Origin of the sequence: Rhizobium sp. WYCCWR 11152, assembly GCF_013087615.1 — a bacterium.
In the GTDB taxonomy this organism is placed as follows: Bacteria; Pseudomonadota; Alphaproteobacteria; order Rhizobiales; family Rhizobiaceae; genus Rhizobium; species Rhizobium indicum.
The window spans coordinates 1-56,841 of the sequence record NZ_JABFCP010000005.1; the positions used below are offsets into that span (position 1 = coordinate 1).

Consider the following 56,841-nt stretch of genomic DNA (forward strand, 5'->3'; position numbering starts at 1 on the left):
GCGTCCCAGGCATGCATCTGGTAGAGGTCGATCTGCTCGAGGCCGAGGCGGCGGAGCGAATCGTCGAGCGCCTGGCCAAGATGCCGGCGCGACAGGCCGATATCGTTGGGACCGTTGCCCATCGGAAAGCGCCCCTTGGTGGCGACGATCGCCTGGCGGGCCTCGGTCGGGCGCGCCTTCAGCCAGCGTCCGATGATCTCTTCCGACTTGCCGGCGCTATAGACATCGGCGGTATCGATGAAATTGCCGCCCCAGGCGAAATAATCGTCGAGCAGCTTATGCGAGGCGGCCTCGTCGGCCTCCGCGCCGAAGGTCATGGTGCCGAGGCAATAGGCGGTGACGACGGTCCCGCTGGGACCGAGCTTGCGATAGTCCATATTCATCTCCTCTTTGAACACAACCGCGGCATCAACGGCGGCTGTCATTTCGATGTCGACGGCGGTGAACGAAGGGGCAGCGAACTGCCTTCACACGTCCCAAACGGGGCACCAATCGCCGTTTACCAGTCGCATGCCCTTCTCGAGGCCTTCGATCCGTTTGATCTCGGCCGGCGTCAGCGTGATCTTGCGGGCTTCGAAATTCTGCATGATGCGGCCCCTCTTGCTGGAAGACGGGATCACGACATGCCCCTTGGCGATCAGGAAGGCCAGCGCGACCTGGTCGCTGGTGGCGCCGCGGGCCCTGCCGATCTCTTCAAGAACCGGGTCGCCGACGACGGCGCCGCGCGCGAGCGGTGAATAGGCCGTGACCGCTATACCGAGCTTTTGGCAATAATCGATGATCGGCCGGTTCTGCATATAGACGTGGCACTCCACCTGGTTGGTGGTGATCGTGCGGCTGCCGAGCAGGCGGATGCTTTCGTCGATCATCGCTTTGGTGAAGTTCGAGACGCCGATCTGCCTGGCAAGGCCGGAATCGAAAACCTCGGCGAACTGGCCGAGATAATCGGCAAGCGGATATTTGTTATGCGGCGACGGCCAGTGCAGGAGCAACAGGTCGACCTGGTCGACGCAGAGCTTTTCCAGGCTTTCCCTGACCGACGGCATGACGGCTCCAGGGCCGTAATTGTCGGGCTTCACCTTCGTGGTGATGAAGATTTCGTTGCGCACCACGCCGGCGTCCTTGATGCCGCGGGCGACATCCTGCTCGTTGCCGTAGCCCTGGGCGGTGTCGATATGGCGGCATCCGGCTTCGAGCGCCCAGATCACGCCCTGATGGGCTTCATCGGCCGAGCGGTTCCATGTGCCGTACCCCATCTGCGGGATGCCGGCGACCATTGCTTCTTTCGTCATGTTCTCTTCCTATGCAGCAATTCAAAAACGCTACAATGTCGTTTGCGTGTCTCAAAAGCCGCACTGCGTTGTCGTCAGAAACCGCCGACGTGCAGCGATTTGTAGGGGGCTTCGAGCGCCTTGACGTCATCACCGGTGAGTTCGAAGTCGACCGCGGCGATCGCATCTTCGAGATGGCTCATCTTGCTGACGCCGACGATCGGCGAGGTCACGACCGGCTTCTGCAGCACCCAGGCCATCGCGACCTGCGCCATGGACGTCTTGCGCGCCTTGGCGACGGCTTCGACGGCCTCGACGACGTCCCGATCGCCGGTCTTCTCATACATGCTCTTGTTGTAGCGGTCGGTGGTGGCGCGCTTGGTCTCGGTGCCCCAGGGACGGGTCAGCTTGCCGCCGGCAAGCGGGCTCCACGGAAGGACGGCGATACCCTGATCGCTGCAGAGCGGCAGCATTTCGCGTTCTTCCTCGCGATAGGTGAGGCTGACCTGGTTCTGCATCGAAACGAACTTCGTCCAGCCGTTGACCTCGGCTGCATGCTGGAGCTTGGAAAACTGCCAGGCCCACATCGAGGATGCGCCGATATAGCGGGCCTTGCCGGCGCGCACGACGTCGTTGAGCGCCTGCATGGTTTCTTCGACCGGGGTGAACGGGTCGAAGCGGTGGATCTGGTAGAGATCGACATAGTCGGTGCCGAGGCGGCGCAGGCTGTTGTCGATCTCGGTAAGGATCGCGGCGCGGGAAAGACCCTGGCCGTTTGGGCCGGGACGCATGCGGCCGAACACCTTGGTCGCCAGCACGATCTCCTGGCGGGGCGCCAGTTCCTTGAGCAGGACGCCGGTGATCTCTTCGCTCGTGCCCTGCGCGTAGACATTGGCCGTATCGAAGAAATTGATGCCGGCATCCCATGAGCGCTTATAGAGTGGCCGCGCCTCTTCGAGCCCGAGAACCCATGGGCGTTCGTCCGTCTGTTCGCCAAAGGACATGCAGCCGAAGCAGATGCGGCTGACTTCAAGCCCTGACTTGCCAAGTCTTGTGGTCTTCATGGTCTTTCCTCCGAGTTGTTGATCGGCGGTGCCGCAAATGCGGCTCGCTGCATCATGCGCCGGTAACGTATTTTCGCCAGTTGTGTTCTTCCTTGAAACCCAGAACCTCCCGGATCTTCCGGTTCGAGAGCGGCGCTTCGAATTCGCCGAGCTCCCGGAGGATCGGCGTGTTCGGCGCCCATTTGCCGAGGAAATCCCGCGTTGGCTCGGTTGCCGTGATCGTGTCGTTGACGGCATTGAAGACCTGGAAACCGAGGCCGTCGGCCTGCAGGCAAAGATCGACGATCTGCCCGAGATCGCGGGCATCGATGTAGCTCCAGGCGTTGCGCTTGCGCGATGGCGGATCGGCAAGGAAGCCCGGAAAACGCTCGTATTCTTGCGGTTCGATGACGTTGGCGATCCGCAGAGCGTAGATGTCGATGCCGCTGCGCATCGCAAAGGCGCGGGCCGTCTTCTCGTTGACGACCTTGGAGAGCCCATAGCTGTCCATCGGGTCGATGTCATAGTCTTCTTCGAGCGGAAACGAATGGAAATCCTTGTCGCCCTCGGCAAAACAGACGCCGTAGGTCGTTTCGCTCGACGCGATGATCACCTTGGGAATGCCGAGTTTCACCGCCGCTTCGATGACGTTGTAGGTCGAGACCGCATTGACCGAAAAAGTTTGGTTGTCGGGCTTGAGCAGCAGGCTCGGTATAGCGGCGAAATGCACGACGGCGTCGACCTTGGCCGGTCCGCCCGGCGTTTGCAGACCCTCGCCGCTGAAATGCATCGACAGGGCGTTGAAGGTCTGGCCGCTATCGCTGAGATCGGTGATCAACGTCTGCACGCCGGGGCAGTTCAAGGGAACGAGGTCGAGGTTGCGGACCTTGTGTCCCTTCCCCACCAGATATGGAACCGCATGGCGGCCGGCCTTGCCGCTACCGCCGGTAAAGATGATCCGCTTGCTCATGTGATGTGTCCGCTTCCTGATGAAGGTTCGATGGAAGCGGTACAACGCGGGAGAGAGATGAATCAATAGAGTGGAAATCACTGAACCGATGAACCAGGCTCATCGATTAGAACCAGCCGCTAAAATCCGTTCAAGCCGCGAACGATCTTGATCAGCGCGTCGACGCCGAAGGGAAGCTGCCGCCGGCTGGAATAATACATCGAAAACGGCGGGCCTATCGATGCCCATTTGGGAAGAACGACTTCCAGGCGGCCTGACGAAACGTAGGGGCTTGCCAACCGTTCCAGGCAATAGCACAGCCCGGCGCCTTCCAGAGCCGCATTGATGGCAAGATCGGTTTCGCCTGATATCAGCGCTCCGGGAACGTCGATCTCGCGCCGGTCATCGCCGCGTTCGAATTCCCACTTGTAGATCTGGCCCCGGCCCGTCCGTATCCGGATGCAGTGGTGGGAATTGAGGTCCTCCGGCATGACAGGGCGACCATGACTTCTGAGATAATCAGGGGCAGCGACCGCGACCCACTTTAAAGGAGGAGTGAGAGGAACTGCGATCATGTCTTCCGGGATGGTGCCGCTGTACCGGATACCGGCATCGAAGCCGTCCGCGGTGACATCGATGAACTGGTCATCCACGGCGACCTCAAGCTCGACATTCGGGAAGCGTTGCTGGAACACCGGAATGGCTGGCCGCAAAAGCAGAACGGCGGCATCTTTCAGAACATTGATGCGAATGCTGCCGGCGCCACCTTGATAATGTCCGTTCAAGTCCTCCAATCCGGAGTTGATAAGCTCGAGCCCGGCAGAAATCTTCTCGGCGAGGGCTGTTCCGGCGGCGGTTGGTGCAACGCTACGGCTGGTTCGATTAAGGAGGCGAACGCCCAGCCTTTGCTCAAGCGCCTTCATGCTGTGGCTCAGGGCGGAAGCCGTTACTTCTAGGTGATCCGCCGCTTTCCGAAAACTACGGTACTGGACTATCGCGAGAAAGATCGACAGTTCGTGAATTTCATTGCGCTTGAACTGCATGTTGATCTCAGGAGGCTAATTTGGCGATACTTCGCAACCGGTCTTAAAGGCTCTAGCTCGTTCGGTGCAACTCAGCACCCGGATGTTGCTTTACTGGCTCGGATTCTCCACTGCTGATCACAGAATTACCCTGTATCATAGAGCCTTTCAATCTCCGGCAATGGTATTGAAAACGTGCGGGCGCTCTATGACCTGATGTCGGAGCGCCCTGAGCTGCGTTGGCCAATGTTGCGATGGTTCATCGCAATCGTGGCTTCTTTTCCGAGCCGCGATCATTGTCGAGCACGATCCCGACCACTTGCCCTGCGGGGTGGAATCCTATTTGCAATTTGGATGCCACGAGGTGTCGCGACAACGCGACGGAAATGGCCGGGCTATCGCCTAATGGCGGCTAATGGCGCCAAGTCGAACTAGCAGGTATCCCGCACCGCCGATCTCAATCAGAAGATCTGCTCTCATTTCCCTGTCGGTTACCACCTTGATTTTGGTCCATTTGTCGACGGCAGTATCAAGAGGAAAGGGCAAACCCTCTCGCAGCATGAGGGTAAGCTCAGGCGCTCTGTCCGACTTATAGATGCAGATCCTCATCGCACGGCGCCCACCTGCACAAGTTCATGACAGTTATATTGCACTGCGTCACGATCTATTGCAACGCCGCAAAATTCTTCTCCGCACTGCCCTCGTCGACGTGCAGTTCCCCGTTCTTAACGCCAAGAGAAGAATTTGCCCTTGTAGCTAGCCCCGCTGACTTCCCCACCAAAGGCGATCTGGGAGCCGCGCTGGCGCGTCGCTACGCCGAGGATGGGCTTGTGCGGTATCATGAGCGCGGACCTCGGCGACCTTCGCGTTCCCCGAAACGCACAGCTCTCTGCAGCTCCAACTCGCAGCCGCCGAGCCGAAGGCCCCAGAGAATCCACCAATGTCCCCGTCGTCATTGCCATGATGATTTCCCGCGAACGCCTGGATCGCATTGCCGAGGAATTGGTGATGACGCAGGCGGCAGTGAGTTACCAGATCAAGCTTCTCGAAGACCGGCTCGGCGCAAAGCTTTTCGTGCGCCGTTCGCAGGGAGTTGTCTCGACGGAGGCCGGGCAGCGCATCGCGCCCAACATCTCCGAGGCCTTCAACCTTCTGCCCGAGACCTTCGATAGCCTCGAGCGCCCCAACAGGAAACACCGACCGTCAGCACGACCAATGGCTTTGCGGCGCTGTGGCTGGTTCCGCGGCTGGATAACTTCCACGTCGCGAATCAGCATATCATCGTAAACATAGAGATGACCGAGCGCGTGATAAGATTCGAAGACTCGGCCTCGATATGACGTCGGCAAGGCAGCAAGCAAAAATAAGCTTCGGCGCGGTTGCCGGTCTGAAGGACGCATCGGCGCCATCCGCAGGATGCTGATGGCCTCCATCACGAAGGCCGTACGATTACGTCGCTATTGGTCGATGACCATAAGCATCTGTTGACCGGAGTTTACCAAGATCGTACATCCCCCTTGAGCCTCACGTCCAAGGCCTGCGCTAAGAGCAAAAAAGGGAACCACATGGACGCAAAATATCCAAATGCACGAGGGCAAATTTCTCGGCGGTTCGGACACTCGCTACCTCTTCCGAGAGCATGCAAACCCGGTTGATTGAGGCAAATGACAGTATTCTCGCGGTCACCCTTGACGAGTTCGAAAGTGACATTGAGCTAAAAATCAAGTTTGCCAGAATACTTGATCTTCTGGCCGTCGACCGTGACGATATCGAGACTGCCGCAATCGAAAATGCTGCCCATATGAGCGATGTCGACGCATTCAAACTTGCAGAACTGATCTGCGATTTTTTCTACGAACTCGGATAGGGGCCGCCAAGAGCGTTTCCCGTAGGCGTCGGGCGACATCCCAACAGAAGTGTACTTGAGGGCGGGCCTTCCAGTTGTGAAAAGCACTGCGGGCCGTTTGGAACGCCTTGTTTCCGCCATCGTTTACTTCGGACGCCATAGCGCGGCAGAAATCGATCATCGGGAAACAGAGTGAATGGACCTTTATATCATCACTCTTACTATCGTTGGCGTTGTCGTACTTCTGACAGCCTGGTTGCCGATGTTGATGAGACGACTGCCACTGTCTCTCCCGATCGCCTGCCTAGCCATTGGCGCGCTTCTTGCGTGGTCACCGTTCCCACTTCTGCCGCGGTTCAATCCCCTCGAGAACCGCGAATTCACCGAACGGATGACCGAGATCGTCGTCATTGTCGCGCTTATGGGAGCAGGACTTAAACTAGACCGTCCGATTGGATGGAGGCGGTGGATGACGACATGGCGGCTTCTGGGCATAGCCATGCCGCTGACGATCGTCGTTCTCGCATTCCTCGGATCATGGATACTGGGTCTCGGAGCGGCGTCTGCTCTTTTGCTCGGAGCTTGCCTTGCGCCGACCGATCCGGTTCTCGCCAGCGATGTGCAAGTCGGACCACCGCAGACAGGAGAGGAGGACGAGGTCCGTTTTGCGCTCACCTCAGAAGCAGGGCTTAACGACGGTTTGAGCTTCCCCTTCATCCACCTTGCCGTCGCCCTTGCCCTTGCCGAGAAAGAGGGCACCGCCCTTTTTCAACATTGGGCATTTCTGGACGTGTTCTGGAGACTGGCGTCGGGGGCCCTGATGGGATGGGCGCTGGGGAAGGGCTTCGGCTTCCTGTCATTCAGGTTGACGGGAAGCAGTCTTGCGAAAACGCAGGACGGCTTCGTCGCTCTTGGAATGACCTTCACCACGTATGGATTGACCCAGCTGATCGGGGGCTACGGCTTTGTCGCGGTGTTCCTCGCGGCGGTCGCATTCCGAGCGAGCGAACGAGGCCACGATTTTCACCAGCAGCTGCATGACTTCGCGGAGCAGATAGAACGCTTGCTGATGATGGTCCTACTTGTCTGCCTCGGGTCGATCGCGGCAAGCGGACAGCTTCTCGCAGGCATTGATTGGCGGGTCTTGGTCGTCGTCGTCTTGGCGATCGCGTTTGTCCGTCCGATTATAGGCTGGGTGAGTTTAATCGGGACGGGTCATCCGCCCGGCGAAAGTATGATTATCGCCGTCTTCGGCATTAGAGGGCTTGGGTCGATTTATTATCTCGCATACGCCACGGGTCAAGCCGAGTTCCAGAGTGTTCAGACCGTATGGGCGACCGTTTTCCTGATCATCGTTGTTTCGATCGTCGTACACGGTATCGCCGTCACTCCCACGATGAGATGGATCGACGGCCGAAGGTCTGGTGCCCGTCGAAGACGGTCGGTTCTCTAAAATGATAATAGAAATCTAAGACCGTTTCCGGTCCGAGGCAAAGGGCCTTCACAGTTCAGAAACTTCGACGGCGACATCCATTGACACAAAGGCATTGGCCGCGCCAATGAAGCCGCCGGAGATCGGCACTGCTTGCGCAATATTACGGACCACTGCCACCGGGATGAGGTTGGCGCCACCCATGCTGCGATTTGTCGGGTCGAAGGTAATCCAGCCGGCGCCGGGGAGAAATACGTCCACCCAGGCATGTGTAGATCCGCGGCCATTTGAGCCTATAAGCAAGTGATTGGGGTTGAAAAGGTATCCTGACACTATCCGTGCGCCGAAACCTAGAAGTCGGGCGGCTTCAGCAAAAAGGACCGCGAAATCGCGGCAAGTGCCAGACCGGAGCCTGAGGGTTTCCAGTGGTGATTGTGTCCCCTCGGCCTCCCGGCTTTGATAGGCAATCTCGTTGGACACGCCGCCGCTGAGGTCTTTCAGGAGTGAGAGAGTGTCGGTAGGGCTGGTTCTGACGAAAGCGCCGACCCACTGCTGAAACAGATCGGAAGGATCGGCATATTGGAGCTCTCGCAGTCCACCAAGATCCTTCCATTCGTGCTCGCCATAGGAAAAGGGGTAAGTGATGGCGGACGCCGCTATATCGAAAACGGGCCAAGCTGCCGACGTCAGATCGACCACCGCTTTGCTGTCGATTTTCAGGCAATCCGTTGGCTCCGCAAATGTAGCCGTCGCCACAGCATTCCCAAACACGTCCGTCGCCCAACTTATTTTTGCGTCTGGCGTCGAAGCGAGGTCGTGACTGGCGAGCAGGAGGTCGCGCCCCTCCCGAGGACGAAGGGTCAATCGGTGGGGTCCAAGGGCAACTGGATACCGATAACCGTAGGTCGTGCTATGCCGGATACTGAGTTTCGCCATTATCACTCCAAGTTCTGGGTGAGGCAGGTTAGAGCCTTTCCTTCACCGCGGCGCGCAGTATATCGATGGTACGATCCTGCCGGCCAAGGCCTGGAAAGCACCATCACTGTCAATCTTGGGCGAAACAAGCTCTTTGGTATTCGGCAGCGCCGGCCTCAACGCCTGGATTCGCGGCTTTCTTCGCCGGTTTGAGCAACGCATTGGCAGCATCCGTTGGATTGACAGGTCCGCGGCGCGAATTTGCCATATGCGTCACTATTCATCGGAGCGACATTTGAACGGCATACGTGATGCCGGATGCTTCGTCGACCACTTATCTTGTTTTACGACGAGGCGCAGGAATTAAGCCGACGTGCTCTACGATCAAAGTGCCTGCGAGAACGGTTCAGCCGGCCGTGAACGTCGTGCGACCGGAGGGCCAGACCTCTCCACCCGCCGCTGCTTGGTGCCGGCTTCGGAGTTCAGCCATCGCAGCACGGCAAAAAAAGTTAGCTTTTCCCTCGCCAGCGGCGACAGGTTGACGATCGAGACAGCTCTTGCCCTCGGGCACTGCGCGGCGTACAGCGCCTTACTCGTTGGATACTTATGAGCCATGACCGCTGATGGGATACCCTTTTCCAGATGCGCCAATTCCTCTCGCTCACGCTGGGCGGCGGCGCTTGGTGTGAGCTTGGCCATGGCACTCCTTGAAAGCGAAGGCATGATCACGGGGATCTATGGGTCGTGCTCATCAGGATGAGGGGTTCATCCTCGACCAGCGGACGCGCAGTCGGGAAGTGAGCGAGGCCGCGGTGGTCCCATTCGAGCCAGGAACTCTGTCTTCACGGACCCAACGCTGATCGCCGAGGTCGAATTCCGAGGCTGGACCGACGGACAATCTGCGGCATGCATCGTACAGGGGCCTTCGCGATGTTCAGACCAACGCAGCCGTTTATGAGCTTGATAAAGCCGGAGGCCGGGTGACGAGACCGTGTCAAATTTTTTCTGCTACCGCTCTTGAATGCGAAATATCATAAACCAAATCGATTGCCGCCAGCCGCTGAAGAAGGGCTGGCCTTGCTGGAGGCGCCGTGTTCGGCGCTTCTGTTTCCATGTTGCTTGAAGGAGGATATGGCTATGGCAACATCTTACGACTATGCACCTCTCTACCGTTCGAGCGTCGGATTCGACCGGGTCTTCAATCTTCTCGAAAACGCCCAGCGCGCCCGGTCGATCAGCGACTGGCCGCCCTATGACATCACCAAGACCGGCGATGACAGCTATCGGATTTCGATTGCGGTGGCGGGCTTTGCCCAGGACGATCTCGACATCACCTTTCAATCCAATCTTCTAACGGTGACAGGCAAGAAGCAGGAAACAGCAAATGAAGGCTACCTGCATCGCGGCATCGCCGGCCGGCCGTTCGAACATCGGTTCGAACTTGCCGATCACGTCAGGGTGAATAGGGCGGACCTCAGAAATGGTCTTCTTTCGATCGACCTCGTGCGCGAGATCCCCGAGGCACTGAAGCCTCGGAGGATCTCCATACAGAGCGCTCCCGCACTAAATTCCGCTGCTCCCGCGCAGATCGAAGCGCAGAAGGCGGCTTGACCGCGTCGTTCGTAGAACAAGCGCCGTGGCTACGGCGCCCATCAACATCCCGGGTTAAGACGGAGAGAGCGATGAAACCCGATATGTTCAGACAGCCTGTTTCCATTTTTGTCGGCCTAGGCTTTCCGGCAGAGGTTCGCAGCGTGATGGACGCCTATCGGCATCTCGTCGAATGGCCGGCTTCACTGAGAGACGCGGCGCATTCGGTCGCACTCAGGGCATGCAGAGCAGCATTGCGCGGTGAGATCGAGGCAGAGACCGCGCGGGGCCTGTTTGCCGCCTTTGCCGAGAAACACGATCTTCTCGCACCGGAAAACAATATGATCGCAGCGTCTCGTCTGCGAGGTGACAGGGATCCACGCGTTCGTTGAGGTGGTCCGATGACGCACGACATGTTGCAGCAGGCGGCCAGCAACGCGATGGCGATGGGACCAGCGGTCTTGCTCCAGGGTATGCAGCTTCAGCGGCCAATCGATGTGGTGAGAGCGCCGGCTCTTTCCGTCGATGATAAGCGGGCGATCCTCGCGGCCTGGGCCTCGGATTTTTACGCTGTCGATTCGAAGAGGGCCCTCCGGCATTGCCGGGAACCCCAGAGCCAGTTTGAATCGATGAGGTGCAGTCTGCGCTGAAAGAACTCGATCGGCGCTATGGTATCTGACGGACCGCGCGTTCAAGCGGCCTGCTTCGACGATTTGGCGAGCCGCTTGATCGCCTCCAAGGCGGCGTGATCGGCGACGACATGCGAAGTGCCGACGGGGCTCGCGCGCCGACGTCAGCAGATCGACGTTCGGGCAAGATGTGGGGATCCGTGACTGCAGAGTCCCGTGACGACAATAGGACGCCTTGAAAGGATATGAACTTCCGACCCTTCAATCGCTGGCAGAGCTTACCTCTAGCCCCATTCGCGATCGTGGCCCATGAAACAGAGACGACAGAGAATTTAGGCAAACGGTCTCCGAGCCTTGATCATTAATGCGCGTGGATCTAATGAGGCGCGTCAGTGATCCTAGGAGTTTAGAATGCAAGTTCTGGTACGTGACAACAACGTTGAGCAAGCGCTCCGTTTTTTGAAAAAGAAGTTGCAGCGCGAGGGCGTATTCCGGGAGGCCCGACTTCGGGAGCGTTTTGAAAAGCCCTCCGAAAAACGTGCTCGTGAGAAGGCCGAGGGTATCAGGCGTGTCCGTAAACTTGCTCGCAAAAAGCTTGAGCGGGAAAGCGGTATTTCGGCGCCCAGGAAAGCAAGAGCTTCTGGTCGCTAATGGGGACCGAATGACGGATGTTTCGTCTCGCTGATGCCGCCGCGACGATGTCGGGCGATGATCGCTTCGCGGCTCTCCGAGGACAATCGCCGGGTCAACGCGCAGTTCATCGAGGTATCCGGCGGTTTGGCGACCTAACTGCCATGATCGACGGCGGTCGCCACGCTCCCATCGTATGATACGCTTCTCTACCGTCAATCGACAGGCGTAAAGACCGCAGTGCCTCGCCACCGGAGATTGCGACGATTGCGGCGCGATTAAAAGTGATGATGGCGGGGGCTTGAGGAAGGGCCCGTCAAACAGGTATTCAAAGCGCCGAAGCTCGTCATACGAGACGGATGCACTTGGCATTAGGCGAGAGCGTTCAGTTCATAATCGGACCCTGAGGAGTTCTCGCCGTGGCCATGTTTGAAAAGAAGATGGCTGCGGCAGGTGGGGCTGGTTCTGGCGACGTCGACTCTGGATATGCCTGGCGGCGGCTGGTACTCACGCTCATTCTCGGCACCGTTGCCTGCATCGGCAATTGGTCCGTCGTGGTGCTTCTTCCAACCCTGCAAGTCGAGTTCGACACGGTGCGTGGCGGTGCCTCGCTTCCTTATACCTGCACGATGCTTGGCTTTGCCTTTGGCGGGGTGGTGATGGGTCGCCTGGCCGATCGGGTCGGCATCGTTGTGCCGGTGCTGATCGGGGCGTTCCTGCTTTGCATTGGCTACATCATGGCCGCCCTTACCACCAATATCTGGCAATTCGCCGCCTGTTCAGCTGTAATCGGCCTTGGATCAGCTGCCGGCTTCGCGCCGCTGATATCCGACCTCTCTCTTTGGTTTAGCAAGCACCGGGCCCTCGCAGTCGCCTTTGCGGCCTCGGGCAGCTATCTTTCCGGGGCGGTTTGGCCGATGGCTATCGAGTATTTTCAGACGACCCAGGGCTGGCGTGCAACCCATGTCGGAATCGGCATTTTCATCCCACTGGTGATGGTGCCCATCGGTCTGCTGTTGAAGCGGCGTCTACAGACCGGAACCTATGTCCAGGCCGAAGCCGCAACCGAAGCAGCACGCAACGAACTGGGTCTGAGCTCAAATGCGCTGCAGGCCGTTCTCGTCGTCGCGGGCTTTGCGTGCTGCATGGCAATGTCGATGCCGCAGGTCCATATCGTCGCCTATTGCGGGGATCTCGGCTACGGTGTGGCGGTGGGCACGCAGATCATCGCCTTGATGCTTGGACTGGGTGTGGTCAGCCGATTGGCGTCCGGGGCAGTCGCCGACCGGATCGGTGCCGGGCCGATGTTGATCCTCGGTTCCTCAATGCAGGCGGCAGCGCTGCTGCTATATCTGTTTTTCAACAGCAAGTCGTCGCTCTACGTGATCTCCGGCCTGTTCGGGCTATTCCAAGGCGGCATAGTTCCGATGTATGCCGTGATTATTCGTAAATATTTGCCGCCACGTGAGGCAGGTATCCGGATTAGCCTGGTGTTGATGGCGACCGTACTTGGCATGGCTTGTGGGGGCTTAGCCGCTGGTTACATTTTCGATGCCACCGGCTCTTACCGCCTGGCTTTCCTGCATGGCTTCCTTTGGAACTGCGTCAACCTTGCTTTGGTGAGCTGGTTGATCCTATGGCCCAGGCTGCGGCGGAGGCAGCAGGCGTTGGCGACGTGAACAGGGGCATTTCTCGCCCCGCAACAATCCTCTCGATTCACCCCGTAACTCGCTAACCAAAGATCAGGGGATGAGCGCCTTCTCGTGGGGCGAAGAGACGCCCTGGTGGCGATCAGATCAGGGCAAAAACTATCTTCGGCTCTGCCACAGCGACGGACAGAACAAGCGGAACGTGAGTGAGATAAGCCAGTGCTGGCGTAGGCCGCATTAGCGCGTGACGTGATCCTGTCACGACATTCCAAATCAGGCTAAGACAGGTCGGAAATTTCACGCCAACATTCACTTTTGATGGCGCGTCATGGCCGACATGGCCTATAGGAGCTGCCACCACCAAGGCTTGGCCCTGGTCCCGTCCCCGCCGCTCCAAGTCTCGATATCTTGCAAGCACCAGGGAAACCGTCGCACACTATGTTTACTTGCAGGAAGAAATAGTGACTACAACCGAGAGCTTACCGTCCGACATCTATGCCATTGCCGACGTCCATGGACGCGCCGATCTTCTTGAGGTCATGCTTGGATACATCGCGGCTGCCTCGAGTGATCATCAATCCAAGCCGGTCGTGATCTTCCTAGGCGATCTGATCGACCGCGGCCCTTACAGTCCAAAGGTACTCGATCAGGTCTATTCGACACTCGAGCTTTATCCGGGTTCTCGGCTGATCCTTGGCAACCATGATTTTTACCTGCGTGAACTCCTTCGTGGCGCTCTCACCCATGAGGACGCCGTCAACTGGATGGACTGGGGAGGCGTCGCAACGGTGAGCGCATATTCCAATCGCCCGGTGCCTGATTTCGAGAACATCGCCGCAGATATCCGCCGCGTCTTCCCCCACCATGCGGACTTGCTGGAAAACGCGCTGACATTCAAGGAGATCGGGCGCTTCTGCTTTGTTCACGCTGGAATACGTCCCGGTGTTCAGCTTGCAAATCAAAGCGAATACGACTTGCGCTGGATCAGGGCGGGCTTCCTCGACCACATGGACGTCTTTGGCCATGTGGTTTTGCACGGTCACACGATCACGAAGTCGCTGCGACCCGAAGTTTACTCAAATCGCATAGCTTTGGATACCGGAGCATATCGGACTGGCCGGCTGAGCGCCGCCGTAATCAGGCGCGATGAGCTTTCACATTTCGTATGCACCGAACTAACCGCAACCGGTGCCATCCAGGTCGGCGAGTGGCGGCCCGACTAATCGACAAGAGAAGGAGATCGAGTTTCAATGGTTTCCATAGTAGGGCGTTACGCCACAGTATCTCAGATAAATCAGAAGGCTACTTAGATCATAAAGGCGTGCCGGCGGTTCGAACCGTTTCAAGGCGAGCGAGAGTGCTTCCGCTTCTTCGCCGATCTTTATATATATATCTATATATATATATATGAGCAGTAGAGCTGCGTTTCAAAACGGCGAGCTATCTTTAGCGTTCATGTTGACTCCCCCTTTCACTCAGCCGAAAAGAACTCTTGCCGTTAGAGGGAGACGATTGATGGCTGACGAGAACGATACGGGGCTCAAGTCCGAGGTTGCAGAGACGGATGTGACGGTGAAAGTGCCGGCGCCTAAAAAGCAGCGCGCACCGCGACGCCAGAAGGCAGCCGCCGAAGCAACGGCAGCCGCATCTCTTGCGAAGACGGCAAAGGTGCCGAGCGGTCGCAGGACGCGTGGCGAGCAAACCGGGGAAGCGAAGCTGACGGCGGGGGAAACGCAAGTCACGAGCAAGAGCACTGGGAAGGACGCCGTCAAGCAAACCGGAAGGAAGAGGGCGCCGAAACAAACCGAGCCGACCGTGAGCGCGCCTGTTTCGTCTATGGATGAGATGGCAGATCTTATTCAGCTCGAAGAAGAGAATAAAAGGCTCCGCAAAACCCTGGCAGATAAGCTTCGCGCGGAAAATGCCGACCTGCGCAAGCGGCTCGCGCTCGATTGATCGACCATAAATAGCGGAGGCGGTTGCGAGATCGACCTCAGCCACTACATCTTCGGTAGCAGAGAAATTCGCCGGGCTCACGTCACGAGCCCGGATCTAAAGCTGCGGCAACGTCGTGGTGAAGATTGCTCGAGGTTGAAGCATTATGAAATCACCATGGAAATTCCTTGCTCAGTTGACGTCGCGAAGACGGCCGGTGGAAGCACGAGAGAGTGGCGTTGGTGCCGATACCGAAGCGAGCGAAAGCGGCGCGGGGCAAACGTCGGCGCTTTCGTCAGGCTCAACGGAAGCATCTGGTCGTCGGGACCACGATGAGAACGCAACTGTTGATCTCGTGGCGAGGACGACTTCAAATGAAGCCGACGGCGATCCCGGCGTCGCCCGAGCAGTCTCGCCGCCAGTCGATGTTGAAGAGGTCCAGACGCCGGCAGATCATGCGGTCAGTCGATCCGGTACTGATGCGCATAGGTTTGCGCCGGAAGGCAAGACAAGCAAAATGTCTCCGCGAACACCACCCTCAGGGCGGCAAGGACGCGCGAAGAAAACCCGAACCGATAGGGGTTCGGAGAGCACTGACGTCGCAAATAGCGATCAAGGTGCTCAATCCTCGTCCTCTCGTGAAAGCTTCTTCGATGAGGTGGCAAGCGTGGACGAGGAGATCAGGCAACTAAGAGGTCAGTTAGCGCAAAAGCTGCATTTGCAGAATGTTCAGCTTGAAAAGATGCTCGAGCGATTCGACCGATCGTGAGCCTGCTCCTGGCGGGGCTTGGACGAACCGGTTGGCGGACAAGCGGAGGTCGACATTGACGCCAGCATCTGAGACGATCCTCTGCTTCAATCCGTCTCCTTAGATATAAACTGTCGTTGGCGGCATTCGCTGCTTAGATCCGGGGGCAACGGCAGCTGAGACTGTGCCGCCGCTTTCCTACTGGTGGTCATCGGCGAACGACAGTTAGAGCAGCGATACCCGCTTCATCGGCCGCACGCAAAAGCGCTTCCCGGAATTGTTCCGGAGCAATCTGCCCGCTAATTGCATCGACACAGGCTTTTACGGCGGCGACATATTCTTCGCCCTCATCGGATGGCCAATCCTTAATCAGGATATGCGCTGCGTCGCCGAGCGTGCGTACGATCTTGTGCGTTGCCGGACCGTGCAGAGCTAGCCCGACCGGCGCAAATGCCGACGATGTATTCCAGCACATTGTGCTCGACCCCTCAAGGTACTGACGCTGCAATCCCTGCCGCAATATATGAGCATGCTTTAAAATTTGGAATTGAAGATTGTGTGACCGATGAACGAGGTCCCGAGAACCGGCGGCACAGCCGAGATGACTATTGAAATTCGATCTGCGACAAACCAACCGCAGCACGCGGTGCCTGTTCGCGCGAAGGCTCGACGAAATCCAGACGGAAGCCCCCCGCGGCGGCGGCTCTACATGATAGCCCCACGGCTATCATCGCGCGTTAGTGCGCGAATTCACAAACGGACTTGCGAATCAATCCTCTGTCGACGCATTGCGAGGGTTTTCCTGGAAACCCTGTCGAGGTCTTACGCAAAAGCGGACCGTGTACGTTTGAGGCGAAGCCGCCTAAGAGACATCGTCGATGACGCGGCAGGGTGTCCCCTCATCAGGCGAGCACTCGACCCTCATTGCCGATCAGGCTCGGATCTGGCGCGACGGCCATTTTCCGGGGCAGTTTTACGCGACATCAAAGCGCTCAAGCATCTTCGTGAGCTGCAAGTTCTGTGCAAGAAGCTGTTCTGCCAGTAGCCTCTTGAGCCGCTTGTTTTCTGCATCGAGGGCAGTTACTTCCTCGAAGGAAACCGCAACCCGAGCAGTCACGGATTTCGTGCTTCGGGGCTTGCTCTTCCCCGTCGAAACGGGGCCGCGCCTAACACGCTTTCGAAGAGTGCCGTTTGATATTCTCTCGGGCTGGAAAACCGTCTGGCTCTCCTGCACCTGCGCAACAACTTTGGCAGTCGGAACGGTAGTCGCATGTTGCTTTGGCACGTCGACCTTTGCGCCGTCGCTTGATGATATCAAAGTTTGTGCAACATTGGCCTCGCCTGGGTGTTTGCGAGCGGAACCCGAATTCATCGCATCAGATGCCATGTCTCCGGCTTCGTCAGGCAGACCATGTGCCGCATTTGAATTGAATGGATGTGGCGCCTTATCTTCCACTTCTCGATTAAAAGCCTTGAGATCAGTGTCACCCCAAATTGAGTTTGTTTGCCCCTTCGTGGGTCGTCGACCCGATTTGAATTCGACAATGAATTTCCGTTGTGGCGTTTTCATCCGGTTTCAACCTCAAGTAAATCGCGTGCAGCCAGCACCAACCGGCGCCACTTCGTTCCCGCCCCCGGACCCATATATTGCCTCGCAGCGCGCTTCAACTAGCCACCGCGCGAGATAGCGACGATACTTCGCACCAACAATACCGTACGGAGTACACGGGCTTTTTGAGGAGCGGGCCAGCGGAAGAATTTCGCGCAGTCGTTGGCCTTAAACACCGGGATTGGGGTGGAAACCGTTCGGATCCAATGGAAAAAATGACCGCCTGGGTGGCCGATTCTTAGCTCAGTCCGAGCCTCTTGCGCAGCTGCGAGTTTTCCGAACGCAATTTTTCCGCCAGAAGCTTGCGAAGCCTCTGGTTCTCTTTTTCGAGCTGCACAAGATCCGCCAGCTCATCACCGGCCGGAACAGGCTTCTCGTTCCTGTGAACAACAGGCATCCCAGTCCGTTTCCAATTATAGTAGGTTTGTTCGGAAATGCCGACCTTCTTGATCGCGTCCTTGAGGGTGCTTTTGCCCTCGGTGACTTGCGTCTCGATCAGCTTGAGCTTGCCGGTTTTTTCTTGCTCGCTGTAGGACCTTCGCTTAGTGGCCTGTGACTTTGCAGCAGTTGCATTTGATGCAGATTGCGCCGGTTCGAAGGTTGTCTTCTGGCGCTGTGGCGGCTTCTGCTTCTTGGCAGCAGGTGTTTTTGCGTCCGCGTCCGTTGCCTCGATTACAGCAGCCGGTCCTATGTTGTTCTCGTCAGCCATCGGTATTCCTCTTAAGCCACGGCCTGTTTTCGGCTGAGTGATCTCCAGAGTCAACACTAACACCAATCTCCAAATTTGCGGATAGATCGGGGATTGCGCCGAAGAGAAGGCTTGCGATGACGTGCGCCTGCCTCTTGCTATCAGATCGCCTTCGAGAACTTATAAGGAGGACAGGATCACGAGGTCCGGTACGAGGCGGAAAAAGAGCGGGTCTCGACGTCGAAGGTCAAGGAGACTGTTAAAAAAGTCGGCAACAGCCGCAAGAAGGTCGAAGCTAGCTTGGAGAAGTAGAGACAAGTTCACATTCCAGGAACTCGTGGCTGACGAAAGGCGGAACCGGAATTCCCGAGATCGAAAATCCGCGACCGTCGAGCTAGGGAAGTCGTCCCCCGCGCTCGACCATTCGTCCGAACTTCAGCAGCAGGCGCTCAAGGTCCGGCTCCTCTACGCGGCGGGCGGCCTCAAACGGCGTCAGCCACACGGAATCTCGCTCCGCCATTTCTGGAAAGCGCTTTCGGCTACGGCGGACCTCCAGTAGGAAGACGGCAACGACCGGTCGCGCTCCACTTCCGTCCTGCATCAGCTTGTCATAGAGGAACTCGCCGAAGGGCTTCTTCTTCGCCCTCCCGATCACGCCAGCTTCCTCCCAGGCCTCACGTTCTGCCACCTTGCGCGGCTTCAAACCTGATATCGGCCAGCCCTTCGGGATCATCCAACGTCTCGTCTCCCGCGTCGTGATGAGAAGCACCTGTGGCCCCTTGGGTGTGTTTCGGAAACACAATGCACCATACTGCTGGATCGGCTTCGGATAGACGTCAATCTCATTCATCGTGTCTGCTCGATGTTCATCGACGTTCTCGACCGTGCCTGCTAGACCGAGGTTCCTTCGCTTAAGGTTCATGGCGTCCTCATGTCAGCGCCAGAAGCGCTTCGTGTCGATGACCTCATCTACTGAGGACTGCGCCATGCGGATCAACGTATTCTTGTCCTCGTGGGAAACGACAGAATCTCGAGCAGGGTGGTCGGCCAGTCCATGCTGCTCAAGCACGTCCGGTCCGGTTGCCAGATCGTTCAGTGCTCCAAGATGGTCCTGCAGCGCCTCCATCGCTACGATGAATTTCCGGTACCGACGGGCGCCGCGCTTGTCGGCGAACAGCGATCCGAAGAACTCGGCCGCGTAGCGAAGCTTTTTGGCGTCCTTGCGAACCTGGTGACGATGCTCGTCGTCGGTCTCTGCCAGCGCACTGCCATGCTTTTTTAGCTTCTTACGCATCTTCTCGAGGGCCTTCGCGGCAAACTCCGAAGCTGGCGGGTCCTCAGAAGTTGCGCCACCGCCGCCGGCGCGATCGGTGTCACATTGAAGCCACTCGTTGAAATCGAGCATCAGCGCGCGCCCTCTCGCCGATTCTAGAGCCTCGACAGCGTCTCCGTAGGCCTTGTTGCGGGCATCCTTGAGCTTGGCCCTAAGGTCGGAGTCCTTCGCTTTCATCAGCAGGACGTCGAGATTACGCGCTTCGCCCAGGACGCCAGCGAGCCAGCGAAGTTCCTCTTGGATCCTTTTCGGCTCGTCGCCCATCAGGAGCGGCCTGAACAGGGAGAACGCAGAGCGGAGACGCCGCAGGGCTACCCGCGCCTGATGAAGGGCTTCGGAATTTCGTCGCTGGAGAAGGATCTCTTCGTTGAGACGGAACTGCCGAAAGCAGGACGTGGCGATCTCTCGAAAGGCGGCAGATGCCTTGATGTTTCGCTCGAGATCGAGGCGCTCTGCCTTGGACATGAATTGCAGCCTGTCCAGAAGCGCGAGACCCCGTTCGGACTTGGACTGAATGCCGAACCGGAAAGGTGCGATCGCGTCGATCTTGCGAATGAAGACGAACAGGTCTTTCGGATCCCCGTCCTTCAGTTCGACCTCGATTTCCTGAACAGGCGAGCGCCTGTTGCCAGACACTGCGTCTCCCCGATCGACGACCACCTCCAGCCGAGAGCCGTTCAACTCGATGTTCCAGATGCTGCGCTCAATGAACAAGGTGAAAGCGGCTTCCACCTCAAGTTCCGGTCCGAACTCTCTCATGAGAGGGCTCGTATGGTCGAGGACGGGTTCCTTGCCTTCAATGGGAGTCTCCCATTCCGAACGGACAAACAGCGATTTCGCCGGCCCGGATGCCTTCACAGTCTGGACGTGGGAAGAGCCGGTAGAGCGGATGCGCAGAGAGAACCCCTTCTGCGACAGCCGACGATCATCCGTCTCGAAGTAGGTCGATGACTGCTGCAGTGCGTCGTCAGGCTCTCCGAGAAGATCGGAACCCAAAAGGCTCTCAAGGGCTTCGTTAGAGAGGTCGAGCTTGATTTCGATTTCTGTTGGCAAGGCAGGCTCCATTCTGATTGGACGCTCATCAACGCTGGAGGTCCTGTCATAGTTCGGTCGCGTCACGACGTGATGAAGCAAACTGGACTCTCGAACGTCGCCCAGCTAGCTTGCGCGGGCTTCGAAACCGGAGGCGGACGATGCTCGACGAAAACGCCCAGACCGAACTTACGAAAACCATGTCTGGTCGCGATGTCGCGCAGGCTGGTGCTCTGTGCTACCGTCGGAACGAAAACGGTGGAGTTGAAATCCTTTTTGTAGGCAGCCGACGGAACGGTCGATGGGGCATTCCGAAGGGGCACGTCGAAGGTGGTGAGGTCAGCAGCGCCGCGGCGCTGAGAGAGGCGTTCGAGGAGGCCGGGGTCGCAGGCATCGTCGACAAGACCGTGTTCGGTACGTTTTCTTATCGGAAGGACACGAGTTCCAACCGGTACCACGTGGCCGTGCATCTCCTCCAGGTGTCGAAGATCGCGGACAAGTTTCCGGAGAAGGATGTCCGAAAGACGCGATGGTTCCCCTTGGAAACCGCGCTGCGGGAAGCAGCGCAGCCGGGCTTGCGGATGCTGTTGTCGCAGCTCGAGTGCGTGGGCGTATGAAAGTCGGTTTCGGCAAATCGCTAGCCCGGGTCCTCAAATCCCAGAAGAAATTCAGCAGGCTGATCGAGAAGGCCCTCAAGGCGCCGCGAAACAAGGCGAAACGCGCGACGCCGACACTCCGTGCCGGGAAACCGACTCTGGTCGAGACGACCGCATTTGGAACCAATCCCGGCCGCCTAATCATGAAAACCTTCGTGCCGACAGCGCGGCTGCCGAAAAACCCCGCACTTGTGGTCGTGCTTCATGGCTGCCGACAAACACCCGAAAGCCTGGATAGTGCCGCTGGCTTCTCCAAACTCGCAAAAGACCGCGGCTTCGTTCTCCTTTATCCTGAGCAGAGAAGCGCCAATAATTCGCAACGATGCTTCAACTGGTTCCGCCCAAGCGCCGTCGCCAGAGACCGTGGAGAGATGCTCTCCATCAAGCAGATGATCGAACATACTTGCGAAAAACATCGCATCGACCGCTCGAGGATCTTTATCGCAGGACTGTCTGCAGGCGGGGCGATGACGGCCGCGCTCGTTGCCAACTATCCTCCATTGTTCGCAGGCGCCGCGATTATTGCCGGCATGCCCGTCGGATCGGCCCGAGATGCGATGTCCGCGTTACGAGCAATGAAGTCGGGCGTGACGCCGCCGTCCGGCGGCTGGGGCCGAGCCGTTACGAAGATCTCTTCCGAGGTCAAGACGTGGCCCGCGGTAACGATCTGGCAGGGCATGGACGATAGGACTGTGAACCCGGTCAACGCGAGCGCATGCATAGCACAGTGGCTCGAAGTCCAGGGCATCGACGAAAGCAGCGGACGTGCGGAGGAAAAACCGTGGGGCAGATTGCAATCGTGGCGGGCCGCAGACGGTCTGAAGCTGGCTTTCTATTCGGTCAGGAACATGGGGCACGGGCTTCCAATCAAAATGCGGGACGCTACGAAGTCGAGACGATCTGAAGACCCTTACGTCTTTGCCGCAGAGATTTCGGCTCCAGCAGAATTGCTGCGACTATGGGGCTTGAAGAGACCTATGCTATAGTCGAAAACGCTGTGGCGAGGCCAAATTTTGTCTATTCCCGTTAACGCAAGTTCATTGACCTGCGGCCCTCTCCCGTTTGATACCGGATTGGCAACGATGTGCCGATCGGAATCCAAAGTCCACGGAATCAGACATGTCCGATGGGACTTCCGAAACCACATGCTCGAATCTCTCAGTACCTAGAGGTTGGGGTGTAGACGACAGGCGTTGTTTAGTTCCGCAGGTTATCAAACGCGCATGGCGCCCTACAGCTGGACGGCCGAAGGCGAAATGATTAACTATGGCCTTCCGTGCCGAGGGCGACAGCTACACGACGGCCTTAAGAAGGGCCTTGTCCAGCCCGGCGTCGAGGGGAGTTCGAGGCAGCCTTCTGGGCCCTGGCGGAGTCCCGCGGGCGACGATCACTATCAAGGTGTCCGGAGATTTTGTCGAGTTGAACAAAACGAAGTGAGGAAGCGGCGCTCGCGTTCAATGTCCAAGCTCGTACACGGACTGTTCGTGCAAATCGCATCCGTGCTGCTACGTGCTTCGTTCCGCCACAGAGGGGCGCTTGTGCCCTCATGACGGCGGGTGATCATGTTGTTACCTTATGGTGCTACGCTCCAGCGTCGTTCGCGCCCCGGCTGAGATTTGCTACGGAAAGGCGCGATCCTGCTGCAGCCGCATAGTGACGTGCCATAGCGGAAAATGTTCCGTAAATCGCCCATATGCCTCGACGCGTCGCTAAGTCGTTGAAGGTTATGCTGTCGAGATGAAGTGGTCCGCATCTCATCAAAGGCGTTCTAGCCTTTGACAAACTTTGCCAAAATCGGTTATGTTGACTTCAAATGGAGGTTATCAATGGCCACGATGAACGTATCTCTTCCAGGCCCGATGAAGGATTGGGTGGAGGCCCAGGCCAGGACCGGGCGATATTCGAATGCTAGCGATTACGTGCGCGACCTGATCCGACGCGACCAGACGCGAAACGACAAGATCGCCGCCATGCAAAGCTTCGTCGAGGCCGGGCTCCAAAGTGGTGTCGGCATCCGATCAAAGGATGAACTCTTTGCTGAAGCGATGGCTCGTGCCAGCAAGTCATGAGTTTTAAGCTTTCTGCCGAAGCGGAAGAGGACATTATTGCGATCGCCGAGCATGGTGTCCGCATGTTCGGGGCAGGCCAGGCAAACCGATACCACGATGAACTTTTCGCATTTTTTGATCTGATAGCTGTCAATCCGCGCATCGCGCGCGAACGGGATGAGATTGATCCGCCCGTTAGAATTCATCCCTTCAAAGCGCATCTAATCGTTTATCGGATCGAAGATGATGAGACAATTTTTGTAATACGAATTCGCCACGCGCATGAAGATTGGGCAAGTGAATCAATTTAGCGCACCTCGGATGGAGCTGTGGGATTTGGTGTGTCTCAGGTTCGAATCGGGTCAAGAGCTTCCGGTTCGAAAATCTCCAAGAGGCCTCGTCTGGATCAGGTGTTGCGCCGCCAATTGCCAGGCGTGGTGCCGACGATACTTGCAAAGACGCGCGTGAAATGGCTTTGGTCCGCGAAGCCGCAGGCGATGGCCACTTCGGCGAGTGGAGTCTTTGAGGTCCGTAGGAGGTTGCGGGCGCGGTCTATTCGCTCACGAAGAACCCATTGATAGGGCGTCATACCGGTCGTCTCACGAAAAGCGCGAATGAAATAGCCGCGCGACAGATTGCACATCTGCGCGACTTCGGAAATTGACACGTTGCCGTCGAGGTTCTCAAGAAGCAAACCTTTCGCCAGATCCTCATGCGTCCGCGAAAGGCTACCCGACCTATCAGAGCCTACCGTTGGCCGGCCGCCATAACGCTGGACCAGGTAGGTTCCGATGGCCGTTGTCATTTGCTCGACGAATAGCGCGTTGGCTTCGTCTGGCTTTTCGAGTGCCGGGATCAGCGCCCGAGCGAGATTGGCAAGCACAATATCTTTTGACGCGGTTTCAACTGACAGCGACGTCACGCCGGGCATTTCAGCATCATCGGCAATTTTGCCGAGGGACGCTGGCGAAATTTCAAACAACACGAAATCGAAAGGACCGCGGAGATCCGCCTTGTAGGCGTCCGAGAAATCGCGAATATAGATCGAGTTCTCGGTAAATTCGTGGGTGGTCGCATGATGTTTGTGGAAGATGCGCCGCGTGTGGCCACCGAGAGAGGAAACCCCGACGACAAACCCCCGATCGTTTGCCGGCGTCATGACCTGATCGAGTTGAGTGTTGACTGTCGCCTTCCGAAAGATATCGATGTCTGAACCAGGTAGGCTTTGGTTGATCGACAACTGCTTCAACGAGCACCCGAACCCGTCGGTCGCGTTTCCAGTGGAAGATTGGTGGCGGAGGGGGAGAACTTGGACCACGACGCACTTCTTTCATTTTTAGACACTCGAACACGGACATGCCGGCTTGGTAGCTTTCCCACGCTAAGTTGCCTCACGACAATTTGTTAAATCGGCCCCGCGAGGATCCTTTTGTTCAATATTGCCGTTTGAAATCTGTGTAGGAAACTTTGAAGCGCAGCATCTCGTCGGGACGGCTATACAGTTCCCAGCCAGGATGATCGAGACACATGTGAGTGAAGCGTTGACGGTCAGTGAGAGAATTGCGGCGTGTTTTGGGATTAATGCTGTACGGACGCTGGTAATCAGGCCTCTTTGCGAAGCCAAGCTCGCTGTCGTCCATCTCGAGCACTCCTATGACAATGGCGAACATACAATCTTCCTGCCAGCTGATGACGCTTTTCTGGTCATGCTCTATCTCGTTGACGTTGATCATTGCGACATCCTGCCGGACGGAGCACGGACGCCCCTGAAGACCTATTCCAGAGGTTCTATGTGTCTCATCAGTCTGAGGAATGGCGCCGCAATTTCGGTTCGTGGCCGCTTCGAAGCACTCGCGTTTCATATCCCAAGCGCGCTTTTTATCGAGCTCGCTGAGGAAGCAGGCGAGCCGCGTATTGATGACCTCACGACCTGCCGCGGGATTAACGATCAGGTGGTCCGCAACATCGGCGGTGCGCTGATGCCGATGTTCGACATGCCGGACGAGGTCAGGGACACACTGCTTCCTCATATCGGATTGGCGTTAAGTGCCCATCTTGCGCATCGTTACGGACGGTCCCCTATCCAGCACCTGTCGGGCACCGGTCAGTTGTCTGCGCTGCAGGAAAAGCGCATTAAGGCGTACATAGCTGCGAACCTATCGGGCGGCACACCGGTCGATGAGATCGCCGAAGCGTGCGGGTTTTCAGTCGATGAGCTCTGTTCCGGATTTTTGAGCACGACCGGGCAGTCTGTTTCGGAATGGATTGCGTCGTATCGAATGAGCAGAGCCCAATCGCAACTGAGCAGAACCGGTGAAACTATCGCCCGGATCGCTGAAGAGTGCGGGTTTCCGGATGAAAATGAATTCGTCGCAACCTTCACGAGGGCCGAGGGAGTGCCTCCGGCTGCGTGGCGCTTGCGCAACCGGCACTGAAAAAAACCATCGAGCAGCACTGCTCTTGAGCTGAGCTTCAGAAAAGAACTCGGGGTGATGGCAATATGGGTCGAGCTTGTGCGGCCGGATCCGGATGCGGCGAAAACGGCCCCACCCGGACAGTCCAATTAAGCCTGAATAAATGCCAAGAGGTCGGCGTTCAGGACGTCGGCATGCGTTGTCAGCATGCCGTGCGGATAACCCTGATAGACCTTCAGGGTGCCATTTTGCACTAGCTTGACGGAGAGCTTGCCAGCGTTGTCGATGGGCACGACCTGATCGTCATCGCCATGCATGACGAGGGTCGGAACGGTGATCGCCTTCAGGTCTTCCGTCTGGTCGGTTTCGGAAAAGGCCTTGATTCCATCGTAATGGGCCTTGGCGCTGCCCATCATGCCCTGCCGCCACCAATTCTGGATGACGGCCGGGTAGACCTTCGCGTCGGACCGGTTGAAGCCATAGAACGGACCGGTGGGGAAGTCGATGAACAGCTGCGCACGGTTTCCGGCGACGCCCTTGCGGATGCCGTCGAACACTTCCATCGGCAAGCCGCCCGGATTTGTCTCGGTCTTGAGCATGAGCGGCGGAACGGCTGAAACCAGAACGGCCTTGGCGACGCGGCCGGCCGGCTGGCCGTATTTTGCCACATAGCGAGCAACTTCCCCGCCGCCGGTTGAATGGCCGATATGAACGGCGTTCTTCAGGTCGAGCGCTTCGGCCACGGCGAAGGCATCGGCGGCATAGTGGTCCATGTCGTGACCTTCAGAAACCTGTGCCGAACGACCGTGACCACGACGGTCGTGGGCGACGACGCGGAAGCCCTTTGCCAGGAAGAACAGCATCTGCGCATCCCAATCGTCCGAGGAGAGCGGCCAGCCATGGTGAAAGACGATCGGCTGGGCATCCTTCGGACCCCAATCCTTGTAGAAGATTTCGACGCCGTCCTTGGTGGTGATGTAGCCCATTGTATTATCTCCTTTGGCTGAGGTGGTGGTCGAAGCAGCGTTGGCCGCCAGGCCAAACGATGCGGGAAGTACCATGGCGGCTGCGGCGGCAGCTCCGGAAAGCAATGCGCTGCGGCGGGTGATGGAGGGGAAGTTCTCGGTCATTTTCGCGTACCGTGATCCTTTAACGGCTATGATTCGAGGGTAGTGGAGGATGCCGCTCTCCCGCGTTGCTAGGCGGCCCCCGGCCGGTTGATTGTCAGGAAATGCCGTACGACCGGCTTGTCCGTTCCTGAGTGATAGGCGAGGACCTGGCCTTGTAGGTCAGCATCGGCATTTGAAACCCGCTTGTGCTGGCGAAGATGCTCGGCCCAGGATTCGACCATGAACCATTCGACAATCTTTTGCGGATCGGCGGAGTCTTCCGTCACCCCCCATCCGTAGGCGCCGTCCCGCCGCCGCTCGTGGGACATGTCATCCAGCGCATGCAGGAAGGCTGTGCGATGATGTTTTTCGACGTGGTATTCTATGAGGATCAGAACAGGTCCACGGTCATGGGCGACAGGCTCGGCGACCAAGGGTTCTGGCCAGTGGTTGGACGGCACCATATCCGCGTCGCCTGCCGGCAGCTTTAAGCGATGCATGATGAAGCCCGCAATGAGCAGTCCCACCGCGCCGATCAGCAGCGCCCCCGGCACCCCGGCAGCTTCACCAACGGCGCCCCAGCCAAGGCTACCTGCCGTCATCGCGCCATTGAAGACGGTGAGATAGACCGCCAGGCCGCGACCGCGGACCCAGTTCGGAAGCACGGCCTGCGCTGCGCCATTCAGGGTGGTCAGGGCCGTGATCCAAGCGCCTCCGAGAAAGAGCAGAACAATGATGGCGACCCATTTCGGCGGCGCGAGCGACAAAGCGCCCATGACGAGTGCTGTGATAATAGCGGCACCAAGAAGCAGGCCATCGGCATTAAAGCGTTCGCGCAGTTTAGGCATGAGCAATGCGCCGCCGATCGCGCCGGCGCCGACGGCGCCAAGCAGGATACCGTAGAAGCCTGCGTCACCGCCGAGCAATTGTCGGGCGACGAGCGGCAGGAGTGCCCAGATGGCACTGGCGAAGGCAAAGAAGATCGCCGCGCGCAAAAGCACGACATGCAAGGGCTTGCTGGCGCGGGTGTAGCGCAGGCCTGCACGGAACGCGCCGAAGAAGCCTTCAGCCAGCGCATCATTGGCGTTCTTTGCCCGGGGCCACCAGACGAGCGCCGCGATGACGACGAGATAGCTCGCAACATCCGCGCCATAGGTGACGCCCGCGCCGAAGGCAGCAAGGAGTAGGCCGCCGGCAGCCGGCCCGATCGAACGGGCGATATTGATGCCGAGCGAGTTGAGCGCGACGGCGCTCTTGACGTCCTCTCTTTTCACCAGTTCCGGCACGATCGCCTGCCAGGTCGGCCCCATTAACGCGGCGCCGATGCCGCCAAGAAACGTCAGGCCGATCAGCGCACTGACCGAAAGCATGCCGGTATTTGCCAGGATCATGAGGCTTACGCTGACTGACGCGAGCAAGATCTGCACGGCGATCAGGAACTTGCGACGATCGAGAATATCGGTGAGCACGCCCGCAGGTATTGCCAGGAGGAAGATCGGCAGGGTTCCCGCCGCCTGTACCAGCGCGACTGCGGCCGGCGAGGCCGATAGATCGGTCATGAGCCAGGAACTGGCGACATCGCGCATAAAGCTGCCGGTATTTCCGAGGACGGTTGCAGCCCAAAGAACTGCGAAGATTGGCTGGGCAAGGGGAGCAAAGCTGCCCCCGGAGGATTTGGTAGTGCTCATTTGCCAGCTCCCTTGGTCAGATCATTTGCGGCGACAATAATGAAAGCGCCAGCGAGCCCGAGATGCTCGAAGAAGGCGTTGGTTGCCATCATGCGGTCCATGCCTGGGGACAGCTCCCAGAAACGAAGGGCGATTAGCGTGGCAAAGAGCGTGAACCCGGCGAGCGCCAGCGCTCCGGCCCAGCGAAGGATCCCCGACACCACCATGGCCGAGGCCGCCAGTTCGAACACGATCACGGCGACCCCGAAGAAGGCAGCCGGATGAAGACCGAAATGCTCCATCTCGCCGATCGCACTCTGGAAATCGAAAAGCTTGGTCAGCGGCCCCTGGATATAGGCCGCGCACAGGGCAAGGAGCGCAAAGGTTCGGGTTACGGGTGCGGCAACGACCCCGGCAATACGCGGGCGCCAGCTGTTGGAAGAGAGGGAGTGATCAGTCATGTCGGCTCCTGCAATGTTGGCCGCTTCGTCCATGCGGCGGCGTTGTTTCCATCTGATGGAGCGATATTGGCCGCAAAGATTGCCGCCAACAATTGCATCAAAAATTGAGATTCTCTTGCGATACTCGCAACAATGTTCCGTGGGGCAGCAATCTGAACGCTGCCCATCGATTATGTTGAAAAGTCACACAGCCCAGCAGGCGCAGCCGAGTGCGCCGAAGAAACCCTTGAGATCGGCGATCGGCAGTTTCGACGTCCAGGCACCGGCGTGGTCGTGGCCGTGGACGTTGCAGGAACTGGCGCAGCCGCAGGAGAAGATCGCGGTCCGGCGCAGGGAATTCATGCCGGCACCCTGCGGTTCACCCCAGGCCGCATAGCCGCCGAACGTGCGAACGGGTGACCAATCCGGCATGGCAGGCGGGACGTTGTTTTCGTCAAGCGCCGAGAAGTCGCCTGCACCGTAGACGATCTTGCCGCCAACCATGGTCAACTGCGAGGTGAGGTACGAGATCTCGTCTTCGGCGCAGGTGAAGAAGTCCTTGTCCGGCACGACGACGTCGGCGAACTGGCCTTTTTCGATCCGGCCCTTCTTGCCTTCCTCGTTGGAGAACCAGGTGACCTTCTCCGTCCACATGCGCAGCGCCATCTCGCGGTCGAGGCAGTTGGCGCGCGGATAGAGCTGCATGCCGCCGACCGTCTTCCCGGTCACCATCCAGGCAAGGGAAACCCATGGATTGTAGGAGGCGACACGCGTCGCGTCGGTCCCTGCCGAGACGTTGACGCCCTTCTCAAGCATGCGCTTGATCGGCGGCGTGGCCTCGGCGATGCCATGACCATAGCGCTCGACGAAATATTCGCCCTGATAGGCCATGCGGTGCTGGGTAGCGATGCCGCCGCCGAGCGCCGCGATCCGGTCGATCGAACGATCCGAGATCGTCTCGGCATGGTCGAAGAACCAGTTGAGACCTTCGAGCGGGATGTCCTTATTGACCTTCTCGAAAACGTCGAGCGAACGGGAGATGGTCTCGTCATAGGTGGCATGCATGCGCCAGGGCCAACGGTTTTCAGCGAGCACGCGAACCACTTCCTCGAGCTCGCCTTCCATTTCCGGCGCCATTTCGGGCCGCGGTTGGCGGAAATCCTCGAAGTCGGCGGCGGAGAAGACGAGCATTTCGCCAGCGCCGTTGTGACGGAAGTAATCATTACCCTGCTTGTATTTCACCGACTGCGTCCAGTTGAGGAAGTCCTGCTTCTCTTCCCTCGGCTTCTGGGTGAACAGATTGTAGGCGAGGCGTACCGTCAGCTGGTCCTCATCCGAAAGCTTCTGGATGACCGCGTAATCGTCCGGGTAGTTCTGGAAACCGCCGCCCGCATCGATCACGCCGGTAATGCCCAGCCGGTTGAGTTCGCGCATGAAATGGCGGGTGGAATTGACCTGGTATTCGAACGGAAGTTTCGGTCCCTTGGAAAGGGTCGAATAGAGAATGCCCGCATTCGGTTTGGCGAGCAGAAGGCCCGTCGGATTGCCGTTGGCATCGCGGGTGATCTCGCCGCCCGGCGGGTTCGGTGTGTCTCTGGTATAGCCGACGGCGCGGAGTGCTGCGCCGTTCAAGAGCGCCCGGTCATAGAGATGGAGCAGAAAGACCGGGGTATCGGGCGCGATCGCGTTGATCTCGTCGATCGTCGGCAGGCGCTTCTCGGCAAACTGATGCTCGGTGAAACCACCGACTACGCGAACCCATTGCGGAGCCGGCGTGATCGCGACCTGCCGCTTCAGCATGTCCATCGCGTCGGCGAGTGAGCGAACGCCATCCCAGCGGAGTTCCATGTTGAAGTTGAGGCCGCCGCGCACGACGTGGGTGTGGTTGTCGATCAGACCCGGCAGCATGCGCTTGCCTTTCAGGTCGATGATCTTCGTATCCGGTCCGGCGAGCGTCATCACCTCGCTGTCGGTTCCCACCTCGAGGAACAGGCCGTCTTTCACGGCGACAGCGGTGGCGTTCGGATTTGCGCGATCAAGCGTCGTGATCAGTCCGTTGTGAAAAACGATATCGGCGTGCATGGAAGCAGCTCCGGTCTTGATGGGATCGGCGGCATTGGCCGGTGTAAACAGATTTGAAAAGGCGAGGCTTGATGCTGCGCCCAGGAATTTGCGCCGTGTCGTCATCAGCTTTTCCCCAATGTCAAATCGTCGCCTGTGGAGGTCGCCTTCGCTACATTAAGCCCACCCTTCGGAAGGTGACCAAACATGTGCGGCTTGACCTGATGAAGCCAGGAAACGGCAGCGGGCTCGCGGCTCCAGAGATTTTTTGCCAGCGGCACGATCTGTTCGCCGACGAGAATACCTAGCAAGCCGATGAGAGCGATGACGGGCGGAGCCGGGGAGCGGACGTTGAGAAGTCCGTAGATGACGCCGACGAGAAGGCCGACTGCCAGCGATAGAAGGTAAATTTTCATCCGGGCATTCCTTTTCCAAAAAGATCGCCCCGCCAAGTGGATCAGGGCGGGGCTGTTTCAGATCAGATAGAGGCCGGGTTCGGGCCGATCCGCTTGCCGTGCTTGACGCGTTCGGCGCCGCCGTGGACATGCGTAACAGCATAATCGATGCCCATGCCGTAGGCGCCGGAGTGCTCCTTCACTAGCGACGTGACCGCGTCGTAGGTTTCCTTGCGGGCCCAGTCGCGCTGCCATTCCAGGAGGACCTGCTGCCAGGTGACGGGAACGACACCCGCCTGCACCATGCGGTCCATCGCATATTTGTGCGCATCGACGGAGGTACCGCCGGAAGCATCGGCGACCATGTAGATTTCGTAGTCGGTGTCGTTCATGCAGGAGAGCGCGAAGGTCGTGTTGCAAACTTCGGTCCACAGGCCGGCGACAACGACCTTCTTGCGGCCGTCTGCTGCATGCTTGGCCAGCGCGTCGCGGACGTTCTGGTCGTCCCAGGAATTCATCGAGGTGCGCTCGAGGATATCATTGTCGGGGACGACGGCGAGCAGCTCCGGGAAGGTATTGCCCGAGAAACTGTCGGTCTCGACGGTGGTGATCGTGGTCGGGATGTTGAAGATCCTGGCCGCCTTGGCAAGACCGACGACGTTGTTCTTCAAGACCTGGCGGTCGATCGACTGAACACCGAAGGCCATCTGCGGCTGCTGGTCGATGAAGATGATCTGGCTGTTCTGCGGGGTGAGAACCTGAAGCTTGCTGGACATCTCGTGTCTTCCTTTGATTGGGTTGCAGGTAGGTAATGGGGCAGGGAGGGCGGCACGTCTTGAAAGTTATGCCGCCTTATTGTTGGAAAGCGACGTCAGGCAGCCAGCGGTGCCAGGCCGGCTTCGATCTGGTCACGATAGGGCTCGTAGCGAGCCGGCAGTTTCAAAACCTCGCCAAGGTGTGCCGTGTCTTCGTCGCGGTCGAAACCGGGTTCGTTCGTGGCGATTTCGAACAGGACGCCGCCGGGTGTGCGGAAGTAGATAGCCCAGAAGTAATCACGGTCGATGACAGGTGTCACCTGGTATCCCGTATCCATCAGGGCCTTGCGGACTTCGAGCTGCTTTGCGCGGTTCTCGACGGCGAAAGCGATATGATGCACCGAACCCGCGCCCTGCCTTGCGAAAGGTGTTTTCGGAAGAAGCTCGAGGTCGATCGTATCGGCACCATTACCGCCGGGAATGATGAAGCGGGTGACATCGCCATCCGTCTCGGCGCGCTGGTAGCCCATGAAGCCGAGCAGTTCGGACGTAGCAGCGGTATCATGCAGGCGAAACCTCGCGCCGGTAAAACCGCGGATACCGACGCTTTCGTCGATGCCGGCGCCAGTCCAGGCCCTGCGGCCATCGTCTTCCGCTTCGATCAAAGCAAACCCCTCACCGTCCGGCCCCTTGAACAGCAGGCGGTCGGCACCGAAGGCAGTGTCGGCCTGCAGGTTGCCGGCTCCCTTTGCCGACAGGCGATCCTGCCAGAAGGAGAGCGAGCCCTTGGGAATAGCGAACTGGGTTTCGCTGACTTCGCCGACGCCGGGACGGCCGCGCATCACGTCGGGAAAAGGAAAGTAGGTCATGACGGAGCCGGGAGTGCCTGCTTCATCACCGTAGTAGAGGTGGTAGACGTTGGGGTCGTCGAAATTCACGGTCTTCTTTACGCGGCGCAGGCCAAGCGTGTCGGTGAAGAACGCGTTGTTCTGGCGGGCATCCGATGCCATCGACGTGATGTGATGCAGTCCCTTGATATCCTTGATCATGATGTTTCGCCCTTCCGCGACTGGGTTGGTTTGTCTGGTGTGATTGAAACCTACGCCCGTTGATCATCGGCCGGAATTGCAATAATAATTGTCAATGAATTGCGATGGATGTAATAATCGATGAACGACTACAAGCTGCTTCGAACCTTTCTGCTGGCCGCCGAAAAGCGGAACTTCGCGCAGGTTGCGCGCGAACTCGACATGACCCCGGCAGCCGTCACCCGGGCGATCGCCGCCCTGGAAGAAGACCTTGGCGTGCAACTCTTCGTGCGGACCACGCGCCAGGTGTCGCTGACCACCGACGGCGCGATCTTCGCGGCCCAGATCCAGCCGGCGGTGCAGGCACTGGACAATGCGCGCAAGGACGTGATGAATACCCACAAGGCGGATCATGGCCGCCTGCGGATCAGCGCGCCGACCTGGTTCGGCCAGCAGGCCTTGCCGCCCATCCTGTCGGCCTTTAAGGAACGCTACCCGAAGATCAGCTTCGAGATCTCGCTCGCGGATGGGCTCGTGAACATTATTGACGACGACTATGATCTGGCGATCCGCATTTCCGCGGCACCCTCGGACAAGTTCACGATCTGGCGCAAGATCAGCGTCGTGCGCCGTATCCTCGTCGCAGCGCCGGGCAGCCGGTTTTTCGACATGAAACATCCGAACGAGCTCATTCCCGACGATTGCCTGGCCTATAGCGGTGACAGCAAGCGGGAGACCTGGACGCTGTCGGACGGCAGTGGTAGCGCCACGATTTCTGCGGGCCGGGCATTCAGCGCCAATAGCGGAGAGGTGCTGGCGAGCATGGCGGCCGACGGCGTCGGGGTCGCCATGCTGCCCAAGTTCCATGTGGCCGAGCATCTGCGGACCGGACGGCTGGTCCACGTCCTGCGGGACTGGGCGCCGCCAGACTTATGGTTGACCCTGTACTACCCCCCGTATCAGGTGCTGCCGCCCCGTATCGCCTCGTTCTCGAAGTTCTTTGAACAGCAGGTCCCGGCGTTCATGGCCGTAATGGAGTGAGTTGCGGTCGCGACGCCAAGGTGACACGGCGGGGAAGCTTTTAGTGAGGACCCCGCCCCCAAACGGGCTTATCCGCCTGAAAAATCACCTCTTTGTACTAAATCGCCGGTTCAGATCCTTCAAGGCGAATAGCTTTACCGGTAAGCGCGGCTGATAGTAAAAACCGACCATTAGGGCATCGAGAATGTCGATGATCTCTACCTCTTCATAAACGCGCCTATGACATTATTCAGCCGCTAAGACACTCCCCTTCAGACATGCGCTCACACCTGGACCGCACAATCCCAGTCGATGCGGCTGTCAGGCAACGTAGGCGACCACCTGCCCCTTTCAATTGCAGATTTCTCCGAAATGGTGCCATCTGAGGAGTTTCCTGTTGAATCCTATCCACAACCTACAGTTCTGCACACTCGTCATCAGCGATTTTGCGCAGGAGGTACAACAGAGCAATGCGTTCTGCCGGATTGAGGCGTGAAACAGTCTCTTCGCTGATGAGATGTGCCCGGGGATACATCTCCTCGAGCAGGGCCTCGCCCTTGGGCAGCAGGGAGATCACCACCTTGCGGCCGTCGGCCTCGTCCTTGGAGAGATCGATCAGCCCGCGGGCCTTCAGCCGCTCGACGATGCCACGGATGGTCGCCTGGTCGACGGAGGTGGCCTTGACGAGTTCGACCTGTGAACTGGGACCGAGGTCATGCAGCGCGCACAGCGTCACGAACTGCACCGATGTCAGGTCTGGATCGCTGGCATTGGTCTGGAAAATCGAAAGATGACGCTGATAGGCCTTGCGCAGCAGATGCCCGACTTGCTCCGTGACGTGGTAGCCATTCTGAGGCGCAAGCGCTTCGGGCAGGTGTTCGGTGTCTTTTGCGGTCATCGTCGGCGTGGTCCATCGGTTTGCGGCGTCTTTGGCGCGAATGCAGCGCGGACTGCAGCAAACATCACAGCAGGTTGCGCCGGTCAAGGCGTGTCGCGCCGCATCCGCTCCGCGCGATTTCACGCGGAGCGGCTTGGCTATCTCGGTTATTTGAAGTTGTACTTCATTTCCTTGACGGCGATGTCGCCATCCAGAACCATCGGTTCATCGTCGAGGAACAGCGAGCAACCGCGCATCGGGATGTCCAGATGGCAGGCGGTGTCGTTCGGGCCGCCGAGCTCGTTGTTGGGGCCAGTGGAGAACATCACGTTGCCGTAGAAGGAGCGTGCCTCCATGCCCATGCCGCCCGGGAATTCGCCGGGCACCATTCGATGCCACTTGGCGTTCTGATTAAGGCCCCAGCCGACATGGCTCATGCCCATGCCACGCGGGTCGTTGAAACCTGCCATGTAGGATTTGACCAGCTCGGAATCGAGGCCACCGCGGATATCGGTGACCCAACCGTTTTCGATCGTATAGATGATCGGGTCGCGCACGTAGATATTCTGCGGCAGCAGGATATCGCCGGGAGCAACGACGATTGTACCATCAACGCCGTCGTCATCACCACCGGTGAATACAAAGCCCGACGGCCAGTGATCCCAGCGGCCAGGCTCGTCCGTGCACGCATATTCCGTGACGGTGGGATAGGTATTGAGCTTGTAGGTGACATCCGTGCCATGCGCAGAGGTGATCCGCATCACCTTCGCTTTGGACAGCAGGTCTCCGGCAAATTCGACGCGCTCGCGCAGTTCCTTTGTCGGCAGCATGCGCGCGAGAATCTCCGGCGGTTCGACGGCAGTCAGGATGCGCGTGCCGGCCGCCTGGATCGCCATCTGTTCCGGGCTGAAGAGCAGGAAGATGCAATCGATCAGCATGTCGGCGGCCTTCAGGGCCTCTACCGCTTCCGGCATGGCGGCGAGGCCTGTCTGGCCGACCGCCCACGCACCTGCCGGCGGCACCGGCGGCAAACGCATGTGATACATCTTGGCGCCAAGACGCATGCCCGCCGCCATAAAGGCGTCGGCGTAATCGAGGCGCTCGTTGCCCTGGGTAAGGACAATGAGTTTTTCGCCCTCGTGGACGCCCGACATCTTCAACTGATGCAGGCAGATTTCCGTGAAGCTGAATTGATCCATGCTCGTTCCCTTATCTTTGCTTGAAGGCTTGGGTGTTTCGTCCAGTTACGGACAGTCGGACTTGACCTTGGCGATTTCGGCGATCGCCTCCTCCCTCGAAACGACATCGCCATATTTGCTGTCGATATCGAAGAGGTTGGCATTGTGCGGATCCGGGTGCCGGTCTCCGACGCATTCGCGCACGACGATGCCACGGAATCCATGCTGGACCGCGTCGACGGCGGTGGCGCGGATACAGCCGCTGGTCGAGCAGCCGGCCATGATCACGGTGTCGATGCCCTGCGCATGCAGCTGCGAGGCAAGGCTGGTGCCGAAGAAAGCGCTGGCATACTGCTTGACGATAACGAGCTCGCCCTTGGCAGGCTCGACGCCGCCGCAGAACTCGGCCAGCACATTGCCTTCGACCATTCCCTTCATGACGGGCGATTTCTTCACCCACATGCCGCCGTCAGCGCAGTTTTCCGCAAGATAGAGGATGCGCGTATGGATGACCGGGATGCCGGCGTCGCGGGCGGCCTGGATGAGCGCCGGCGTCTGCGCGACCGCGTCAACCACGCCCGGGGCGTAGAGAGGCGCGCCCTCGGTGGTGTACCCCTTCAGGAAATCGATGACGAGCAGGGCAGGGCGCTGGCCGAAGCCGATGCGGTTACCCCAGACGCCTTGATAATTGCTTTCTGCGCTCTGCATGATTGGTCTCTCTTCAGTATGCGCCGGACAGAAGTGCGCCGGCGCCCGGCACGACTGCTTCCAGACCGAGCTTCTTGAGCATGCAGTAAGTTGTCGCCGCAGCGGCGGTCAGAACCGGCTTCCCGGTCATGGCCTCGACCTTGGCAATCACCGGCAGCGACGGCATCTGCACGCAGGCCGACAGCACGATGACATCGACGTTCGACAGATCGAGTGTCTGGACAATGGCCGGGAGATTTTCTGGATCGTGGCGGGCGACATCGAGATTGTCGGGAATTTCAAGGGCCCGCCAATCCATGACCTCGAAACCCTCTTCCCGGATGTAATTCACCACGAGTTCGGTCAACGGTTTCATATAGGGTGCGACGACGGCGATCTTGTTTGCCTTCATCACCTTCAGGCCCTCGATCAACGCGCCAGCGCTGGTAACGACGGGAATGTTCGCGTTGTTTTCCTGAGTGCGACCCGTCAGACGCTTTTCCGACTGGCGGTGATAGCCGAGGCCCATCGCCATGATGGCAACCAGGCAAGCATATCCCAGAACATCGACGCGGGCGTCGGAAAGCTCGACGGCGCACCGGTCGGATTCGGCGTCCATCGCGGCCAGTTCTTCCTTGACCACTTTCTTCATCCGCATGCGGCTGGAGTGGAAGGTGAAGCGCTCGGGGCGGATGGACTGGCGCGCCGTCAACATGGCGGGAATTTCGGTCTCCATCGTTGTGTTGGAGCTCGGAACGATCTGGCCGATACGGTAATATTTCTGCACGGGTGGAATCCTCTGCGTTGCAAAAGCGGGTGCCAAACAAACGGCGGCGGATCGTCGACCCGTCGCCGTTTCAATAACGGGAGAGAAAATCTCCAAGCGCGGCAAAGAAACCGTCGAAATCATCCCATGGGATCATGTGCCCGGCATTTGGCACGCGCACGATTTCCACCGCTGGATAAAGTGCCTGGATTTCGTCCTCATCCACCGGCTCGATTACGCCTCCGCGACCGGCAACCATAAGCATGGCTGGCTGGTTGAGCTTCGGGAGATCGGAGAAGATGTCGTCCTTGTGGAAGTCCTCGAAGGCGGTGACGATGGCGGGCTCGTAGCAGGTGTGCAGCCATTCGGCGCGCAGCTTCAGCTGTTCGTCGGTCCATGTCGGGCAAAACGCCTTCATGTCTTCCGCATCGATGCCCTTCAGCGCCAGGCGGATGCTGTCGACATACCAGGGCAGCTTGCTCGGGTAGGCGCGACGTCCGGGGCCAGACACAGGCGGATCGATCAGCGCAAGCCGCGAGAACGCCCTAGGTGCCGAAACGGCGGCGCGGATTGCAATGCGTGCACCCATCGAGTGGCCAAGCAGTGCCGGAGCGGAAAGTCCGAGCGCTGAGGCGAAGCCGACGACGTCAGCTGCCATCGTGTCGAGCCCGTATTCGAGATTTGGACCGGTCGAAGACAGCCCCCGGCCGCGCACGTCGATCACGTAGACGTCGTAGCGTTCGGCGAGCCGCTCGGCGACAAATCCCCAGGTGATCGCCGGGCTGGTTATGCCGGGGATCAGGATGACGGCAGGGCCGTTTCCGCCGTAGCGCAGATAGTGTTGCCGAATGCCGTTGGCGAAGACGTTTGCCCCGTACAACGCACCGCCGCTCATGCTGCGGTCTCGCTCTTCAGCGGCTCGGCATAGATGTCGTAGCCATAGACCCACGCGGGATCCTCCTGCTTGAGCAGGAAGGTGTTGGCGTTCGAAACGCTCTGGACACGCGTCGCGCGGTCGCGGCGGTTAGTCTCATACAGTCCGAAAGCGGTGCGGAAATCGTTGATGCCGGTTTCCTGCAGGCAGCGGGTCAGCATGGCGGCGTCTTCGATAGCCATCGCGGCACCCTGCGCCATGTGCGGCTTCATCGGATGGCAGGCATCGCCGAGCAGCACTAGGCGGCCCTTGCTCCAAAGCGGGAGCGGGTTGCGGTTGAACAGCGGCCATTTCGTCACCCCATCGGTGCTTTCGATCAGCGCCTGGATGATCGGATGATAGCCCTCGAACGCCGCCGCCATCTCGTCGCGGCTGCTGTCGACGAAGGCCGAATCGAATTCCCAGGCCGGATGCGGAACGCCGGTGACATAGTAATATTCGTCGCGGCTGGCCGTCGTGTAGTAGACCATCATGTGACGGTCCGGACCCCACCACTTGACGCAATCCTCGAAGGTCAGGTCGTATTTCTTCAGCTTGTCGGACGAGATCAGGGCGCGATGGCCGACCCAGCCGCTGTAATTCGGCTTTTCTTCGCCGAGCAGCGTTTCGCGAACGCGCGAATTGATGCCGTCGGCGCCGATCACGATATCGGCGCGGACCGAGGTTCCATCTTCGAATTCGATCAGTACGTCGGTGCCGCTGTCGTCGAGGCGAGCCAGCTTCTTGCCGAAATGCAAGGTGCCCGGCTGCAGCGCATCGCACTGAATGGCCTGCAGGTCGCCGCGGTGAACAGTGCAATAGGTCTGGCCGTAGCCCTCGAGCGGAACCCGCGCGGTATATTCGCCGGTAATGCCGTCGCGGCTAAACCAATGGCTCGGCGTGCTGCTGATGCTGATGACCTTCTTGTCGACGCCGATGCGTTCGAAAATCTTCAGGACGTTCGGCCCCATATGGATGCCGGCGCCCAGGCGCGAGAAGCTCGGCGCTTGTTCATAGACGTTGACGTCAAAACCCGCGTGCTGGAGTAGCGCACCCGCGACGGCGCCACCGAGGCCGGCGCCGATAATCGCGATCTTTTCTTTTCCGTTAGACATAGCGACCCTTCCTAGCTGTCTTTCGACGCATTGTTCCCACGATTGGAGGCTTCGCAAAATTCTAGCGCATACACTCTAAATAGCAATAGCGAGGCTTTGATTTTCATCAAAATTGCGCGGAAATTCGCCCGGCAATTGAATATTCTAGCAAAATCGCAACGGCGAAATCCGACTTGTCATTCGTCACTATAAAGCGTATACGCTTCTTAATAAAATAAAAGAGGCAATAGATGCGAAGAGTCGGTGACTGTCGCATCGTTATGGTTTGTGGGCGTCCGCGCGATGTCTGCTGCGTAGCGGTTCGGCCAATGGAAAAAGGCGTGGTCTGTGTTTCGTTCTCTGGTGCGGAGGGCCTGCTTTGACACTGCCAGTTTGCTTCAGTTTGAATGTGAACGACGCCGTCGAGAGCGTCGAAGCAAGCCCGGAAACACCACTTCTCTATATCCTCAGAAACGATCTCTCCCTGAATGGTCCGAAATACGGTTGCGGGCTCGGCGAATGCGGTGCCTGCGCTGTACTTGTCGATGGTCGCGCCGTTCGCTCGTGCACGGTGCCGCTCGGTGCGGTCGGCAAGCGCCGTGTCACCACGCTCGAGGGTCTCGGCACGCCCGAGCATCTGCATCCGGTCCAGGCGGCCTTTATCGACGAGGCCGCTGCTCAATGCGGATATTGCCTGAACGGCATGATCATCGCCACCGCAGCCCTGCTCAATCGCAACACCGATCCCGACGAGGACACGATTCGCGAGGCGCTGCGCCATCACCTCTGCCGTTGCGGAACGCATATGGAAATACTCGCCGCGGCCAGGCGGGCTGTCGCCTATGCCAAGGTCGAGCGAGCGCGCCGATCCATGCCGGACGGTGTCTCGCCAAAAGCCGCGAAGGAGGTCTCCCCGTGACCGACCACCGCCAAATGCCGAAATCGGCCTATATGTCGGCCGCCGACACGCTGCTGATCGTCAACGATGCACTGCTCGGCGATGCGGCCGAACTCTATATCGCGGTGGGCGCCGATAGCCGCGTGACCGCGTTCAACGGCCACGTCGATCTCGGGACAGGCATCCGCACTTCCCTGGCGCAAATCGTCGCCGAGGAACTCAGCGTGCCGTTCGAGCATGTGGACATGGTGCTCGGCACCACCTCCGCCGCACCCAACCAGGGCGCGACCATCGCCAGCGAAACGATCCAGATCACCGCGGTGCCGCTGCGGCAGGCCGCCGCCACCGCCCGCCATCATCTGCTGGCCAAGGCAGCCGAGAAGGTCGGCGTGCCGCTTGAGCGACTGAGGCTGGAAGACGGCATCATCCGTGCCGACGGCGGCGAGAACTGGCAGTTGAGCTTCGGCGACATCGTCGCCGGCAGCCATGCCAGGCTGTCGATCGACAAGCACGCGGCCCTGAAACCGGCCTCGGACTACAAGCTGGTCGGTTCGTCGCGTCCGCGCGTCGATATTCCCGAGAAGGCGACGGGGCGCTGGACCTACGTGCATGATGTCCGCGTGCCGGGCATGCTGCATGGCCGCGTCGTGCGGCCGCCCTATGCCGGTTTCGATCACGGCGACCATGTCGGAAACAGCCTGATTTCGATCGACGAGACCTCGGTCGCGCATATCGACGGGCTGGTCGGCGTCGTCGCCATCGGTGATTTCGTCGGTGTTGTCGCGACCCGCGAGGAAATCGCCATCGAGGCGTCCGGGAGCCTGAAGGTCGTGTGGCGCGCGCCGCCCGAGTGGCCGGATCTGAACATGCCGGAGAAGGCGCTGCGGGCCAATCCGTCGACGCCACGCAAGCTTGCCGATCGCGGCAATGTCGACATGGCATTGGCCGGCAGCGCCCAGCCGATGAACCGCACCTATGTCTGGCCTTACCAGATGCACGGTTCGATCGGCCCGTCCTGCGCGGTGGCCGATTACAATGACGCCGGGCTGACCGTCTGGTCGGGAACCCAGAACCCTTATCCCATGCGCCGCGATCTGGCGCTGCTGCTCGACATGCCGGAAGAGCAGATCAGGGTCGAGCGGCTGGAGGCGGCCGGCTGTTACGGCCGCAACTGCGCCGATGACGTAACAGCCGACGCGGCGCTGCTGTCGCGGGCCGTCAAGGCACCCGTCCGGGTCCAGCTGACGCGCGAACAGGAACATGCCTGGGAGCCGAAGGGCGCCGCCCAGATCATGGATGTGCGCGGCGGTCTCGACCTGGAGGGCGGTCCGTCCGCCTATGATTTCGAAACGCGCTATCCCTCCAATCTGGCGCCAACCCTTCCTCTGATCCTCACCGGCAAGCTGCCGCCCGTTTCCGACGTCGTGCAGATGGGCGATCGTACCGCCATCCCACCCTATGCCTACGGCAACCTGCGCGTAACCGTGCACGACATGCCGCCGATCGCACGCGCCTCCTGGTTCCGTGGCGTGTCGGCGATGCCGAATACATTCGCCCACGAATGCTACGTCGACGAGCTGGCCGCCGCCGCCGGCGTCGATCCGGTCGAGTACCGGCTCCGTTATCTCCACGACCCACGCGCCGTCAACCTGGTGCACGCGCTGGCCGAACGGGCGAAGTGGGTGCCGCATACGACATGGGGCACGCTCAGCGGCGAAGGCGATCTGCTCTACGGCCGTGGATTTGCCTATGCCGTCTACGTCCACGGGCCGTTTCCGGGCAAGGCCGCCGCCTGGGCGGCATGGGTTGCCGATGTCGCCGTCAACAAGAAGACCGGCGAGATCGCGGTTACCAAGGTGACATGCGCGCAGGACTCGGGAATGATGATCAATCCCGACGGAGTGCGCCACCAGATCCACGGCAACATCATTCAGTCCACCAGCCGGGTGCTGAAGGAAAAGGTCGAATTTTCCTCGACCGCGGTGCAGTCGAAGGAATGGGGCGGCTATCCGCTGATTACCTTCCCCGAGGTACCTGATATCGACGTGCTGATGGTGCCGCGCCAGGACGAGCCGCCGCTCGGCGTCGGAGAGTCCGCCTCCGTTCCCAGCGCCTCGGCCATCGCCAATGCCGTCTACGATGCCACCGGCATTCGTTTCCGCGAACTGCCGCTGACGCCGGAACTGGTCCTTGCCGCGCTGAACGGCAAGACGGACGAAACGCCGGCCACCCCGGTCGCGAAAAAGCGGAGGTGGTGGAACGTCGGCCTCTCGGCGATCGGTGCCGTCACCGCTCTGTCCGGTATCGTCACCATGGCATCGCCATGGCGCCCGGCGATCGGCACCATCCAGCAGCCGGACGCCAATGTCTACAGCGCCGCCACCATCGAGCGCGGCCGGCTGGCGGCCGCGGCCGGCGCCTGCAATGTCTGCCATGTCGGAAACGACGGAACACCGTTTGCCGGTGGCCGGCGCTTCGACACGCCATTCGGCGCAGTTTATGCCACCAACATCACGCCAGATGTCCAAAGCGGCATCGGCGCCTGGTCCTACCCGGCCTTCGAACGTGCCATGCGCGAGGGCATCAGCCGCGACGGCCATCACCTCTATCCCGCCCACCCCTACACCTCGTTCGCCGGCGCCGAGGATGCCGATCTTCAGGCGCTCTACGCCTACATGATGACGCAGGCGCCGGTCGCCGAAAAGGCGCCTGAGACGAAGCTCAAATTCCCCTACAGCGTCCGCGCGATGATGGCGGGCTGGAACGCGCTGTTCCTGAAGGCGCAGCCGTTCAAATATGTCGAGACCCGCGATGCGCAGTGGAACAGGGGGGCCTATCTCGTCGAGACCTTGGGCCACTGTTCGGCCTGTCACACGGACCGAAATGCGCTCGGCGCGGAAAAGAGCGGCAGCGCCCGGCTTTCCGGCGGCTTTGCCGATGGCTGGGAGGCGCCGGCCCTGAATGCGTTCGCCAACGGCCCGGTCGGCTGGACGGCAGACGCCTTCTATGACTACCTGCGCACCGGACATTCGCGCGATCACGGCAGTGCCGCCGGCCCGATGGCGCATGTCGTCGAGGTCATGCAGCCGCTGCCGGATAGCGATATCCGCGCCATGGCCACATATCTCGCAAGCCTCAACGAGGCCCCGGCCGATAGCAAGGCGCAGAGCCAGGCCGCCCTTGCCGCGAGTGAAGCGGCAAAGGCTTCCGCCGCGCGGATTTCGCCGAAGGGCGAGCGGCTGTTTAATGGCGCCTGCGCCACGTGCCATTCTGGAAACACGATCCTGTCGTCGCTGGCACTCAACAGCAACCTTCATGCGGCGACCCCTGACAATCTCATCCAGGCAATCCTGAACGGTGTCGAGGCGCCGGCAATCCTTGCGCAGACGACCGGCCGCCAAGCCCCGGAGGTGATGTCGATGCCGGCTTTCCGCCAGACGCTGAACGACGGCCAGATCAAGGATCTCGCCGATTATCTGAGAGCGCGCTTCGCCCCCGACAAGCCGGCCTGGACGGAAACGACCAAAGCCATGCAACGCGTGACGGCAGCAAGCCACTAGGGAGAGACGAGTTGGAGCAGATCCCAACCGGGCAGGATATCGGCCGCCGCGACTTGTTCGAGAACCCGACAGCCGCGTTTCGCCCGTCGGCCTACTGGTTCTGGCATTCGATCCCGGCAGAGGACGTTTGCCACGCGCAGCTCGCCGATTTCAAACAGAAGGGGATCGGCACGATCCTGATCCAGGCCCGTCTCGCAATGTCGCGCGATGACTACCTGTCGCCGGCCTATCTGGACGCCTATCGTGTTGCGGCTGGGATTGCCGGCAAGCTGGGACTGAAGCTCGGGATCTACGACGATTACAACTGGATCAGCGGTCACGCCGGCGGCCGGACGGTCGTGGACCGCGACGACCTGCGCGAGCGCCACCTGTTCTGGTCGTCCTCGGGAGGGGCGCGGGGCGAGATCAGCGGCATCCATCCGCCGTTCACCCGGACAATGGGCCCCGATATCGTCGCGTGGCAGTATGAGGGCAGCATCGTCGAGTGGTGCGAATGGACCGTCGAGGCAGCGCTGCTGCATCCGTCGGTCGGCATCGACAACCTCGATCAGGTGGTCGATGTCACGGCGCGGACATCCATCATCGAAAGCGACGGAATATCCTGCACCCATGCGTTCGACGGTGTACCCGCCGAGGGGCAGGTGCTCACGGTGTTCGTCAGCGCCCGGTCGAGGACCTCGCGGCTGATCAATTATCTCCTGCCGGAGGCTGCGGAGCGGTTCATCGAAGTCGGACTCGATCCGCTGATCGAGGCGCTTGGCGCTCTCGTGCCAGACCCCGTCGGCTTCGTATTCTACGACCAGCCGGCGGCGGGTTTCTACAAGTGGAGCCAGATCTCCGGTGACCTCGGCAACAGCCTGCTCTATGCGCCGACCCTGCCGGACGCCGTGTCGCGCGGCACGGGAGAGACCTTCGCCAGGGCCCTGATGGCGCTGGTGCGTGGCGTCGGGCCTGAAACCCTGCGGCTGCGCGCCCAATTCTACGCCGCTTATTCGGCCCTGATGAACGAGGCCTTCTCCGGCACGTTGCGCCGATGGGCCGAGAGCAGGGGGATCGTCCTCACTGGGCACGAAATCCTGCCGCATGTCAGTTCGTGGTCGCTGAACGGCGGTTTTACCAGCATCGACCCCAGGGTGGCGCTTGCCGTGGATTTCTTCGGCATCGATGCCTACCGGCACGAGACGGCCGTTGATTCCAACAATTTCGTGGCGCAGCTGGCGCCGAAGCTCGGCGACTCCGTTGCCCGTTCGAATGGTCGCAGCCGATGCGTCGTCGAAACTTATGCCAGCGCCGAGCGAACGCCCGTGCGTGCCGCCGGGCAATGGGAACTGACCCTGGAGACGATGCGGGCGCAGGCCATCCGGCTTCACTGCCTCGGGAGCCGACAGTTCCTCTGGCACGGCGTCTACCAGACGGACGGGCGCGACGACGATCCGACGCCGTTTTCCAATCCACGTTTCGATTTCGGGCCGGGCATCAATTTCGAGCCGTGGTGGAGCTACCACGATCTGTTTGCCGAGGAGACGGCACGGATTTCCGCCTTCATCGAGGGGGCCACGCCCCGCACGCCGGTTGCGATCCTTTATCCTCTTCATACAGCTTTCGCAGAAGGGCCGCGCCACAGCCATGCAACCCATATCGGCGCCTGGTGCAAAGGGCTCTTAGCAGAAGGCTGCGACTTCATGTTCGTCAGCGAGGCCGATTTGGCGACCGCTACGATCGAGAACGGCCGCCTGCGCGCGTCCGGCCTTGTTTTCGATGCTGTCGTTCTGCCGTCCGTCACCGTGCTCGAGACGACGAAGACCTTGCACACGCTCGCCGTCTTCAAAGCGGCGGGTGGTGCTGTCTGGTCTTCAGGCGAGCGGCTCTCCACCGTCTGCGATGGCGCAGCGGGGCGTGCCGTCGGCCCGTCGATCCATCTCGAAGGAATGCCCGGCAAAGACGACATCACCGCTCTGTTGCAGTCGCTTCGGTCATCGGGTCCAGATCTTGCCTGTCATTCCGCGGGCAGACCCTGGCAATGGGTGGGGTATGAGGCCGCTGGTCGGTGGCGGGTCGTGCTGTTCAACGATGGCGCATCGCACCTCATCAGTGAGATTTCCTTCGGCGACGGTTTCGCGTGCGAGGTCTGGTCCGCGACGACGGGAGACGTGGGAAAGGCAACCGCCTTCAGCCACCTGACAGTCGCGCTCGCGCCCCAGGAGGTGCAATGCATTCGACTGAGCAAGACGACGCAGAAGACCACCGTGCGAGGCCATCTCGAGCACCAGCCGCTGCTTGCCGCGCCTCGGGCGATATCGCTTGTCGACGGCTGGAGCTTCGCGCCGGACCCTGACGCGGGATTCGTGCCGATCTCGGTGGTTGCAGGGTGGGAAACGCAGGGTTTTGCCGGGTTCTCCGGTACCGGCATTTATCGGCTGGCGCTCGAAATCGGCGATGAGGCCGAGTGGGTCCTCGAATTGCCCGAGGTCCACACGGTGGTCGCGGCGCTGCTCGATGGCCGGCAGATCGATCGAAGAGGCTGGCGCCCCTATCGCTTTGCTCTGGGGCGGCTGCTTCCAGGCGTCCATTCGCTGGAACTGCGCGTCGCCAACACGGCCGCAAATCGCTACTACATCAACACGCCTTATCTCGGTGACACCGCCGACAAGAGCGGCTTGTCCGCCGCACCGAAGCTTATCCAGCTGGCAAACTGACCGGAAGTTACAGATCCATGCTACAACATTCGACGATACCCCTGATGCGTGCCTGGAATAGCTGGTCCAACCGGCCGGCCGAAATGGTCTTCCTGCCGCTCGGCGTGCGGATCACACCGGTTCTCTATTCGACCCGCAGCAAGACGACCTCCGCGATCGAGCCGCGACGCGATATGGTTCGCCTCGGCCGTCACACCATCGACGGCTCGCTGATCGAGCTGGAGACCGAGCTCAGCGGCACGACGGTCGCCTTTTCTACGACGAAGACAGACCCCTTCGCCATCCGCGGCAGTTGGAACGGCAAGGTATCGGCCGAGTGGGGACTGCGATTCTGGCTGACGCTGGCAATCTCCTCAGATGGCGGCGAGGTGGTGGTCCATGACGCGGGCCGCAACATTACGCTGCTGAAGGTCGGAACGCGCTTCGTGGCGGTCGCGACCGCCGAGGCGCCGGTGCACGTCACCGGTCATGAGACGATCGACGCGCTGCGGGCCGACTTCGAGGAAAACGGTTATTTCTATACCGCCACCCGCAGGAGCGAAGCGCCGTTGATTGCCCTGCGTTTCAATCTCGAGATGATGCGCCAGGGCGCCTATGCCGCAGGCGTCGCCGACAGTGCCGAACTGGCGATCGCCAAGGCGCAGGCATGCCTTGCCGCCGACGCGCCAGCTGCAATCGCCGATGCGCAGACCGGCGTGTTCGAGGGCGCGCTCGACGCGATGCGCGACGTCGTCGCCTGGAACACCATCTGGGACGAAACCAACGCGCGTTCCTACACGGCGGTCACCCGGATCTGGAACCTCGGGAAATTCGCCGTCTGGTTCAACGACCAGATTTTCGCCGCCCTTCTTGCGGGCGTGTTCGACGCCGATCTGGCGCGCGAGAACATGGCGACCGCGATGGCCGGCGCAACCCCGCAGGGCAATATCGCCTGCATCGTCACCTCCAACGATGCCTGGGTCGATCGCAGCCAGCTGCCGTTCGGCGCACTGGTCGTCTGGCAGCTCTACCAGCGGACCGGCGAGCGGTCGATGATCCAGGCAAGTTACGAGGCGCTGGTGCGCAATCGGCGCTGGTGGCAGGACAACCGCGATCCGGACGGTTTCGGCCTGCTGTCCTGCGGCACCTCCGACGTGGGCGAGGGCCTCTACAAGGGGACGGCCTTTGCCGCGCGCAACGAGACCGGCATGGACAATTCCGCGACCCATGACGAGGCGATCTACGATCCCGTCACCCGGACGCTGTCGACCTTCGATCTCGGCCTCAACTGCGCGGCCGCTCTCGATGCCGAGATGCTTTCGAAAATGGCCGCCGTGCTCGGCAAGCATGACGATGCCCGCGAATTCGCCGCTCTGGCCGAGCGTCAGCGGACGCTGATCTCGCAGACGCTCTGGGACGAGAGCCGCGGCATCTTCGCCAATCGCCAGCGGCGCGGCGGTTTCGTGCGCTCGCTGTCGCCGACCAGCTTCTACCCGCTGCTGTGCGGAGCCGCGACGCCGGCGCAGGCGGCGCGTCTGCTCGAGCATCTGAGCGACGAGACAACCTTCGGCGGCGATTTCGTGCTGCCGAACGCAACGCGAGACGATCCGGCCTTCGCCGACAACGTCTACTGGCGCGGGCGCATCTGGCCGAACGTCAACTATATGGTCTGGCTTGGCCTGCGGCGCTACGGTTTCGTGGCGGAGGCGAGCAAGCTGGCAAGCCAGAGCTACGACCTGTTCATGAAGAACTGGCGTTACGATCGCATCGCCGCCGAAAATTACAACGCGGTGACCGGCGAGGCAATGGATCAGGGCGATACCGATCCGTTCTACATCTGGGCCGCCATGCTGCCGCTGATGGCTGCCAGTGAGATCGTTGACTTCGATCCGTGGACCGGATGGACGATGGGCCATGCCGGCCGGGATGTGGTGCTCGGACCTATGGTCTCGCCGTCGGGAACGCTCGAGCTGGTCGTCAAGTCCGGAACACTGGTGATGACTTTGAACGGGCGCGCAGCACTGAAGACAGATCTGCGCACCACGCTGTCGCGCATCGTCTTCGCCAACGGGCGGGTGGCCTGCACGATTGCTCCGGTCTCCGAGGCAGGTTTCATCGAGTTGCCAGGCTTGGCATTGGGCGATGTTCTTGCCGCCCGCATCAACGGGCAGGACATCAACTATGTGTCGGGCGGCGACGGAATACGCGTCATGATTGCTGAACACGCGGAGGATCGCCGGCTCGACGTCTATTTTTCATCGTCAAGCGCTCACTAAAGCAAGGCAGTGCTTGACAGGTCTCGATTCCTCACGGATAGTTTGTGTACATATAAAATAAAAGACTGATGCTAAAGTCAGAGGGTTGAACGAACAGCTTGCAGGAGATCCGTGGATTCATGCCGGCCGCTCAGTGAAGTGATGTGCTGCTCTTACAGAGGTGGTGTGCCGCTGCGTCGCAGCGCGCGCTTCATTTCGCCGAGACGTCAGCGCCCCACGGACAATGCCCATCTGCTTTTAGTATGTATACAAATGATTGAGCGCGCTTTGGCACGTTGTTTGTTTTCTAGCTAGCCGATCCGTTGAGGTCGATGACCGCGGGTCATGATGGTCCATAACTGTGTATCTTCAAGAGGGGTGCCACAATGACTGAACTCACCAGACGCAACACAATGAAGTTGATGTCCGCAGCACTGATTGCTGGCGTCAGCATCTCCACCTTGCCGCGGAAAGCCTTTTCGGCCGGATCCATCACGGTCCTCAACTGGCAGGGCTACGGCACCGACGAAGCCTGGTCGCTGAAGGCTTTCACCGAAAAGACGGGCATCACAGTCGTCCATGACTACTACAGCTCGGAATCGGAAATGCTGACCAAGATGCGCACCAATCCGGGTGCTTATGATCTTGTTATCCTCAACGCTGCGCGTTGCGCCCAGGCGGTTGCCGAAGACCTGCTGCAGCCGATCGATTTCAGCAAGGTTCCAAACGCGTCAACAGTCGACGAGACCCTGCGCGCCAACCCGAACTTCAGCAAGGACGGCAAGGGTTATGCCGTTCCGTGGGTCTGGGGCATGACCTCGCTTGCCATCCGCGAGGGCATGACGGTTCCCGACAGCTACGCTGCCCTCGCCGATCCGGCCTATAAGGGCCGCGTTGCCATGGACGACGACGCCATCATCAATGTCGGTGTCGGCGCACTAATGAGCGGGCAGGACATCAACGATCCCAAGGATCTGGCTGCTGTTACGGCCGCGCTGAAGTCGATCAAGCCGAACGTCAAGTTGCTGTGGTCGACAGAAGACCAGTGGAACAAGTCGTTTGCCGCCAAGGAGTTCGACCTGTCGCTGTTCTGGTCGGGCGGTTCGGTGCGATCCAAGCGCGTTTCCAAACTTCCGGTTCAGTTCGTAGTGCCTAAGGAAGGTGGCGTCGGTTGGGTCGATGGTCTCGGTGTTCCGACATCGGCTCCGAATCCAGAAGGTGCTCTTGCCTTCGTCAACTGGATGATCGATCCGACATTCTATGTCGAATGGGCAACCAAGATCGGGGCGCCCGCCTCGTCGAATTCGGCAGCCCTTTCAGCACTTCCTGCTGACGATCTCACCCGCCTGGTACACAAGACCGAATATTTGAAGACGACGTCCTTTGTCTCGGGCATTCCCGACGACCGGCGCGAAGCCTTCAACAATGTCTGGCAGGAAGTGAAAGCCTTCTATGCAGAATGATCGTCTGATATCAGCGTCAGAGCGCGGACCTTCGGGTCCGCGCAGCCGGCGCCCGCTCCCGCCATGGGTTTCGACGACGGCGCTGCTGCTGCCGACCTATGGATGGCTGACACTTGCCGTCTTTCTGCCGCTGCTGACCATGTTCGTGTTCAGCTTCATGTCGGCGACACCGATGGGCAAGGCCCCGATCGTCTTTACGCTGAAGCAGTACCGCGCGTTCATCGATCAACCCTATCTGGTCGGGATCGGTATCACGTCGCTGCTGATCGGCTTCTGGACGACGCTGTTCTGCGCGGTGCTTGGTTTCCTGGCGGCCGTGGCGCTGGTCCGCTCGACCTTCGGCAAGACGCGCGAGATGTTATTGATCCTCATTCTCCTGCCATTCTGGACCAACGGTCTTGTGCGCGTCTTTTCGTGGACCATGGTGCTGCGCGAAAACGGCTTTCTCGACAGTCTGCTGCATATGATTGCTCCGGACGCGGGTTCCATCGGCTTTCTCTACACGCGCTATGCCGTGGTGGTTGGTCTCGTTCACGGCTACCTGCCGTACATGATCCTGACCTGCTACATAGCGCTGGTGGCCATCGACGACGCGATCATTGAGGCTGCTTCAAGCCTCGGTGCGCGCTGGTGGACCATCCTGTTCAAGATTTTGATGCCGCTTGCGGCTCCCGGACTGCTCTCCGGCGCCGTTTTGATCTTCATTCCGGTCATCGGTTCATTCATGGAACCGCGCATTCTGGGCGGTCGTGTCGGCGTGACCATGGGAACGGTGATCGAGGATCAGTTCACCCAGGCCTTCAACTGGCCTTTGGGCGCATCGTTGTCCTTTACGCTGCTGGCTGTCGTGCTCGCAATTTTCGCAACCTTCTCCGGTGTCCTGCGCCGCGGGACGGTCGCTTGAGGAAGGGATCATGAAAACGCTCGGTCCAATCTATCTCATCGCTATCCTCATCTTCCTCTACACGCCCATTCTCGTGATGATGGCGATGGGGTTCAACGCTTCGCCACTTTACGAGCTGCCATTCCATTTCTCGCTGCAATGGTACGACGCGCTCTGGGACAACAGCATCCTTCTGACGGCGGGTCTGAACAGCCTGGTGATCGCGAGTATCACCGCGGTTCTGGCGACGGCTTTGGGTACCATGGCGTCCGTTGCGCTGTCGCGCCGGACCTTTCGCGGCAGAAGTCTCCTGCAACTGATGCTGCTGCCGCCGATTGCCATTCCCTGGCTGATCACCGGCACGGCCATGCTGATCTTCTTTTATTGGACCGGAATCGGGCGCGGCATGCATGCCCTGTTGATCGGCCATGTGGCACTCGCCATCCCCTACGTTGTTCTGGTCGTCGGCACGGGCTTCAAGACAATCCGCGCCGACCTTGAAGAAGCCGCAATGAGCCTTGGTTCGACACCGGTTCACGCCTTCTTCTCGGTGACGCTACCGCTGCTTTATCCGAGCATCCTTGGCGCCGCGCTCTTCGCCTTCGCCGTGTCGCTCGACCAGTTCGTGATTTCCTACTTCCTCGCAACGCCCGGATACACCACCCTGCCGGTGCAGATCTACTCCTCGATCCGCAAGGGCTTCACCCCTGAAATCAACGCGATCTCCACCGTGCTTCTGCTCGGCTCGATGACGATCATCCTGATTTTTGCGCGCTTCGCCAAGCCCGGAGACACAAGTGACAAACGTTAAAGTCAATTCCGTCGCCAAGACCTACGGCACCACACCGGTCCTGTCCGATATCACCACCGAGTTCCCTGAAGGCTCTTTCACCAGCCTTCTCGGCCCATCCGGCTCCGGCAAGACCACACTGCTGCGCATCATCGCGGGCTTTATCAAGCCCGACCAGGGCGTCGTCACGATCGGCAACAATGATGTCACCGACATTCCGGTCTGGGGCCGTAACATCGGCATGATGTTCCAGTCCTACGCGCTGTTCCCGCATATGACGATTGCCCAGAACGTCGCCTTCGGTCTCGAACGCCGGGGTATCAAGGGCGCCGCCGCCCGCAAGGAAGTCGACCGTGCGCTGGAAATGGTGCATCTGCCTGGCTTTGCCGATCGCATGCCCAAGCAGTTGTCCGGGGGCCAGCAGCAGCGCGTTGCGCTTGCCCGCGCCATGGTCATCAAGCCGAGCGTGCTGCTCCTCGACGAGCCGCTGTCGGCGCTCGATCGGCGACTGCGCCAGGAAATGCAGGTCGAACTATTGCGCATCCAGCGCGAAAGCGGCCTGACGACGATCTTCGTCACCCACGACCAGGAAGAGGCGCTGACGCTGTCCGATAAGGTAGCGATCCTCGACAAGGGCCGCATCGTCCAGATCGGTGAGCCGGAAACCGTCTATGAGCGACCGCTGACGCGCTTTGCCGCCGAATTCCTCGGCGATTCCAACTTCCTCACAGGCACCGTGGACAACGGCGCCGTGCGTCTCGCCGATGGGACGGTAGTTCAGACTACCGGCACGTTGCCATCAAGCGGTTCGAACGTCACGCTCGCCGTGCGCCCCGAGAAGATGTCGATCGCATCGGGTCCGACGGATGGCAACAGCCTGACGGCACGCATTACCACCGTCATCTATGCAGGTCCCGTGCTGTCCTATCTGCTGGAAACCGCAGACGGTCTGCCGCTGAAGCTGTTTGCACAGAACCGCGATGGCAAAGTCCTGAGCGATGGCGACACCATCACCCTGACCTGGGCCGCGGAACACACCGTCCCGGTGGCCGACTGATGATGGCACCCGCGCCACTCTCCAGGAATGCGTTGCATGTCGTCATCGACATGCAACGCCTCTTCGCTGAGCAAACGGCGTGGTATACGCCAGCGATCGAAGGCATCCTTCCCAATGTGGTGGCGCTGAGCAAAGCGCGGCCCGCTGAGACTGTCTTTGCTCGCTTCATGGTGCCCCAAAATGCCGAAGGTGCCTTGGGCCGCTGGAAGACCTACTATCGTCGCTGGTCATCAGTGACGCTGGATGAGCTCGATATCGCCATGCTGGATCTGGTCGCGCCGCTTACAGCGATCGCCGCTCCAGGCTCCATCGTCGACAAGGAGACCTACTCGGTCTTTGGCTCGCCCGGGTTTACTGCGCGTTTGCAAGGATCGGCAACGGACACCCTGATTTTCTCGGGGGTCGAGACCGACGTCTGCGTCTACGCCAGCGTTCTTGATGCGGTCGACGCCGGCTACCGGGTCATCCTCGCCGAGGACGCACTGGCAAGCGGCGACTTGAAGGCGCACGCCATGGTCATCGAGATCCTGGCGCCAAGGCTTTCGGAGCAGATTGAAATTCTAACGACAGAAGCCATTCTGAAATTATGGCGAGAGTAAATTCGGCAGCGCCATTGCCGGTCACCACGATGAACAGGCAGATTTGAGAGATCCGATGGACGTTCCGTTCAAAGACAAAGGCGGCCGACAGAAGACCGCAGCGACCGAGGCGCCCGGCCAGCAGGCACAGTATGCGCTTGGCGAGCAGATCGGCTTCTATCTGCGCCAGGCCAACCAGCGGCACGTGGCGATCTTTGCGAGCCTGATGGCGGAGAAGCTGACCACCACCCAATGGGCGGCGCTCGTCAGGCTGAAGGACCTGCAGCCCTGTTCGCAGGGCAATCTCGGCCGCGAGACCGCCATGGATATGGCGACCATCAAGGGCGTCGTCGATCGACTGGTGAAGCGTGGCCTCGTTCACACCGCCCCCGACGCCACCGACGCGCGCCGGCTGGTGCTGACGCTGACGCCGGAAGGCGAGGTGACAGTGGCCCGCAACCTGTCGGTCGCGCTGCAGATCTCGCAGGAAACGCTGAGCACGCTGACGCTTGCCGAGCGGATGATGCTGATGGAACTCCTGCAGAAGATCTGTTGAGAAGAGACCACGACTGTTTCTACACATCGAGAGAATAGCATGTTTCAGCCCAGCGAAGACGAAATCAAGTCGCTTGTCGGCCAGATGACGGTTGCCGAAAAGGTCGATCTTCTGAGCGGACGCGGGCTGTGGAAGACCGCATCGATCGAACGGCTCGGTATTCCATCGATTGTCATGACCGATGGTGCCCATGGCGTTCGCTACTCCACAACCCAGATCGACGCCGGCGACAATGACGAAGACAGCCTCCAGGCGTTTCTGGCGGTTGTCGGCCAACGGGCCGATGCATCAGGCGGCATGTTCGGCACGACACGTCCTGCAACCTGCTTTCCAAACGGCAATCTGCTTGGCTGTTCCTGGGACGTCGATCTGGCCTACCGCATGGGTGAGGCGCTGGCGGTGGAATGCCAGGATTTTGGCGTTCATCTCCTGCTTGGGCCAGGCATTAATATCCGCCGCACGCCGCTTGCCGGCCGCGCTTATGAATACTACTCCGAGGACCCCCTCATCAGCGGGGACATTGCCGCAGCCGTCATCTCGGGCCTACAGGACAATGGCGTCGGCGCCTCGTTGAAGCATTTTGCCTGCAACAATTCCGAGATTGAACGGACAACGACCAGCTCCGATGTCGACGAACGGGCTCTTCGCGAAATCTATCTGGCGGGCTTCGAACGGGTGATCGGAAAGAGCGCGCCGTGGACGGTGATGAGCGCTTATAACCGGCTGAACGGCATCCAGGCAGCAGAAAATCACTGGTTGCTCGGCACCGTATTGCGTGAGGAATGGGGCTATGACGGGCTTGTCGTCTCCGATTGGCACGCGATCAAGGACCGTGGTGCGGCGGTCGCTGCCGGGACTGATCTCGACATGCCGGAAAGCCGGCCACGCAAGGCCCGCCTGCGGGCGGCGATCGAGGCTGGTGATGTCGCGCCCGAGGTGGTCGATGCCGCCTGCGCTAGGGTTCTGGCGTTCGTGCGCAAATGCAAGACGCAGGAGCGGCGCGACACGGTCGCCGATCTCGACCGGCACCACGCTCTGTCGCGGGAGATTGCAGCGGAATCGATCGTCTTGCTGCGCAACGAAGGCCGGACATTGCCGCTTGATCCGAATAGCACCGGCCGACTCCTCGTCGTTGGTGACGGCGCTACCATCCCCGTGATCCAAGGTTCCGGTTCGGCCACGACCAATCCCTATCGCGTCGACAGCCCCTTCGTTCAGATTGCCGCGCGGGCAGGCACTAACTTCGAGGTGCAGCATCTGCCATTCTCCTCTGCCGCAGAGGTCAATATGCAGGCGTTGATCGAGGCGACCGTCGAGGCGGCGTCTTCTGCCGATTTCACAATGGTGTTTGCGGAAAACGAGAAGAGCCGGCACGGCGAGGGCAACGACCGCGACACACTGAAGCTGGCCGCCAGCCACGACGCCCTCCTTCATGCGCTGGCTGCATCCGGTTGCAAGGTTATCGTCGTGCTCTCGATGCCGGATACCGTCGAAATGCCGTGGCTCGAGGATGTCGATGCCGTGCTCGCCGCGTTCTACGCCGGGCAGGGCGGCGGCGAAGCGATTGCCCGCGTTCTGTTTGGCGAGCAGAACCCCTGCGGCAAACTCTCTGCCAGCATGCCCGTGCGGATGCATGACATTCCGGGCTGGCACACCTATCCCGGTGAGCATGGGCGCCATCTATATAGCGAGGGTGTTTTCGTCGGCTATCGCTTCTACGATCTCAAGGCAATCGCCCCGGCGTTTCCCTTCGGGCACGGTCTCAGCTACACGACCTTCAGCTATGAGAATCTCTGGATCGACATACAGGAAGTCGCTCCGGGCGTGGCCTGTACCGCGAGCGTTACTATCCGCAACACCGGGTCTGTCGCGGCCAAAGAGATCGTTCAGCTCTACGTTCGTCCGGTAAAACCCGGCTTAAAACGGCCGATCCGGGAACTCAAAGCCTTCTGCAAACTGTATCTGGAGCCCGGCGAGGCGAAGATGGTGCCCCTTACCCTCGTTGAACGGGACTTCCAGTACTTCGACGCCGTCCGCTCCGCATGGGTGCTGGACGCGGAGGCTTTCGTCATAGAAGTGGGTGCATCATCACGTGATATCCTTCTGGAGGCCATTTTACCATGCCGGCCGGAACGTCCAGTACTGCCCGTGCTTTTGCCCAACTCTCCAGCGGCGCTGGTATTTGCCCATCCGAAGGCCGAGGCCGCTCTGGTTGACTTCTTTGTCGCCACACTTTCGATCTCCAGTGCGGAAGCCACGGCGCTTCTCGCGAAGACAAAGGGCTCCTTCCTCGGCTTGTATGACACCCTGAGCTGGTACGTCGGCGATAGCGTCAGGGAGACGGATATCGCCCAGGTCTTCGCAAGCTTGAACGACACTTACGTGGAAGATTCGCTCGAATGACAACTGCATCACATCCAAACGATCCACTATTGACGGCCGAGACATGGATAGATGAAAGTCGCGCCGTTGCCATCGCAACGGTCATCGAAACCTGGGGCTCGGCTCCACGTCCGGTTGGCAGCCATCTGGTCGTCGACGCAGACGGCAATTTCGAAGGCTCGGTTTCCGGCGGCTGTGTCGAAGGTGCGGTCGTCACGGCCGCGCTCGATGTGATTGTCGGTGGCACGGCGCAGATGCTAGAGTTCGGCGTCACGGACGAGACCGCCTGGCGCCTTGGACTGTCCTGTGGCGGGC

General features: G+C 59.8%; 55 protein-coding genes and 4 pseudogenes (1 of these 59 only partly in view). 31 read left to right on the plus strand and 28 right to left on the minus strand.

Annotated features, from left to right (window positions below):
* From G9X67_RS05330 to G9X67_RS05350, 5 genes are all read right to left on the minus strand, one after another.
* The coding region (locus tag G9X67_RS05330) for an aldo/keto reductase (protein ID WP_171597978.1) at positions 1-377 on the minus strand (377 nt) is incomplete at its 3' end.
* 90 nt (positions 378-467) lie between these two features.
* Positions 468-1,292 (minus strand): aldo/keto reductase, encoded by an 825-nt coding sequence (locus G9X67_RS05335; protein ID WP_171598327.1) that lies wholly within the window; start codon positions 1,290-1,292, stop codon positions 468-470.
* Positions 1,293-1,366: 74 nt separating this feature from the next.
* Positions 1,367-2,335: an aldo/keto reductase gene (locus G9X67_RS05340; RefSeq protein WP_138331096.1), complete on the minus strand. Its 969-nt coding sequence runs from the start codon at positions 2,333-2,335 to the stop codon at positions 1,367-1,369.
* A 52-nt stretch (positions 2,336-2,387) separates the two neighbouring features.
* Complete coding sequence (locus tag G9X67_RS05345) at positions 2,388-3,284, minus strand: NAD(P)-dependent oxidoreductase (protein ID WP_138331097.1); 897 nt, start codon at positions 3,282-3,284, stop codon at positions 2,388-2,390.
* A 119-nt stretch (positions 3,285-3,403) separates the two neighbouring features.
* Positions 3,404-4,306: a LysR family transcriptional regulator gene (locus tag G9X67_RS05350; RefSeq protein ID WP_138331098.1), complete on the minus strand. Its 903-nt coding sequence runs from the start codon at positions 4,304-4,306 to the stop codon at positions 3,404-3,406.
* 819 nt (positions 4,307-5,125) lie between these two features.
* On the opposite strand from G9X67_RS05350, the gene G9X67_RS05355 reads away from it, so the two are divergent.
* From G9X67_RS05355 to G9X67_RS05365, 3 genes are all read left to right on the plus strand, one after another.
* Positions 5,126-5,572, plus strand: coding sequence for a LysR family transcriptional regulator (locus G9X67_RS05355; protein WP_246705367.1), 447 nt, complete (start codon positions 5,126-5,128; stop codon positions 5,570-5,572).
* 352 nt (positions 5,573-5,924) lie between these two features.
* Positions 5,925-6,152, plus strand: coding sequence for a hypothetical protein (locus G9X67_RS05360; RefSeq protein WP_246705368.1), 228 nt, complete (start codon positions 5,925-5,927; stop codon positions 6,150-6,152).
* A 175-nt stretch (positions 6,153-6,327) separates the two neighbouring features.
* Positions 6,328-7,584, plus strand: a complete 1,257-nt coding sequence (locus G9X67_RS05365; RefSeq protein ID WP_171598328.1) for a cation:proton antiporter — start codon at positions 6,328-6,330, stop codon at positions 7,582-7,584.
* A 48-nt stretch (positions 7,585-7,632) separates the two neighbouring features.
* On the opposite strand, the gene G9X67_RS05370 is transcribed toward G9X67_RS05365, so the two are convergent.
* From G9X67_RS05370 to G9X67_RS05375, 3 genes and pseudogenes are all read right to left on the minus strand, one after another.
* Entirely contained in the window at positions 7,633-8,499 is an 867-nt protein-coding gene (locus G9X67_RS05370; RefSeq protein ID WP_138331099.1) for a transglutaminase family protein, read from the minus strand.
* Positions 8,500-8,527: 28 nt separating this feature from the next.
* Positions 8,528-8,746, minus strand: a pseudogene (locus tag G9X67_RS34845) (hypothetical protein).
* A gap of 116 nt (positions 8,747-8,862) precedes the next feature.
* Complete coding sequence (locus G9X67_RS05375; protein ID WP_138331100.1) at positions 8,863-9,177, minus strand: hypothetical protein; 315 nt, start codon at positions 9,175-9,177, stop codon at positions 8,863-8,865.
* A 118-nt stretch (positions 9,178-9,295) separates the two neighbouring features.
* Between G9X67_RS05375 and G9X67_RS34850 the strand changes: the two are divergent.
* From G9X67_RS34850 to G9X67_RS05410, 9 genes and pseudogenes are all read left to right on the plus strand, one after another.
* A pseudogene (locus G9X67_RS34850) lies at positions 9,296-9,515 on the plus strand (hypothetical protein); the annotation flags it as partial.
* Between the two features lie 100 nt (positions 9,516-9,615).
* Positions 9,616-10,089: an Hsp20 family protein gene (locus G9X67_RS05380; protein WP_138331101.1), complete on the plus strand. Its 474-nt coding sequence runs from the start codon at positions 9,616-9,618 to the stop codon at positions 10,087-10,089.
* A 71-nt stretch (positions 10,090-10,160) separates the two neighbouring features.
* Positions 10,161-10,460, plus strand: coding sequence for a DUF982 domain-containing protein (locus G9X67_RS05385; protein ID WP_138331102.1), 300 nt, complete (start codon positions 10,161-10,163; stop codon positions 10,458-10,460).
* A gap of 9 nt (positions 10,461-10,469) precedes the next feature.
* A pseudogene (locus G9X67_RS34855) lies at positions 10,470-10,693 on the plus strand (hypothetical protein).
* A gap of 415 nt (positions 10,694-11,108) precedes the next feature.
* Positions 11,109-11,348 (plus strand): 30S ribosomal protein S21, encoded by a 240-nt coding sequence (gene rpsU / locus G9X67_RS05390; RefSeq protein ID WP_028734557.1) that lies wholly within the window; start codon positions 11,109-11,111, stop codon positions 11,346-11,348.
* Between the two features lie 404 nt (positions 11,349-11,752).
* The gene (locus tag G9X67_RS05395; RefSeq protein WP_171598365.1) at positions 11,753-13,006 is read left to right on the plus strand and encodes an MFS transporter; all 1,254 of its coding nucleotides are present in this window, start codon (positions 11,753-11,755) and stop codon (positions 13,004-13,006) included.
* 431 nt (positions 13,007-13,437) lie between these two features.
* Positions 13,438-14,199 carry a metallophosphoesterase gene (locus G9X67_RS05400; RefSeq protein ID WP_171598329.1) on the plus strand — a complete coding sequence of 254 codons (762 nt, stop codon included), beginning with the start codon at positions 13,438-13,440 and terminating at the stop codon, positions 14,197-14,199.
* Between the two features lie 292 nt (positions 14,200-14,491).
* The gene (locus tag G9X67_RS05405) at positions 14,492-14,932 is read left to right on the plus strand and encodes a SyrB-like regulator (protein WP_171598330.1); all 441 of its coding nucleotides are present in this window, start codon (positions 14,492-14,494) and stop codon (positions 14,930-14,932) included.
* Between the two features lie 145 nt (positions 14,933-15,077).
* Entirely contained in the window at positions 15,078-15,680 is a 603-nt protein-coding gene (locus G9X67_RS05410; protein WP_171598331.1) for a hypothetical protein, read from the plus strand.
* 187 nt (positions 15,681-15,867) lie between these two features.
* On the opposite strand, the gene G9X67_RS05415 is transcribed toward G9X67_RS05410, so the two are convergent.
* The 3 genes from G9X67_RS05415 to G9X67_RS05425 form a co-directional block, all read right to left on the minus strand.
* Positions 15,868-16,134, minus strand: a complete 267-nt coding sequence (locus G9X67_RS05415; RefSeq protein WP_138331106.1) for a DUF982 domain-containing protein — start codon at positions 16,132-16,134, stop codon at positions 15,868-15,870.
* Between the two features lie 498 nt (positions 16,135-16,632).
* Positions 16,633-17,229, minus strand: coding sequence for a hypothetical protein (locus G9X67_RS05420; RefSeq protein ID WP_138390743.1), 597 nt, complete (start codon positions 17,227-17,229; stop codon positions 16,633-16,635).
* A 277-nt stretch (positions 17,230-17,506) separates the two neighbouring features.
* Complete coding sequence (locus tag G9X67_RS05425; protein WP_138390744.1) at positions 17,507-17,977, minus strand: transposase; 471 nt, start codon at positions 17,975-17,977, stop codon at positions 17,507-17,509.
* 144 nt (positions 17,978-18,121) lie between these two features.
* On the opposite strand from G9X67_RS05425, the pseudogene G9X67_RS05430 reads away from it, so the two are divergent.
* Positions 18,122-18,268: pseudogene (locus G9X67_RS05430) on the plus strand (DUF3606 domain-containing protein).
* Between the two features lie 82 nt (positions 18,269-18,350).
* On the opposite strand, the gene G9X67_RS05435 reads toward G9X67_RS05430, so the two are convergent.
* Together G9X67_RS05435 and G9X67_RS05440 are read right to left on the minus strand one after the other, a co-directional pair.
* On the minus strand, positions 18,351-18,806 hold the full coding sequence (locus G9X67_RS05435; RefSeq protein ID WP_138331109.1) for an NUDIX hydrolase: 456 nt from the start codon (positions 18,804-18,806) through the stop codon (positions 18,351-18,353).
* A gap of 84 nt (positions 18,807-18,890) precedes the next feature.
* The gene (locus G9X67_RS05440; protein WP_246705369.1) at positions 18,891-20,342 is read right to left on the minus strand and encodes a CHAD domain-containing protein; all 1,452 of its coding nucleotides are present in this window, start codon (positions 20,340-20,342) and stop codon (positions 18,891-18,893) included.
* Positions 20,343-20,482: 140 nt separating this feature from the next.
* Between G9X67_RS05440 and G9X67_RS05445 the strand changes: the two genes are divergently transcribed.
* The 4 genes from G9X67_RS05445 to G9X67_RS05460 all read left to right on the plus strand — a co-directional run bounded on the left by G9X67_RS05445 (position 20,483) and on the right by G9X67_RS05460 (position 23,336).
* A complete protein-coding gene (locus tag G9X67_RS05445; RefSeq protein ID WP_138390746.1) occupies positions 20,483-20,938 on the plus strand; it encodes an NUDIX hydrolase in 456 nt (151 codons plus the stop codon).
* Positions 20,935-21,963, plus strand: coding sequence for a PHB depolymerase family esterase (locus tag G9X67_RS05450; RefSeq protein ID WP_171598333.1), 1,029 nt, complete (start codon positions 20,935-20,937; stop codon positions 21,961-21,963). The genes G9X67_RS05445 and G9X67_RS05450 overlap by 4 nt, the downstream gene beginning before the upstream one ends.
* 840 nt (positions 21,964-22,803) lie before the next feature.
* A complete protein-coding gene (locus G9X67_RS05455; RefSeq protein ID WP_028739446.1) occupies positions 22,804-23,046 on the plus strand; it encodes a type II toxin-antitoxin system ParD family antitoxin in 243 nt (80 codons plus the stop codon).
* Positions 23,043-23,336, plus strand: a complete 294-nt coding sequence (locus G9X67_RS05460; RefSeq protein WP_171598334.1) for a type II toxin-antitoxin system RelE/ParE family toxin — start codon at positions 23,043-23,045, stop codon at positions 23,334-23,336. The genes G9X67_RS05455 and G9X67_RS05460 overlap by 4 nt, the downstream gene beginning before the upstream one ends.
* Before the next feature lie 95 nt (positions 23,337-23,431).
* Here G9X67_RS05460 and G9X67_RS05465 read toward each other — a convergent pair whose 3' ends face one another.
* Positions 23,432-24,265, minus strand: a complete 834-nt coding sequence (locus tag G9X67_RS05465; protein WP_171598366.1) for an AraC family transcriptional regulator — start codon at positions 24,263-24,265, stop codon at positions 23,432-23,434.
* A 193-nt stretch (positions 24,266-24,458) separates the two neighbouring features.
* Complete coding sequence (locus G9X67_RS34860; RefSeq protein WP_246705370.1) at positions 24,459-24,758, minus strand: hypothetical protein; 300 nt, start codon at positions 24,756-24,758, stop codon at positions 24,459-24,461.
* Between G9X67_RS34860 and G9X67_RS05470 the strand changes: the two genes are divergently transcribed.
* Positions 24,732-25,460 (plus strand): AraC family transcriptional regulator, encoded by a 729-nt coding sequence (locus G9X67_RS05470; RefSeq protein ID WP_246705371.1) that lies wholly within the window; start codon positions 24,732-24,734, stop codon positions 25,458-25,460. The two genes, G9X67_RS34860 and G9X67_RS05470, sit on opposite strands and share 27 nt — an antisense overlap.
* A gap of 128 nt (positions 25,461-25,588) precedes the next feature.
* On the opposite strand, the gene G9X67_RS05475 is transcribed toward G9X67_RS05470, so the two are convergent.
* The 7 genes from G9X67_RS05475 to G9X67_RS05505 all read right to left on the minus strand — a co-directional run bounded on the left by G9X67_RS05475 (position 25,589) and on the right by G9X67_RS05505 (position 32,915).
* A complete protein-coding gene (locus tag G9X67_RS05475; protein WP_138390749.1) occupies positions 25,589-26,569 on the minus strand; it encodes an alpha/beta hydrolase in 981 nt (326 codons plus the stop codon).
* A gap of 68 nt (positions 26,570-26,637) precedes the next feature.
* Positions 26,638-28,236 (minus strand): MFS transporter, encoded by a 1,599-nt coding sequence (locus G9X67_RS05480; RefSeq protein WP_138390750.1) that lies wholly within the window; start codon positions 28,234-28,236, stop codon positions 26,638-26,640.
* On the minus strand, positions 28,233-28,676 hold the full coding sequence (locus tag G9X67_RS05485; protein ID WP_171598335.1) for a DoxX family protein: 444 nt from the start codon (positions 28,674-28,676) through the stop codon (positions 28,233-28,235). Before G9X67_RS05485 ends, G9X67_RS05480 begins: the two co-directional genes overlap by 4 nt.
* A 183-nt stretch (positions 28,677-28,859) precedes the next feature.
* On the minus strand, positions 28,860-30,842 hold the full coding sequence (locus G9X67_RS05490) for an amidohydrolase (protein ID WP_138390752.1): 1,983 nt from the start codon (positions 30,840-30,842) through the stop codon (positions 28,860-28,862).
* Positions 30,842-31,132 (minus strand): XapX domain-containing protein, encoded by a 291-nt coding sequence (locus G9X67_RS05495; RefSeq protein ID WP_138331118.1) that lies wholly within the window; start codon positions 31,130-31,132, stop codon positions 30,842-30,844. Before G9X67_RS05495 ends, G9X67_RS05490 begins: the two co-directional genes overlap by 1 nt.
* 62 nt (positions 31,133-31,194) lie before the next feature.
* On the minus strand, positions 31,195-31,887 hold the full coding sequence (locus G9X67_RS05500; protein WP_129421021.1) for a hydrolase: 693 nt from the start codon (positions 31,885-31,887) through the stop codon (positions 31,195-31,197).
* 95 nt (positions 31,888-31,982) lie between these two features.
* Positions 31,983-32,915 (minus strand): VOC family protein, encoded by a 933-nt coding sequence (locus tag G9X67_RS05505; RefSeq protein WP_171598336.1) that lies wholly within the window; start codon positions 32,913-32,915, stop codon positions 31,983-31,985.
* A 120-nt stretch (positions 32,916-33,035) separates the two neighbouring features.
* On the opposite strand from G9X67_RS05505, the gene G9X67_RS05510 reads away from it, so the two are divergent.
* Positions 33,036-33,935, plus strand: a complete 900-nt coding sequence (locus tag G9X67_RS05510) for a LysR family transcriptional regulator (protein ID WP_138331121.1) — start codon at positions 33,036-33,038, stop codon at positions 33,933-33,935.
* A gap of 394 nt (positions 33,936-34,329) precedes the next feature.
* Here G9X67_RS05510 and G9X67_RS05515 read toward each other — a convergent pair whose 3' ends face one another.
* The 6 genes from G9X67_RS05515 to G9X67_RS05540 all read right to left on the minus strand — a co-directional run bounded on the left by G9X67_RS05515 (position 34,330) and on the right by G9X67_RS05540 (position 39,450).
* A complete protein-coding gene (locus G9X67_RS05515; RefSeq protein ID WP_171598368.1) occupies positions 34,330-34,812 on the minus strand; it encodes a MarR family transcriptional regulator in 483 nt (160 codons plus the stop codon).
* 146 nt (positions 34,813-34,958) lie between these two features.
* Positions 34,959-35,990, minus strand: coding sequence for a leucyl aminopeptidase (locus G9X67_RS05520; protein WP_171598337.1), 1,032 nt, complete (start codon positions 35,988-35,990; stop codon positions 34,959-34,961).
* A gap of 45 nt (positions 35,991-36,035) precedes the next feature.
* Positions 36,036-36,677, minus strand: coding sequence for an N-carbamoylsarcosine amidohydrolase (locus G9X67_RS05525; RefSeq protein WP_171598338.1), 642 nt, complete (start codon positions 36,675-36,677; stop codon positions 36,036-36,038).
* A 13-nt stretch (positions 36,678-36,690) separates the two neighbouring features.
* A complete protein-coding gene (locus tag G9X67_RS05530; protein WP_138390755.1) occupies positions 36,691-37,443 on the minus strand; it encodes an Asp/Glu racemase in 753 nt (250 codons plus the stop codon).
* 70 nt (positions 37,444-37,513) lie between these two features.
* The gene (locus tag G9X67_RS05535) at positions 37,514-38,317 is read right to left on the minus strand and encodes an alpha/beta hydrolase (RefSeq protein ID WP_171598339.1); all 804 of its coding nucleotides are present in this window, start codon (positions 38,315-38,317) and stop codon (positions 37,514-37,516) included.
* The gene (locus G9X67_RS05540; RefSeq protein ID WP_138331127.1) at positions 38,314-39,450 is read right to left on the minus strand and encodes an FAD-dependent monooxygenase; all 1,137 of its coding nucleotides are present in this window, start codon (positions 39,448-39,450) and stop codon (positions 38,314-38,316) included. The genes G9X67_RS05535 and G9X67_RS05540 overlap by 4 nt, the downstream gene beginning before the upstream one ends.
* Positions 39,451-39,808: 358 nt before the next feature.
* On the opposite strand from G9X67_RS05540, the gene G9X67_RS05545 reads away from it, so the two are divergent.
* The 12 genes from G9X67_RS05545 to G9X67_RS05600 all read left to right on the plus strand — a co-directional run.
* Positions 39,809-40,348 (plus strand): (2Fe-2S)-binding protein, encoded by a 540-nt coding sequence (locus G9X67_RS05545; RefSeq protein ID WP_245456294.1) that lies wholly within the window; start codon positions 39,809-39,811, stop codon positions 40,346-40,348.
* Positions 40,345-43,887 (plus strand): molybdopterin cofactor-binding domain-containing protein, encoded by a 3,543-nt coding sequence (locus G9X67_RS05550; protein ID WP_171598340.1) that lies wholly within the window; start codon positions 40,345-40,347, stop codon positions 43,885-43,887. The genes G9X67_RS05545 and G9X67_RS05550 overlap by 4 nt, the downstream gene beginning before the upstream one ends.
* An 11-nt stretch (positions 43,888-43,898) precedes the next feature.
* Positions 43,899-46,583 carry a carbohydrate-binding protein gene (locus tag G9X67_RS05555; protein WP_171598341.1) on the plus strand — a complete coding sequence of 895 codons (2,685 nt, stop codon included), beginning with the start codon at positions 43,899-43,901 and terminating at the stop codon, positions 46,581-46,583.
* Between the two features lie 17 nt (positions 46,584-46,600).
* Positions 46,601-48,838: a trehalase family glycosidase gene (locus G9X67_RS05560; RefSeq protein ID WP_171598342.1), complete on the plus strand. Its 2,238-nt coding sequence runs from the start codon at positions 46,601-46,603 to the stop codon at positions 48,836-48,838.
* 365 nt (positions 48,839-49,203) lie between these two features.
* The gene (locus G9X67_RS05565; protein WP_129421368.1) at positions 49,204-50,280 is read left to right on the plus strand and encodes an extracellular solute-binding protein; all 1,077 of its coding nucleotides are present in this window, start codon (positions 49,204-49,206) and stop codon (positions 50,278-50,280) included.
* A complete protein-coding gene (locus tag G9X67_RS05570) occupies positions 50,270-51,184 on the plus strand; it encodes an ABC transporter permease (RefSeq protein WP_138390761.1) in 915 nt (304 codons plus the stop codon). Before G9X67_RS05565 ends, G9X67_RS05570 begins: the two co-directional genes overlap by 11 nt.
* A gap of 10 nt (positions 51,185-51,194) precedes the next feature.
* Positions 51,195-51,974 carry an ABC transporter permease gene (locus G9X67_RS05575; RefSeq protein ID WP_003554934.1) on the plus strand — a complete coding sequence of 260 codons (780 nt, stop codon included), beginning with the start codon at positions 51,195-51,197 and terminating at the stop codon, positions 51,972-51,974.
* Positions 51,961-53,010, plus strand: coding sequence for an ABC transporter ATP-binding protein (locus tag G9X67_RS05580; RefSeq protein ID WP_130767547.1), 1,050 nt, complete (start codon positions 51,961-51,963; stop codon positions 53,008-53,010). The genes G9X67_RS05575 and G9X67_RS05580 overlap by 14 nt, the downstream gene beginning before the upstream one ends.
* On the plus strand, positions 53,010-53,609 hold the full coding sequence (locus tag G9X67_RS05585; protein WP_138331133.1) for an isochorismatase family cysteine hydrolase: 600 nt from the start codon (positions 53,010-53,012) through the stop codon (positions 53,607-53,609). Before G9X67_RS05580 ends, G9X67_RS05585 begins: the two co-directional genes overlap by 1 nt.
* Positions 53,610-53,664: 55 nt before the next feature.
* Positions 53,665-54,144 carry a MarR family transcriptional regulator gene (locus tag G9X67_RS05590; RefSeq protein ID WP_029874443.1) on the plus strand — a complete coding sequence of 160 codons (480 nt, stop codon included), beginning with the start codon at positions 53,665-53,667 and terminating at the stop codon, positions 54,142-54,144.
* A gap of 39 nt (positions 54,145-54,183) precedes the next feature.
* The gene (locus tag G9X67_RS05595) at positions 54,184-56,547 is read left to right on the plus strand and encodes a glycoside hydrolase family 3 C-terminal domain-containing protein (RefSeq protein ID WP_171598343.1); all 2,364 of its coding nucleotides are present in this window, start codon (positions 54,184-54,186) and stop codon (positions 56,545-56,547) included.
* Positions 56,544-56,841 carry the 5' portion of an XdhC family protein gene (locus G9X67_RS05600; RefSeq protein WP_138331135.1) on the plus strand. 32 nt of this gene lie beyond the right edge of the window, so the window shows 298 of its 330 coding nt (coding positions 1-298); its start codon is at positions 56,544-56,546; the stop codon falls past the right edge of the window. The genes G9X67_RS05595 and G9X67_RS05600 overlap by 4 nt, the downstream gene beginning before the upstream one ends.

Coding starts and splice junctions, on each gene's coding strand:
- G9X67_RS05500 (WP_129421021.1), bottom strand. CDS start 31,887: ATGTCCAGCAAGCTTCAGGTTCTCACCCCGCAGAACAGCCAGATCATC.
- G9X67_RS05475 (WP_138390749.1), bottom strand. CDS start 26,569: ATGACCGAGAACTTCCCCTCCATCACCCGCCGCAGCGCATTGCTTTCC.
- G9X67_RS05435 (WP_138331109.1), bottom strand. CDS start 18,806: ATGAATGAGATTGACGTCTATCCGAAGCCGATCCAGCAGTATGGTGCA.
- G9X67_RS05335 (WP_171598327.1), bottom strand. CDS start 1,292: ATGACGAAAGAAGCAATGGTCGCCGGCATCCCGCAGATGGGGTACGGC.
- G9X67_RS05490 (WP_138390752.1), bottom strand. CDS start 30,842: ATGACGACACGGCGCAAATTCCTGGGCGCAGCATCAAGCCTCGCCTTT.
- G9X67_RS05570 (WP_138390761.1), top strand. CDS start 50,270: ATGCAGAATGATCGTCTGATATCAGCGTCAGAGCGCGGACCTTCGGGT.
- G9X67_RS05420 (WP_138390743.1), bottom strand. CDS start 17,229: ATGAAAACGCCACAACGGAAATTCATTGTCGAATTCAAATCGGGTCGA.
- G9X67_RS05460 (WP_171598334.1), top strand. CDS start 23,043: ATGAGTTTTAAGCTTTCTGCCGAAGCGGAAGAGGACATTATTGCGATC.
- G9X67_RS05470 (WP_246705371.1), top strand. CDS start 24,732: ATGCTCTATCTCGTTGACGTTGATCATTGCGACATCCTGCCGGACGGA.
- G9X67_RS05425 (WP_138390744.1), bottom strand. CDS start 17,977: ATGGCTGACGAGAACAACATAGGACCGGCTGCTGTAATCGAGGCAACG.
- G9X67_RS05520 (WP_171598337.1), bottom strand. CDS start 35,990: ATGGATCAATTCAGCTTCACGGAAATCTGCCTGCATCAGTTGAAGATG.
- G9X67_RS05590 (WP_029874443.1), top strand. CDS start 53,665: ATGGACGTTCCGTTCAAAGACAAAGGCGGCCGACAGAAGACCGCAGCG.
- G9X67_RS05595 (WP_171598343.1), top strand. CDS start 54,184: ATGTTTCAGCCCAGCGAAGACGAAATCAAGTCGCTTGTCGGCCAGATG.
- G9X67_RS05410 (WP_171598331.1), top strand. CDS start 15,078: ATGAAATCACCATGGAAATTCCTTGCTCAGTTGACGTCGCGAAGACGG.
- G9X67_RS05365 (WP_171598328.1), top strand. CDS start 6,328: ATGGACCTTTATATCATCACTCTTACTATCGTTGGCGTTGTCGTACTT.
- G9X67_RS05455 (WP_028739446.1), top strand. CDS start 22,804: ATGGCCACGATGAACGTATCTCTTCCAGGCCCGATGAAGGATTGGGTG.
- G9X67_RS05480 (WP_138390750.1), bottom strand. CDS start 28,236: ATGAGCACTACCAAATCCTCCGGGGGCAGCTTTGCTCCCCTTGCCCAG.
- G9X67_RS05585 (WP_138331133.1), top strand. CDS start 53,010: ATGATGGCACCCGCGCCACTCTCCAGGAATGCGTTGCATGTCGTCATC.
- G9X67_RS05495 (WP_138331118.1), bottom strand. CDS start 31,132: ATGAAAATTTACCTTCTATCGCTGGCAGTCGGCCTTCTCGTCGGCGTC.
- G9X67_RS05510 (WP_138331121.1), top strand. CDS start 33,036: ATGAACGACTACAAGCTGCTTCGAACCTTTCTGCTGGCCGCCGAAAAG.
- G9X67_RS05375 (WP_138331100.1), bottom strand. CDS start 9,177: ATGGCCAAGCTCACACCAAGCGCCGCCGCCCAGCGTGAGCGAGAGGAA.
- G9X67_RS05560 (WP_171598342.1), top strand. CDS start 46,601: ATGCTACAACATTCGACGATACCCCTGATGCGTGCCTGGAATAGCTGG.
- G9X67_RS05370 (WP_138331099.1), bottom strand. CDS start 8,499: ATGGCGAAACTCAGTATCCGGCATAGCACGACCTACGGTTATCGGTAT.
- rpsU (WP_028734557.1), top strand. CDS start 11,109: ATGCAAGTTCTGGTACGTGACAACAACGTTGAGCAAGCGCTCCGTTTT.
- G9X67_RS05525 (WP_171598338.1), bottom strand. CDS start 36,677: ATGCAGAGCGCAGAAAGCAATTATCAAGGCGTCTGGGGTAACCGCATC.
- G9X67_RS05360 (WP_246705368.1), top strand. CDS start 5,925: ATGCAAACCCGGTTGATTGAGGCAAATGACAGTATTCTCGCGGTCACC.
- G9X67_RS05505 (WP_171598336.1), bottom strand. CDS start 32,915: ATGATCAAGGATATCAAGGGACTGCATCACATCACGTCGATGGCATCG.
- G9X67_RS05350 (WP_138331098.1), bottom strand. CDS start 4,306: ATGCAGTTCAAGCGCAATGAAATTCACGAACTGTCGATCTTTCTCGCG.
- G9X67_RS05405 (WP_171598330.1), top strand. CDS start 14,492: ATGGCTGACGAGAACGATACGGGGCTCAAGTCCGAGGTTGCAGAGACG.
- G9X67_RS05485 (WP_171598335.1), bottom strand. CDS start 28,676: ATGACTGATCACTCCCTCTCTTCCAACAGCTGGCGCCCGCGTATTGCC.
- G9X67_RS05535 (WP_171598339.1), bottom strand. CDS start 38,317: ATGAGCGGCGGTGCGTTGTACGGGGCAAACGTCTTCGCCAACGGCATT.
- G9X67_RS05340 (WP_138331096.1), bottom strand. CDS start 2,335: ATGAAGACCACAAGACTTGGCAAGTCAGGGCTTGAAGTCAGCCGCATC.
- G9X67_RS05385 (WP_138331102.1), top strand. CDS start 10,161: ATGAAACCCGATATGTTCAGACAGCCTGTTTCCATTTTTGTCGGCCTA.
- G9X67_RS05345 (WP_138331097.1), bottom strand. CDS start 3,284: ATGAGCAAGCGGATCATCTTTACCGGCGGTAGCGGCAAGGCCGGCCGC.
- G9X67_RS05540 (WP_138331127.1), bottom strand. CDS start 39,450: ATGTCTAACGGAAAAGAAAAGATCGCGATTATCGGCGCCGGCCTCGGT.
- G9X67_RS05565 (WP_129421368.1), top strand. CDS start 49,204: ATGACTGAACTCACCAGACGCAACACAATGAAGTTGATGTCCGCAGCA.
- G9X67_RS05575 (WP_003554934.1), top strand. CDS start 51,195: ATGAAAACGCTCGGTCCAATCTATCTCATCGCTATCCTCATCTTCCTC.
- G9X67_RS05395 (WP_171598365.1), top strand. CDS start 11,753: ATGTTTGAAAAGAAGATGGCTGCGGCAGGTGGGGCTGGTTCTGGCGAC.
- G9X67_RS05415 (WP_138331106.1), bottom strand. CDS start 16,134: ATGTGCTGGAATACATCGTCGGCATTTGCGCCGGTCGGGCTAGCTCTG.
- G9X67_RS34860 (WP_246705370.1), bottom strand. CDS start 24,758: ATGATCAACGTCAACGAGATAGAGCATGACCAGAAAAGCGTCATCAGC.
- G9X67_RS05355 (WP_246705367.1), top strand. CDS start 5,126: ATGAGCGCGGACCTCGGCGACCTTCGCGTTCCCCGAAACGCACAGCTC.
- G9X67_RS05450 (WP_171598333.1), top strand. CDS start 20,935: ATGAAAGTCGGTTTCGGCAAATCGCTAGCCCGGGTCCTCAAATCCCAG.
- G9X67_RS05515 (WP_171598368.1), bottom strand. CDS start 34,812: ATGACCGCAAAAGACACCGAACACCTGCCCGAAGCGCTTGCGCCTCAG.
- G9X67_RS05380 (WP_138331101.1), top strand. CDS start 9,616: ATGGCAACATCTTACGACTATGCACCTCTCTACCGTTCGAGCGTCGGA.
- G9X67_RS05445 (WP_138390746.1), top strand. CDS start 20,483: ATGCTCGACGAAAACGCCCAGACCGAACTTACGAAAACCATGTCTGGT.